Source organism: Parvularculales bacterium (assembly GCA_036881865.1).
Lineage (GTDB): Bacteria > Pseudomonadota > Alphaproteobacteria > JAPOUT01 > JBAJNM01 > JBAJNM01.
The window spans coordinates 1-41,485 of record JBAJNM010000014.1 but is presented as its reverse complement, the minus strand read 5'-3'; the positions used below and the strand labels follow the sequence as shown (position 1 = coordinate 41,485).

Sequence of the window (41,485 nt, the reverse complement as noted above, 5' to 3'; positions counted from 1 at the left end):
TCTTCCAAAGCGGCTGCAAGATCCCGCGCTACAGGCTCTTCCACAGGGCCGATATACCGCCAGGTAATGTGAAATGACGCAGACTCAATCCAGCGGGCCCCCTCAACGCCGCCTTGCAGAGCTGTCAGACAGGCGGTATGGGAAGCCGGAATCTCAAGAGCGGTAAACAGGCGGCGCATTCAGGCCCCACGAACGAACCCGACCCCTTAGGGGCAGGGATTAGGCTGACGCAGATGGATCGATTCAATCTCCTTTTCTATCTCCGGCGTCAGGTTAATCTCACGGGAGCCTATGGCCGGTTTCAATTGCTTCATGGAGATCGCACCGATAATGTTGGTTGTCACAAAAGGCCGCGTTGTCACAAACCGGCTGGCCGGCTGAACTATGTAAATAGAGAGATCTGACCTTGTGAAAAAGTTCATACCTCCGGTCATAGCAAGAATGATTAAGCGTTTCCATATTTTGATCTTCGCGAATCAGTGTATAACCCTGTGTGTAACCCGGTGCATAAAAGATGTAGATAAACTTAAGCATAAGATGGGGTTAGAAATTCGTCAGCTAAATGTTGTGTATAAGTATTTTTTGAAGAGGTCGGCTTTCCGGTTGTGGGTCTATTGATTCCAACCTTAATAAATATATGATGGAATGCATGCGGCAGTATCTTGATCTCATGGATGACATTCTAAGGAATGGTGTTGACCGGAAGGACCGCACCGGCACCGGTACGCGCAGTGTGTTTGGTCGTCAGATGCGGTTTAATTTAGCTGACGGGTTCCCGTTGCTGACGACAAAAAAACTTCATGTCAGATCCATCATCCATGAATTGTTGTGGTTCCTCAAAGGCGACACAAATGTCAGATACCTGAAAGAAAACGGGGTTACCATATGGGATGAATGGGCCGATGAGGATGGCAATCTGGGCCCTGTCTACGGGCATCAATGGCGATCCTGGGGCACGGCCAACGGCGAGAGCATTGACCAGATTGAACAGGTTGTCTCCCTGATCAGGACGGATCCGCATTCCCGGCGCCTTGTTGTAAGTGCCTGGAATGTAAGTGAAATTGAAGAGATGGAGTTGCCACCTTGTCATTGCCTTTTTCAGTTTTATGTTTCTGACGGCAAACTCTCCTGCCAGCTCTATCAGCGTTCTGCAGATTTCTTTCTGGGGGTCCCCTTTAACATCGCCTCCTATGCTCTGCTCACCTCGATGATTGCGCAGGTGTGTGATCTTGCGCCGGGCGAGTTCGTTCACACATTGGGTGATACACACATCTACAGCAATCATGTTGATGAAGCGCGTAAACAGTTAAAACGTAAAACCAAGCCCTTGCCGGTGTTGTTCATGAACCCCAGCATCAGGAACATCTTTGATTTTCGCTTTGAAGACTTCCGGATTCGTTTTCCGGGCCATAACACGAAGTCCGCTCACCGACTCCTGAATGAGTGGCGCGGCCAAAAGGAATTGCCTTTTGAGTCTCCGCCGGGTGAAGAGGAGGTACGGTACGCGGATAAGCCTGTAGGGTATGCCAATAAGATTAACCCGGCCCCTCCTATCTCGGCACCAATCGCAGTCTAGGGTCTTGATGACCGGATTATGAAGACAGGGCTTCCTTCCGCCTCTGCGCAGGATTTTGAAACCTGCACCGGTGAAAGGTCATTATAAAAAAATCTGATTTCTTTACTACTTCCTCTCCCCATTATGAGGCGCTCCGTTGTCCGGGCCTTTGCCGTTAGCGGGTTTAGAGGACATTCCACTGAGCGTTTTAATGAACTGGCCGGCTTGCCTCTGATCAAGGATGAGATCCGGATTACTCAGCGGTGCGGTTATGTCTTGTCTGAGACACACTGGTCCGGAGAAAAACACTGCCCCGCTTCGGTAACCGGAAAGGTTCCGTCAGTACCGGTAGACTGCCCGCCAATGGTTGCCGCATTGGTAATATAAAGATCGCCAGGACCCTTGAGACGGGCTTTTTCTTCCGTATGGGCGTCATAATCAGGAGGACCCGTCAGGGAAGTAATTTCGGCCTTCTCAAAGGCTACCGGCAGGGCTCTGAGGAGGTTGGACGTAGTCCGCGAATCCCCGGTAGTAGTAAAGCCCCACTCTTCGCTAATTTCTATGTGCGCCCCGTGCTCATTGGTTATGACAACCGCGGGTGTCCCATCGTCGTACCGGGAGAGATTAAACCTGATTTTCATTTTCTCTCTTAAATCCCCCGGTTTACCCGACGAACGGACTTAACCCCTTAGGGGCAGGGATTAGACTGACGCAGATGGATCGATTCAATCTCCTTTTCTATCTCCTTTGTCAGGTTAATCTCATGAGAACCTACAGCCAGTTTCAATTGCTCCATCGAGGTCGCACCGATAATGTTGCTTGTCACAAAAGGCCGTGTCGTCACAAACTGATTGGCCATCTGCGAGGCATCAAGACCGTGTGTTTTGGCCAGCGCCAGATAACTGTCTATAGCCTCGGAAGTGCCCGGAGTCTCATAGCGTTGCAGGCGGTCAAACAGTGCCTTGCGGGAGCCTTCCGGCAAGGCACCATTCTGATATTTGCCGGTCAGATAGCCCTGCGCCAGAGGTGAATAGGCCAATAGCCCCACCTGTTCGCGCATGGCGATTTCCGAACCGCCCAGCTCAAACGTCCGGTTGAGAAAATTATAGGCGTTTTGAATAGATTGCACCCGCGGGCGGCCATTCACCCCGGCATGGTGCAAAAAACTCATCGTCCCCCACGGCGTCTCGTTGGAAAGTCCGATATGACGCACTTTTCCGGTTTTCACCAGATCACCCAGAACCTCCAGAATCCCGTCAATGGGGTTGCTCTCGCCTTCTACGTGCTTGTAGCCCAGTTTGCCGCCAAATAACGCCATCGGGCGGTCGGGCCAGTGCAACTGATACAGATCAATATAGTCCGTCTGCAACCGCTCAAGAGAGGCATCAACAGCCTCATTGATCTGGGCGGCGGATTGCTCCGTAGGCGAACCATCCTTGCGCAACCAGTCAAAAGGCGCACGTCCTGCAACCTTGGTCGCCAGAATAATCTTATCGCGCAGACCGGTCTTCTTGAACCAGCTTCCGATAATCCGCTCCGTCGAGCCCTGTGTCTCACGGCGCGGCGGAACGGCATACATCTCTGACGTATCAAAAAAATTAATGCCCTGCTCGACGGCATAATCCATCTGCTCATGACCGTCGGCCTCGCTGTTCTGCTCTCCCCACGTCATCGTGCCAAGGCAGATGGCACTGACCTTCAAATCCGTTCGTCCCAGCGTCCGGTATTCCATAAAATATCTCCTCTTTCAGGTTTTAATGTCAGGAAGGCGGTATCCGTTCAAGAAGTTCCTCCACATAGGGCACAATATTCTCCACGATAATTTCAACGCCCTTAGCGTTGGGATGAATCCCGTCGGGCAGGTTCAAAGAACGCTTGGCGGCAACATCTTCCAGAAAAAACGGATAAAACACCACATCGTACTCATCGGCAAGGTCCGAATAGATACCGTTAAATTTAAACATGTAAGAAATCCCCATATTAGGGGGCGCATACATACCCGTAAGCAAAACCGGTAAATTGCGGGCGCCCAGACGCGAGAGAATATCCTTCAGATTTTCTTCCGTTATTGACGGGTCCACGCCGCGCAGGGCATCATTCGCCCCCAGTTCCAGAATAACCCCGTCAGTATCCGGCGTGAGAGTCCAGTCAAGGCGGGCGCGGCCTTCCGCTGTCGTATCCCCTGACACACCACCGTTAATGATGCGCACATTATGACCTCTGGCCCGCAAAGCCGTCTCCAGTTGCCGGGTAAATCCGGACCGGGCCGGCAATCCATAACCCGCCGTAAGGCTGTCTCCGAAAGCCAGCAGGACCTTCTCCCCTGTCGCCTTCGACGGAGAATCTGCCAGCAACAAGGCCAGCACGACGCCCCCTGCCGCAAGAACCAACGTCACAAGACCTAACGTCACCAATATGTGTCGAAGCCGGTAAAAAATACCGCTAGCCATTTTCGAACGCTCCTTTTCGTGACACACTGGACTTATGAACACGACAACTTATACAAAAAACAAAGAGGACGCCATTCTTGTCGATGGCGTCCATCTTACATTGCCCAGTGCAGGTGGCGAGGTCAATATCCTGAGGGGTGTCGATTTCAGGGTAGCCCGCGGGGAGTCGGTTAGTCTGGTGGGGCCGAGCGGTTCGGGCAAAAGCACCCTGCTGATGGTGATGGCAGGGCTGGAGCGTCCGACGACGGGGAGCATTACCGTCGTGGGACAGGATATGGGCGCGCTGGACGAAGATGGTCTTGCGCGGTTACGGCGTAAATCCATCGGCATTGTTTTTCAGTCGTTTCATCTGGCTCCTACCATGACGGCGCTGGAGAATGTCGCCATCCCTCTCGAGTTTGCCGGAGAGACGGATGCCTTTGAGCAGGCACGTGCGGAGCTGGACCGTGTCGGCCTATCGCACCGGATAGAGCATTACCCGAGCCAGCTATCCGGCGGTGAACAGCAACGGGTCGCGTTGGCCCGTGCGGTTGTGGGTGATCCCGCCATTTTGATGGCCGATGAACCGACCGGTAATCTGGATGGCACAACGGGCGCACAAATCATGTCGCTCATGTTCGAATTACAGGCGGCCCGGCAGGCGACGCTTGTTCTGATTACCCACGATATGGCGCTGGCGGCCCGCTGTCAGCGCATGATTCATCTGAAAGACGGTCTAATCGAGAAAGAAACAAGACAGGGTGACTCATAAATCATGATTAACGAATTTGGCATTGCCCTGCGTCTGGCACGGCGCGAGTTACGAAGCGGGCTTTCGGGGTTCCGGATTTTTCTGGCCTGCCTGACTCTCGGTGTTGCGGCGATAGCAGCGGTGGGGTCCGTTTCATCTTCTCTGGTGGAAGGAATGGCCTCGGAAGGACAAAGTATTCTGGGTGGTGATATAGATGTACGGCTTGTCCACCGTCCGGTAGATGAGACGGAGCGGGCGTGGATTGAACAGGCCGGTTCGGTATCCGAGGTGGTGACCCTGCGGGCCATGGCGGGAACGCAGAATGAACGCACACTGGTAGAACTCAAGGCGGTGGATGATGCCTACCCTCTTTATGGAACGCTGACCCTTGACCCGCCCCTCGCCATGGACGACGCCCTGAAGCGGAACCCTGCGACGGGTCTGTGGGGAGCGGTTGCCGTTTCAACATTAGCGGACAGGCTTGGTATCGTCCCGGGCGATGTGCTGAGACTGGGGGATGCGGATGTTGAACTGCGTGCCCTGTTGATCCACGAGCCGGACCTGCTTTCGGCAGGGTTTGGCCTTGGACCCCGTTTGCTGGTGGGACAGGACGCTCTTGACGGGACAGGGCTGGTGCGGCCGGGCAGTATCGCCAACTGGCACTACCGGGTGCGGCTGCCGGAAACGCAGCAGGAAGTCGCCGACATCGCAAACTGGACAGCAGAAACGCAGGCGGCCTTTCCCGATGCCGGCTGGCGTATTCAGGACCGCTCCGACGGTGCCCCCGGCGTGCGCCGTTTTATAGAGCGTATATCGCTGTTTCTGGGACTGGTGGGGCTGACGGCACTGGTGGTGGGTGGTGTCGGTGTCGGCAATGCCGTGCGGGGCTACGTGGATGGCCGTCAGGATGTGATTGCAACGTTCAAATGTCTGGGATCTTCCGGTTCTCTGATTTTCAAGATCTATCTTCTTCAGGTGATGGCGCTGGCGATGGTCGGTATCGTCGTGGGAATAGCGCTGGGAGCCCTCACGCCGCTATTGTTGCAAACGGCGCTGGTGGGCGATCTGCCGGTGCCTGCCCGGATTACCGTATATCCGGCCCCTTTGTTTCTGGCCGCCGTTTACGGCGTTCTGGTGGCTTTCCTGTTTGCCGTATGGCCTCTGGCCCGCGCCAGAGACATTCCTCCGGCGCGGCTATTCCGTGACATTATCGAGACGCACCGCTCCTGGCCACGCTTTCACTATGTTGCCCTTGCCGCCGGTACGCTGGCGCTTCTGGTCGCTCTGGCGATCGGTTTAACCGAAGAGCGCCGGTTTGCAATATGGTTTGTGCTGGGACTCGGCGCCAGTTTCATCCTGTTGCGCCTGACCGCATGGGCGCTTATGAAACTCGCCCGCAAAGCCCCGCGCCTAAAACGCCCCTCATGGCGCATGGCCCTTGCCAACCTGCACCGGCCCGGCGCTCCTACGCCGGGAGTGGTTTTATCATTGGGCCTCGGGCTTACATTGCTGGTCACCATCGCCATGATTGACGGCAACATCATCCGGCAGGTGGAAAATGAACTGCCGGAGCGTGCACCCTCATTTTTCTTTGTCGGCCTGCAAAACTATGAATTCGACGAGTTTGAACGCCTGCTCTCCGGGGTCTCCCGTGGCGGGCCGGTAGAGGCCAGCCGGGTACCCATGTTGCGGGGACGCATTGTTTCCCTTGGCGGCACTCCCTCCGAAAACCTGACCCCGCCGCCCGATGTTGCATGGGTGCTGCGAGGCGACAGAGGCCTGACTTACGAAAGCCATCTGCCGCAAGGCTCGACACTGGTGAGAGGGTCGTGGTGGCCGGAAGATTATGACGGCCCCCCTCTCGTGTCTCTTGATGAAGAACTGGCCCGGGGCTTTGGCCTTGATATCGGAGACACGCTAACCGTCAATGTGCTGGGGCGGCGGCTGACGGCAACCATTGCCAACACCCGCCAGATCAACTGGAATGGCCTGGGTATCAATTTTGTTCTGGTGTTTTCTCCCAATTCACTGGTCGCCGCACCCCATAGTTATATGGCAAGCGTCACCATGGACCCGCAAGATGAGGAACCCTTTCAAAAACGGGTCGCAACCGCCCTTCCTCACGTCACGATTATCCGCATCAAGGAAACTCTGGAGCAGATTAATGATCTTCTGGCCAGTCTTACCTCCGCCGTGCGGGTCATCAGCAGTATCACCCTGCTGGCCGGTACTCTGGTGCTGGCAGGGGCCATGGCAGCAGGTTATTCAAAGAGACTGTACGAATCAGTCGTGCTTAAAGTTCTGGGAGCAACACGGGGCCATATCATCTGGACTCACGTTCTGGAATACAGCCTTCTGGGACTCATAACGGCCTGTATCGCAGCGCTGATCGGAACCATAGCCGCATGGGCCGTTTTGACGGAGATTATGGAAACGACGTTTGTTTTCCTGCCGGGCGTTTTGGCGGGAACGGCCTTCACCGCTAGTGTGATCACCGTGATTCTGGGACTCGTGGGAACGTGGCGGGTTTTAGGGCAAAAATCGATGCCTATCCTGCGGGCCCGCCAAGGCTAATCCCAAGGTTAATCCCAAGGTTAATCCCAAGGTCACCCCCGCACAATGGACAAAAACACACCATCAATTCTGCGACCACGGCAAGGCTAACTCAAATTATCTGTTTTCCTGCCGGTTGTTTTGGCGGGAACAGCCTTCACTGCCGGCGTGATTACCGTGATTCCGGGACTTGTGGGAGTCTTATGGGAACGTGGCGGGTTTTAGGGCAAAAATCGATGCCTATCCTGCGGGCCCGCCAAGGCTAATCCCAAGGTTAATCCCAAGGTCACCCCCGGACAATGGACAAAAGCACGCTATCAATCCTGCGGCCACACCAAGGATAATTCAAATTATCCTTACAATACAACGCATTACAGAGAATCCCACCTACTCGGTGCGTATTTTTCTCTGGCGGGGCCGCCCCCTTGCGGCAGTGCTGACCCACTCAACGCGTATTTTTCCCGTATTTTACGCCTGCCAGAATGGCGAAACTAGAACCGGCGCCACCTCCTTATTGCGTATTTTACCCGTATTTTACGCACTGGCCGTGTTTCCCCTTGAATGTTTCTACCAAAACGCCGATATTACAGGTGTAGCCCATATCTGCACGGCAGGTGGGAGTATGCTTTTACGGCAATTCACATAGAACAAGAGGAAAAACACTATGGCTGACTATAAACCACGCACACCAACACACACGGTGGCCGGTGCCCGGGCTTCTGCAAGCCCTGCCATTGATGAAGGGCTACGGGCCTATATGCTTGGCGTCTACAATCACATGGGGCTTGGCCTACTCATAACGGCATTGACCGCATGGTTTACGTTTAGTGTGAGTTTCACCGGTGCGCCGGGCGCTCTTCAGATGACAGAGATCGGTGCCGTGCTGTTCAATAGTCCTCTGAAATGGCTCGTGATCCTGGCTCCCCTCGGCATGGTTTTCTTCCTGAGTTTCCGGGTTCATAAAATGAGCTTCCCCGCCGCCCGTGGCACGTTTTATGCATACGCTGCGCTGGTGGGCCTTTCTCTCGGCATTTTGTTTGCCGTTTATACGGCGACCAGCCTTACCCAGGTATTTCTGATAACCGCCACAACGTTCGGTGCTTTGAGCCTCTATGGATACACCACAAAACGTGACCTTACCGCATGGGGATCATTTCTCTTTATGGGACTGATCGGCATTATTCTTGCCATGGTCGTGAATATCTTCATGGCCTCTCCGGCACTTCAGTTTGCCATTAACGCCATCGGCGTTTTGATTTTCGCCGGCCTTACAGCCTACGACACCCAGAAAATCAAAGAGATTTACTATGTCGGTGACAGTGCGGCAGTAGCCGGACGCAAATCCATTATGGGAGCGTTGCGGTTATATCTGGATTTCCTGAACATGTTTTTGTTCCTGTTGCAATTTTTAGGCAACAGAGAATAGGCATACGCCGGAAGCCTTTTAAGATACCAATTTAAGACTCCTACGCTCCAGCACTCTGAGAACCTGTCTCAGTTCGTGGCCGCGCCGAAGGATATGTCCGGAGGCGGCTATTATGGCATACGCGCCCTGACGGCGGGCTAGTCCGGGCCTCTTTTCCACACGGTAAAGGGGGTTTTCGCTGGTGCGCCTAAAAATGGAAAAAACGGCTAAATCTTTTTGATGGTCAAGAGCGTAATCACGCCATTCTCCGGTTGCAACTTTACGGCCATAGAGTTGCAGAATGGTATTCAGTTCCTTCCGGTCGAACACCACAACCGGCTCAGGCCGCCGAGGCTGACGCACCGAATGGAATATAACCGGCTCTTTTCCCATTACCCATCAACAATGGCAGAAGCGTGGCATACACGCAAGATGCTTAACCGGCCTCTCCTTTAACAGCCATAAAGAGATAGCAACGGACGTTGATATTTTTTCGTGACCGTCAACTCCGTACTGACAATCTCCCTTGATAAAAAAACATCAGGACAACGTATATAGTTATATAGAACCTTTTGACATCCGGCGCTTATAGTTGGAGTATTCCTCATCGGTTAGCCTATTACAGGGAAACACATGCGGGAGCAGGACGTAAAAAAACTGGACGGTCAGAGATCATGAGCGATGCGAGCAGTGAGGGTGTGCCGGTTGATTCTCATGATACTTATCAGGGAAATTATAATGAGACGTCCGGAGAGGTTTTCGGGCAATTCCCTCTTATTGACGTTCAGGGACTGACGAAACAATTCGGCTCCCTGCGGGCTGTTTCCAACATTGGCTTTACGGTAAACCGAGGCGAGATTTTGGGGCTTGTCGGCCCCAACGGAGCCGGCAAAACCACCACCATGCGTTTAATTACAGGCTACCTTACGCCGGATGCCGGGTCCGTTCACATTGCCGGACATGATGTAGCCGCCAACTCCATAGCCGCCCGTGGTTGTATTGGCTATCTGCCGGAAGGCGCGCCTGCATGGCCGGAGATGACACCTTTTCAACTGTTACGTTTTGTCGCTGCCGTACATGGAGTAGATAAACACTCTCCCAACATACAATCAGCCATTCAACATATGGGGCTTGAGTCTGTGTTACACCGCAAACTGGATACTCTCTCCAAAGGGTTTCGCCGGCGTGTATCACTGGCCATGGCCATTGTTCACAATCCGCCGGTGCTCATCATGGACGAACCTACCGACGGACTTGACCCCAACCAAAAACAAGAGGTACGAGAGTTCATTGAGACGTTAGCCGTTCACCGCGCCATCATATTGTCAACTCACGCCCTTGAAGAAGTAACGGCCCTATGCGGACGAGTCCTGATCATCAATCAGGGAGAGATTATAGCCAACGACACCCCTACAGGCTTAATGGCGCGCTCACGCTATCATCATGCAGTGACGGTAACGGTTGAACGCACGGCAGCCTCTACTCTTCGTAATTTGCTGGATGATATTGACGGCATTTTAGAGATTGAAGAAACCACCCATAGCGATGATAGTCAATTCACCATCCTGCCAGCAGGAGAGGCCAGCACTTCCATTTATCTGATGGCGCGCATAAGCCGACTTATGGACCAGCACGGTTTGTCGGCCCGCGCTCTTTACCGGGAGCAGGGTCGTCTTGATGAAGTCTTTCAGAGTTTAACCAAACGCCCGGATGCCTCTGATACTCCTCCCGCATTGCAAGACACCGGCGTATCATGAGAGCCTTTGCAGCAATTTTCCGCCGTGAGTTCAGGGCTTATTTCACAACGCCTCTGGCTCTCGTGTTTATCGTGATTTTTCTGGTCAGCATAGGGGCTAGCACATTTTATCTGGGCGGATTTCTGGAAAGCGGCATGGTATCGCCTGCCCCATTCTTTGTTTTTCACCCCTGGCTTTATCTGTTTTTCGCACCCGCTATCGCCATGCGCCTATGGGCGGAAGAACGGCGCACGGGCGTTATCGAATTACTTTTTACGTTACCGGTTCCCTTGTGGAGTGCCGTTTTGGGTAAGTTTTTTGCCGCATGGCTGTTCCTCAGCCTGACTTTAGCCTTCACCTTTCCATTCTGGATTACCCTCAACGTTCTGGGGAACCCCGACAATGGCGTTGTGCTAGCCGGTTATCTGGGCAGCTTGTTGATGGCCGGAGGATATCTTGCCATCAGCGCGTGCATGTCGGCCTTAACCCGCAATCAACCGGTCGCTTTTATTACCGGTGTTATTGTATGTTTTGCTTTCATGGTTAGTAGCCTACCTGTCGTGCTGGATCTGTTTCAGGGCTGGGCTCCGCAAATCATTCTGACAACCATTGCTTCCTTTAGTCTGCTCACCCATTTTGACGATATTTCCAAAGGTGTGATTGACGCGCGGGACATCGTGTTTTTTGTGTCCCTGATTGTCGTATGGCTGGCAGGCTCCATGGTTGTGCTGAATATGAAACGGACGAGTGTGTAATGTCCCGTCCCGTGTTGCGCACTGCCCTTTCTATTGTAGCGCTGGTTTTTCTGGCGGTGTTGTTTTTGACAGTCAATGTTCTGGCCAATGCTACCTTGCGGGGGGTGAGACTGGACCTCACAGAAAGCCGCCTGTTTACGCTGAGCGAGGGAACTATTGAAATTCTCACCCATCTGGATGAGCCTGTCAGTTTAACGCTGTATTTTTCTGAAAAGCAGGCCACAGGGTATCCCTCCCTTCATGCGTGGGGGCTTCAGGTGCGGGATATGCTGGAGGAAATGGCATTGGTCTCCAATGGCAAATTACAGCTGGAAATTGTTGACCCCGACCCTTTTGGCCCCCGTGAGGACGAAGCAATCAGTTACGGGTTGCGGGGAACACCCACCATTGAAAACAATGTGATATGGCTTGGTCTTACCGGAACAAATCTGCTGGATAATGTCGAAATTATACCGTTTTTTTCCGAAGAGCGTGCCCGCTGGCTTGAGTATGACCTAACGCGGTTGCTGGTTAATCTTACCCGTCCGGAAAAACCGGTACTCGGCATTGTCACAAATTTACCTCTGGATACAGGTGCCGGTGGCCTGCCCGCCGCCCTGCGCGGTAATGCGCAACCCTTTCTCATTTACGAAGAACTGATTGACAGGTTTCAAATCGAGTTTCTTGAGCAAGATTTTAGCACCGTGCCCCCTTCCATTGATGTGTTGATGCTGGCTCACCCCAAACCTCTCTCCGATAAAACTCTCTATGCGATTGACCAGTTTGCGCTGGGTGGAGGCCGCATTGCCGTTTTTGTTGACCCTCACTCCGAAGTAAGCCTGACGGCCGGCCCTGACGGAAAACCCATTCAGGGCTATACGGAATCTTCTGATTTGCCCAAGCTTCTTTACCATTGGGGGGTTATCTTTGAAGGATCCGAGGTTGCTACCGACAGACAACGTGCCATGGAGGTCGCTACCGGCTCGAGTGCACGGCAACACATCAGTGATTATATTTTATGGCTCAGCCTTACCGATGGAAATATGGCGCAAAACGACCCCGTTACGGCGGATATCAACAGACTTAATCTGGGTATTGCCGGACACCTCCGGCCCCGTCCCGAAAGTTCAACCCGCTATAGCCCCCTTGTATTCACAACGAAAGACTCCATGGTTATGGATGTGAACACCGTCAAACAAGGCTTGCGCCCTGAATCCCTGTTAAGCCGATTTACGCCATCGGGAGAGGCTCTTGTTCTGGCCGCCCGCCTTGAGGGAGCTTTAACATCCGCGTTTCCAGAGGGATTGCCGGAGAGTGATATGTCCGCTCATCGTGAGTACACCCTCAGCGATGCCAATATCATTATAGTGGCCGATTCTGACCTGTTTGATGATCGATTCTGGGCAGAATCTCCGCGGTTTCCCGGTGACAGGCTGGTGGTTCCCTTTGCCGATAATGCAAGATTCGTTTTGGGTGTTCTCGAAAATCTTGCCGGTGCACAAGAACTACTCTCTTTGCGTGGACGCAATGATGCGGCCCGTCCTTTTGTCCTATTTGATCAGCTCCGCAGACAAGCCGGGCAACGCCTTATAGAGCAAGAGCAAACCCTTCAAGAAAGAGTAGATCAACTCTCACAACAATTAGCCCAGCTAGAAAGACAGATAGCGCAAGGCAGTACAACAAATAACGACGAGTGGACAAGTATAGACCACCTGCAAGAAGAACTGGCTTCCAGCCGGCGTGCTCTTCGCATGACCCGCCACAGTCTTAATCTCAACATTGAGCGATGGTCAAATATGTTGCGATTTGCCAACATTGTTCTTATTCCCCTCGGATTGCTTCTCATTACCTTGCTCGGCACTCTTGTTGGCCGTATGAGACAGTCTCCATGAAGGTCCAATTTTCATGAAGGCTATTGTGCGCCTGACTTTATTGTTGTTGGTGCTTACCGTTATCGTAACCTTGGGTGCCTGGTGGGCGCTGAATGAGCGTGGTCAATTCCTCAACACGGAACAAGGAAGTACAGATCTCTTGTTGCCGGGTTTTTCCGAAAATTTAAGTCTGGCCAGCAAAGTAACTCTTACCTTTGGACAAGGTATACGGGGAACACGGAATATAACCCTTAAAGCCGATGAGGCCGGCACATGGCGGGTTGAGGAGCGTCTTGGATATCCGGCAGATGGGGGCTTAGTGCAGCACCTCTTGCTGGGGCTGGCAAGAACCAAAATTATAGCCCCCCGCACGGCAGATCCTGAACGGCATAAGGCGTTGGGGCTGGGTGCGCCGGAAGATTTTGGCACAGGCGCCCGGGTGCGCATTGACGGTGAGGGGCAAATTGACGGGCAGACGGATACGTTAGCCTCTGTGCTTGTGGGCAATGTGCAAACCAATAGCGGTGGCGCCCGGCGTTATATGCGTCGCACAGGAGAAAACCAGAGTTATCTGGTGACCAGCACTCTGCCCGTTGTGAGTAAAGTTGTGGATTGGCTAGACCCCGCCTTCGTTGCCCTACCTCCGGAACGGGTAGAGACTATTGTGATCGCTGACTCCGAGGGTACTCAATACCGGCTTGTGCGAGAGAAAATATCCGGTGACTATAATCTTGATTATTCCGGGGAGGAACAGCCCACCACCCGACGCACTCTCCTGAATGAACCTGCGCGCATTATATCCCGTTTACGTTTTGATGATGTTTTACCAAGCGAGGCTATTAATTTTGAGACCGCATGGCAGGCGGTTTTTTACACGGATGACGGCCTGATTGTCACCCTAACCATGACGGGGGCAGGCAATGCGGTCTGGACTACCCTATCGGCACAGGCCTCCCCTGATGCACCGGACTCCGTGCGCGATGAAGCGCACACCATTAATAACAGACTTTCCAAATGGGCCTATAAACTACCGTTTGAACAGGCCGCCGTTTTAACCCAGCCTCTCAGCGCCCTGATCGTATCACCATCCCCTGCCTCGTAGGCTTAAAAATTTAGGGCTAATAAGATTTCCGGGCTTCCGAAGCACCAGCGCTCCCGCAATGGGGCCAGCGCCTTCTTGTTGAAGGATAATCGCATAACCTGCATCCTTATCAATCAGAAAAGACTTATCGCTCACAGGAATATGTACCGTTCCACCCTGCCAACTGCCAAGATGATGCATGTCTTCTACAACATGAGCATAGCGCATGATTCTACCGGCATTTTCACCCCGCCGAATGGTAACAGGGTCCGGATTATGATAACGCACCATCCATATATGACATACCGGAGTCGTCTCTGAAGCCCCCGCAGGTTTGGTATTTTCGTTTTCTTCTACAACAATAATTCTATCTCCGCCCTGATAATCTGTAATAGAAAGAGAGGCCGGTTTAGGACGTCTTTTTTCTTGCTCAATGGCTCTCAATACGCCCCTGCGGTGACTACCAACCGACTGGCTGTTGCCGTTAACAACCACCTGAGGCGTATAAACCCGATTATGACCAAAAATATTGCGATTATAATCCCGCTGACGTTTGGTATAGGCGGGTCTGGCGTGTGTATCTTTCCAACCCAGATAATCCCAGTAATCCACGTGCAGGGAGAGAACAAGAACGTCATCCCGGTTGGTTAATTCTTCGGCGATCGCATCGGCAGGCGGGCAGGAAGAACATCCCTGACTGGTAAATAATTCCACAACCACCGGTGCAGTCCCCGATGAATTCTCCGGCCCACCCCAAGCGGATAAAGAGGCCATCAGAGTGCCGGCAAACACAAAAAGCCACCATGCCCTAAGCATTCAAACCATCACTTCCCGTTTTAACGAATAGATAATTATGACGAGGACGACGCCAGAGCATAATAAGTAAAAAAACCGGCGATAGAAAGAGAGCGCTCTCTTTTAAGCGGCCAAGCGGCGCAAAACGTAAGATAAAATACCTCCGTTTTTATAATATTCCATCTCATCACCTGTATCAATACGACACAATAGGTTAAGAGTCTGTTTCTTACCGCCGGACGCAAACAGGACAGCACTCACGCTCCCGCCGGGTTTTAGCCCGCTTTCAAGTCCCTGAATGGAAATGATCTCAGATCCGTCCATCCCCAATTCCCTCCATGTCACACCCGCTTCAAATTGAAGCGGCACAACCCCCATGCCAATCAAATTGGAGCGATGGATACGTTCAAAGGAGCTGGCAATAACCGCCCTCACCCCCAGAAGGCGGGTTCCCTTAGCGGCCCAATCCCGACTTGAGCCGGTTCCATACTCTTTACCGGCAATCACTACCAACGGTACATTTTGTGCGGTGTATTTCATGGCGGCATCATAGATGGGCATCACCTTACCACCCGGCCAGTGTTTGGTAACACCACCTTCTATACCGGGGGTCATCTGGTTTTTTATACGAATGTTAGCGAAAGTACCGCGCATCATGACCTCGTGGTTGCCGCGTCTGGAACCATAAGAATTAAAATCTACGGGCTTTACACCATGAGAGGTAAGCCAATCGCCCGCCGGACTATCTTTGCGGATAGACCCTGCAGGACTAATGTGGTCTGTGGTAATACTGTCGCCAAACAAGCCTAAAATGCGAGCGTTCCGTATATCTTCCACCGGCGAAGGCTCAGGCGTTAGCCCCTCAAAGAAAGGCGGCTTATGTACATAAGTGGACGAATTGCTCCATTTATAAACTTCATCCTTAGGCGCTTTAATGCGCCGCCAGTTGGTATCTCCCTTAAAAACGTCACTATAACGAGAGCGAAACATGGCAGGCGTAATACAGCGTCGCAAGGTACCAGAAATATCCTGTCCCGTGGGCCAAATGTCGCGCAAATAAACCGGTGTGCCGTTTTTGTCATGCCCCAGAGGTTCACGGGCCAGGTCGCACCTAACAGAGCCCGCAATAGCATAGGCTACCACCAGCATGGGCGAGGCCAGATAGTTAGCGCGCACGTCCGCATTAACGCGGCCTTCAAAATTGCGATTGCCTGACAAAACGGCGGCGGCCACAAGATCGTTCTTATTGATAGTCCCGGATATATCCGGTGATAGCGGACCCGAATTTCCAATACACGTTGTGCATCCATAGCCCACCAGATTAAAGCCCAGCTTATTCAGCGCATTTTGCACACCGGCTTTTTTCAGATAGTCGGTCACAACCTGCGAACCGGGCGCAAGAGATGTCTTGACCCACGGCTTAACGGATAATCCTTTTTTGACGGCATTTTGCGCCAACAGTCCGGCCCCCAGCATAACGCTGGGGTTGGAGGTATTAGTGCACGATGTAATCGCGGCAATTACAATATCACCGTGACCGAGAGTGAAATTATGATTGGCAACCGGATGGCGCTTTGTAGCACTACCTGTGTCTGTAACGCCGAAGCCGGTTTTAAGTTCGCTCCTGAAACTGCCAGCCATCTTATTCAGGCCGATGCGGTCCTGCGGACGGCGGGGGCCTGCCAATGAAGGAATAACAGTACCAAGGTCAAGGGTTAGGGTATCCGTAAACACCGGATCCGGCGTGCGTGCCGTGCGGAACATGCCCTGAGTGCGGGCGTATTTTTCTACCATCGCAATCTGAGAGGGTTTGCGCCCTGTTGCTTTCATGTATTTCAAAGTTTCCCTATCAATAGGGAAAAATCCGCATGTAGCACCATATTCCGGAGCCATATTAGCAATGGTCGCACGGTCTTCTAATGCCAAATTATCCAGCCCTGTTCCATAAAACTCTACGAATTTGCCCACCACACCTTTTTTGCGCAACATTTCCGTGACCGTCAGCACCATATCCGTTGCCGTAACGCCCTCTTGCAGGCGACCGGTCAGGCGCAACCCAATCACCTCCGGTATCAACATAGAAATCGGTTGCCCCAACATGGCAGCCTCGGCTTCAATACCCCCCACGCCCCAGCCCAATACAGCAAGGCCGTTGACCATGGTGGTATGGCTATCGGTCCCCACCAGTGTATCGGGATAGGCCGTAGAGTTTTGGCCCGCCCATACAGATTGTGACAGATATTCCAGATTCACCTGATGACAGATGCCCGTACCGGGAGGTACCACCCGGAAATTATCAAAAGCCTCCGACCCCCACCGTAAAAACTCATAACGCTCGTTGTTGCGCTCATATTCCACAGCGACATTTTGCTTAAACGCTGACGCATTGGCGAAATGATCTACGATGACAGAATGGTCAATGACCAAATCCACCGGTGTTTGAGGGTTTATTCGGTCGGGCTCTCCACCGATATTCCGGATGGCATCCCGCATGGCGGCCAAATCCACAACGGCAGGCACACCAGTGAAATCCTGCATTAATACCCGCGCCGGACGAAAAGCAATCTCCCGTGTGCTCTTACGCCGCTTCAACCAGTTTTTGACAGCTTTTATATCAGCAGATTTAACAGTGCCTCCATCCTCATGACGCAACAGATTTTCCAGCAGAATCTTGAGAGAAAATGGCAGGCGGCTTATACCTTCCAAGCCGTTTTTTTCTGCCGCCCTGAGGCTATAGTATTTCCATTGACGCGCTCCAACCTTAAAGGCCCGCCGTGATTTGAAACTATCCGGATGAGAGGGGGTTTTCGGTTTGCTCTTCACCATCATTTTTTCCCTTTGTTTTGCACCTTATTTTTACTCTTTGTGTTTCACCCCTGTTGCAGAACACTCTACCATGTCTCACTATAGTTAGAAAGGTCACCACGACCCCCGGAGAAAATATTTTGTCTTTTTTGCGTAAGAAGAAAGAGACGGCAAAGCAATGCAACCATCACTAAAGTTGCCTTCCGTAAGCCTTGTGGCAGAAGGTCTGGCATGCGAGCGAGGTGGGCGGCGGATATTTTCTGACGTAGCATTCACCCTCTCTTCCGGCGATGCGCTGGTGATACGAGGGGGCAACGGAAGCGGCAAGACCAGCCTATTGCGAATTTTAGCGGGTTTGGCTACGGCGGCCTCTGGCCGTATAACTCTTGAGGAAGGCGGTTTCTCCCCTCTTCACCGAGGTGGATGTCTTCATTATGTGGGGCATCGGGATGGGTTGAAGGCATCTCTGAGCGCTCAGGAGAATTTGTCGTTTTGGGCGACATTTCTGGGCGGAAACAAACACACTGCCAAAACAGTCACATCAGCACTGGCGGCTTTTGGCTTGCCGTATGTGTTGCCAGTACCTGTCGCTCATTTGTCAGCCGGAGAGCGGCGGCGTATAGCCCTGGCGCGATTGTTGACGGTGCAACGGCCTGTGTGGTTGCTGGATGAGCCCACCACCGGTCTTGATAGTCCTTCCCGTACCAAACTGGCAGACATCATAAACCGCCATCGTGCAGAGGGGGGGCTTCTGGTGATGACAACTCATGATGCCTACACCCCTGACGAAGCCATCACGCTCAAGCTTGGGTGAGCCACGGGAAGCGCATCATGATAAGAGTAATGGCAGCCTTGATATGCCGTGACATAAAAATTGCCTGGCGCACGGGGGGTGGCGTCATGGCGTTAGCGTTTTTTGCTCTTGTTGCGGTGTTGTTACCTCTCGGGTTAGGGGCTGAAGGCAGATACGTAACGACACTGGTCCCGGGGCTGTTATGGATTATAATGTTGCTGGCCTGTCTATTTTCTCTGGATAATTTATTTCGGGGTGACGAAGAAGATGGTTCTCTGGATATCATCCGGATCTCTCCTCTACTTCGTGAGTGGCCACTTTCCCTTGAGGGGACCGTTCTGGCCAAATGTCTGGCCCACTGGTTGATGACCGGTGCCATCCTCACTTTTGCCGCTCCTATCGTGGGCCTGATGCTGGGCGTTGATATAGCCGTATTGCCCGCTTTATTTTTGACGATGCTTATAGGAACCCCTGCCCTTAGCTTAACGGGAGCGGTGGGGGCTTGTCTAACTCTTGAGTTGCGTCATGCAGGATTGCTTATGCCGCTTCTTTTGTTGCCCCTTCAAACGCCGGTGCTTATTTTTGGAGCAGGCGCCTTGAGCATTTTTGTGTCCGGCGACGCTATGGGACAAGAATCTGCCACACTTTTTATTCGCCCTCTTTTGTTTCTGGCTTCTTTTTCTCTGGCAGCTTTAGTGCTGGCGCCTCTTGTAGCGGCGGCGGCCTTGCGGGGACGCTCTTGAATATCATAAAAACAAAGAGGCTTCTGACTTGCATTTGTAAACTATCACCAGTAAGGGACTCTCATGCTAGCCTATGCTAATCCGGCCCGTTTTATGACCCTCGCCACAATTCTACAACCGTGGGTAGGAACCGCTACAGTCGTGCTCCTAACTACCGGGCTTTATCTGGCGTTGTTTGTTGCTCCGCCAGATTATCAACAAGGAGAAGCCGTACGCCTGATGTTTGTGCACGTGCCTTCCGCCTGGATGGCAATGGGTGTTTATCTGTTTATAGGCATGATGAGTGCCGTATCTTTCGTATTCAAGCGACCCCTTGCCGATGTAGCCGCCCGCGCTGCAGCCCCCATAGGTGCTTGTTTTACTTTTCTCGCCCTTGCAACCGGTTCTTTGTGGGGCAAGCCCATGTGGGGAGCATGGTGGGTGTGGGATGCACGGCTGACTTCCGTGTTGTTGTTATTTTTTCTTTATCTGGGCTATATAGCTTTGTGGCGTACAATAGATAACCCTCTATTGGCCTCCAGAGCGGCGGCCATTCTCGCCATGGTAGGCGTTCTTAACCTGCCTATCATTCACTATTCCGTCGAGTGGTGGAACACCCTTCATCAACCCGCCAGCGTATTGCGCGCTGAAGGGCCCGCTATTCATTCCAGCCTTTTAATTCCTCTGCTTGTTATGGCACTGGCCTTTGCCAGTTTTTTTGTTTCCGTTTTAATCATGCGCATGAGAAGCGAGATTATGCAGCGCCGACTTCATACTCTGCTAACAACCTACGCCAACCGACCAACACAGGAGTACACCCCATGATGGACTGGCTCGCCATGGGTGGTTATGGCTTTTTTGTGTGGGGAGGGTTTGTTCTCTCAGCTGTTGTGCTAGGCGGACTTACCATCGCCAGTGTTTATGATTTACGCCACCAAAAAACTCTGCTCGAGACTCTTGAGGCTGACCAACAACGCACTCCCAAAGCCTAACTTCCTATGTTATTAAACCGCACTATTTTCTGGCGTTTTGCGCCATTTGTTTTGTTTATTCTACTAGGTGGATTTTTGCTGGCAGCTTTGTTTAGTGAGGAGGATATTTTTTCACCAAGCCACGAGACAGTACGATATGCCCCATCATTTGATTTGCCACCTCTGGAAGGCCTTGACCGTGGGGGGTTTTCTGATGCAGATCTCAAAACAGGCCGGTTAAGCCTTGTTAATGTCTGGGCTTCCTGGTGCGCCCCCTGCCGGGCAGAACATCCCCTGCTTAAAGAGTTGGCCCAGCGGCAAGACATTCAACTGTTAGGCCTTAACTATAAAGATGATCCGGCCAATGCCCGCCGATTTTTGAGTCAACTGGGTAATCCTTTTGCGCACGTCGGTAGCGACATCAACGGCTATACAGCACTGGATTGGGGTATTTATGGCATTCCCGAAACATTTATTGTAGATGGTACCGGACGTATCATTGTGCGACACAAGGGTCCCCTGACCCCTAGCGTTATAACGCAGCTCATAACCCCTGCTCTTGACCGGGCCACCCGCAAAGCCGAACTAATCCCCCTGCCATAATTAAAGAGGGGCTTATATACTTAAGTAACAATCTGTTTTTATCCAATTAAATAGAGGACATCATAAGGGGTCTGCCGGGAGAGAATTGAGGCCCGTGACAAGTAGGGTTTTACGCCCTTGCATAGGGCGGCGATTGAGAGCAAGACACCAGCAGTGGTGGAACTCTTGCTAGCTCATGGGGCCGATGGAAGAGCGCAAGATAAAAAAGGAAAAATACCTTTTGACTATGCTGAGGACAACGAGGCCCTCAAGAATACAAAAGCCTACTGGCTGCTCAACGAGGCGCAATACCGTTAGAAATGGTGTTTTTTTGGCTCAGATAGATGTAAAATAGATTGTTACTTAAGTGTACAATTCCCATAAAAAAACCATAGTTCTATAACTCTTTGGCCAGCGCTACCCCAGACTACAGGCTGAAGCGTCTTTCCCACGGAACTGCGTTACTTTGCTCTTCTTCCTGCAACAAACTGTCCGGCAGGCGCTTTAAGGTTTCCAAAAGCTGGGTAAGGTTTTGAGGAGAAATATGGGCCGTAAGAGTGCGCTCTACGGCTTCGGCGGCAGGGGCCGCTCTCTCCAAAAGGCGCCGCCCAGAAGCCGATAACCGTACCGCCGTTAGCCGTCCATCGCGCTTCAAGCGGCGGCGTACTACAAGACCCCGTGTAAGCAACCGGCTTATCATGTCTCCCAGAGTGCTACTGTCAATGCCGGTCTGGGAAACAAGGTCTGACTGAGTCAACCCCTCTTCTTTCCGGATAGACAGCAATACAATGAACTGGCGAGGTGTTAACCCTGACTCACTTAAAGAATGCGCTAACTGCCCTTCAACATGTTGCCGAGCGCGATATAAAAGATGGCATAGAGATGTTTCGAGATTAAAGTCGCATGACAACACCGATTGTTCGGTATCGTTACTTCTATCACTCATATCATCCATGGGCGTAACACTTTTAGAAAAATCAACGTTCTGTTAAGACGTATTTAACAATGATTCCATCACGCTTTATATTATAATTTTATGAGTAACACAAACGCTCCAAACAAACTTGAAGATATTGCACAGTCTTTTATAGACCAAGCCGGTCATTGCGCTGCGTTGGGGTCTTCACTGATGCCGGTTCTGTTAGAAGCCGCCGCCCGTGACATTAAAGACGGAGGTATTGCAGCCTCTTTGATGGCAGAATGGGAGGGACATCCTGTCATGGGCGCATTGCCTCTTCGCTTTTCGGGAGCGTTGCATCATTTAGTTTTGACGGGTCACGGTGGAGAACTTAACCTTTTTTATCCCACGGCTCCTGATGGGAGTTATAAAGGTAACTCCGGTGACGCTGATATTCTGTGGCCTGCCGTATGTAACGTTATAAAAGAGCAGGAAGAAACCGTACGGGCATTTTTGAGCCATCCTCCACAAACCAATGAGGTGCGTCGTTCGGCAGTTTTACTGGGGGGTTTTTTAAAAATTGCAGAGGCATATTCCCTACCCTTGCAATTGTTTGAAATTGGAGCCAGTGCGGGATTAAATCTCAACTGGGATAAGTTTTTTTATTCAATAAATCACGAAGATGGCACGAAAGTTTCGTGGGGGGATGAGACAAATCCTTTAACTCTACCGATTGACTGGCACGGCCCCCTACCACCGCTGGATGCACCATTGCACATTGCCGGGAGGTACGGTTGTGATGTAAAACCCGTTGACCTGTCAGATGATGAGACCGTTCGGCATCTTGAAGCTTTTATCTGGCCGGATCAACCAGACCGTCTGGTGCGCTTAAGGAATGCTATATCCATAGCACGCACCAATGATACTCACGTTGAAGAAGCAGACGCTACGTCGTGGGTGGCCCAAATGGTATCACCTGAGAAACCAAGTAAGGTACGTGTTTTGTATCATTCTATTATGTGGTCTTACTTGCCGGAAACCTCACAAAATGCTATCCGGAATGCACTTGAGGAAGCGGGGAGCCGCGCCGACAAAAACACACCTCTTGCGTGGTTACGCATGGAGCATCCCGGTCCAGATCTTAACAAACCTCCAGAACTCACCCTTACTCTATGGCCGGAGAGACAGACTCAGCGGCTTGCCGTAGCACATCCTCATGGTGCATCCTTAAGGTGGTTTTCCTCGCCAAGAGGTGCTGTGGCATGACGCTGAATTAACCCTGCCTGAGCAATCATAAAGGCAAAGGTAAGCGGCATAATACCGAACAGTTTAAAACTGATCCAAAAATCCGTTGAGAAAGTACGCCAGACAATCTCGTTTGCACCTGCAAGAAATAGAAAAAACCACGCCCACCGCACAGTAAGAAACCGCCATCCCTCATCATCAAGAGGTATGAAACTGCCCATCAGGGTCTTGAGCAAGGGATGACCTCTTGCCAGCCCGCCAAACAAAATAACAGCAAACAAAACATTGACGATGGTAGGTTTGAGCTTAATAAACAACTCATCCTGCAAAGCAAGGGTCAAACCACCAAAAACAAGAATGAACCCTCCACTCACTATGGGCATGACGGGCATACGGCCCATCACAAGCCATGCGCCAGGTAAGGCGATAGCAGTAGCCGCCATAAAAGCACCGGTCGCATAAAAAATATTATCGTCTGTCGGCGTTCCCAGAACAGCGCTCGCCTGAGCGTTTGCGAAAAAAAACACTACGAGCGGACCAATCTCAAATACAAGGCGAAGCAGAGGTTTCATGAATTTCTCTTCTCACAATCTTACAAGCATCAAACAAGTGATGCTAACACACCTTACTATAGACCCACCAGCACCTGCGCAAACATTTCCGCATCAAATGGCTGTAAGTCATCAACTCCCTCCCCCACACCAATCATGTGGATGGGCAAAGATAATTTATCCGCAAGAGCGAGTACAATGCCGCCCCGCGCGGTGCCATCCAGTTTGGTCACAATCACCCCACTTACTCCTGCGCCAGACACAAATGCTTCTGCCTGATTAATAGCATTTTGACCTGTTATAGCATCCAAAACCAACAACGTATCATGAGGCGCGTCATCATCTAACCGTTTAATAACCCGCCTGATTTTTGTAAGTTCAGCCATCAAATCTTCGCGATGATGCAATCTGCCCGCCGTATCAATCAAAACTACGTCTATTTTTTCGATCCTCGCCCGTTCAAAAGACTCAAACGCCAAGGCAGCCGCATCTCCTCCAGGCTTTGTTGTCGCAACAGGGACATCTATCCTATGTCCCCAGATTTGCAACTGCTCACTTGCCGCCGCCCGAAACGTATCTGCCGCTACCAACAGAACCGACAAGCCCTCTTTCTTTAGCCGTGCTGACAATTTGGCGGCAGTCGTAGTCTTACCGCCGCCGTTCACCCCCACCAAAAGAATAACGTGAGGCCTGTGCTCTGACTCCACTACAACCAAAGGCTTACCTGCCAAGGCAAGGGCATGAGCAATGGTGCCTGCCAGATGAGCGCGTAACTCATCCAGTGTTATGTCTTTATCGTGGCGCTCATCAGCCAAAGTCCCTACAATACGCCCAGCAGTTCTAGCTCCCATGTCGGTGGTAATCAAAATATCTTCCAACTCTTCCAGAGTTTCAGAGTCCAAATGTTTCTTGCGCACAATATCCGGCAAGGCACGCCCCAAACCGGTAGTGGTATGCCTCAACCCCTTGCGCAATCGCGCTAATAAAGACGTCTCTTTCACCGACGACATCACGAAACGGGCACTCCCCCACATACACCTTGCTCATGGTCCTCAAGAAGCACGTTGAGAATGTCGCCCGGGGTGGCAGTACCATTTCTCAAAATTACCGGCACAAAATGGGGTGTGCGGCCTTTATGGGTGGTTTCCATGAGAACACGTCTATAGTTGCCTTTTTCTTTATCAAGAAAAGCATCACGTGAAGATTTTCCAGTATGACGCAGCCGAGCCGCCCGCTCACGTACAAGACCGGGATCAACGGGAGGCATACGGGCGGCAGGAGTTCCGGGTCGAGGCGAGAAGGGAAACACATGAAGCCAGGTAAGCCCGCACTCCTCTACGAGCGAGATGCTGTTTTCAAGCATGGCTTCGGTTTCGGTTGGAAACCCGGCAATGAGATCAGCGCCGAAAACAATATCGGGTCGGATATCTCGTAATCGGCCACACAAAGCTATAGCCTGTTCGCGGGTATGGCGGCGTTTCATACGTTTGAGAATCAAACTATCGCCAGATTGCATAGATAAATGCAGATGAGGCATAAACCGCTTTTCATCGGCGATAAGCCCTAAGAGATGATCATCCATCTCGGCAGGGTCAAGAGAGGACAAGCGTAACCGCGCTAAATCCGGCACAGAGTGCAAAACGTAATCGACCATCCAACCCAAGGTGGGCCGGTCGGGCAAATCAGCCCCATAGGCGGTGATATCTACGCCAGTTAAAACAATCTCCCGGCATCCTTCATCAACCAGACGGCGAGTCTGGGCTACGATGTGCCCGGGGGCCAAACTACGCGCATTACCCCGACCAAAGGGAATAATACAAAACGTACAGCGATGGTTACAGCCGGTTTGTATCTGCACAACACCCCGCGTCCGGTCCGGCGAGCGCGCGGGAGAGTGACCATTCATGGGCCGTGGCCGCATAATATCGCCGACTTTGACACGATTGTTTTCATCTGCCGTTGCCGTATACGAGTAGGCGGATAATTTTTCTTCATTACCGAGTACCATATCTACCTCTGACATAGCGGCAAAGTTTTGGGGTTCTATTTGGACGGCGCATCCGGTGGCTATAATTTGCGCGGTTGGATTTTCCCGGCGTGCGCGGCGCAGGGTTTGGCGTGCTTGTCTCACCGCTTCGGCAGTGACGGCACAAGTGTTGACAATGACGGCATTCTTTAGACCAGCTTCCTGAGCGCGAAGACGAACAACGTCGGAATCGCTAGTGTTCAGACGGCAACCATGGGTAATGACGGACACATCGTTGTCCTGCCCTGTCATGGTGCACTTTCCCCTGTCTGCCGTTTTGTATTGTACCAGTCAAACTGCCCTTCATAGTCATAGGCAACCGGCCCGGTCATCAAAACATGGTTATTTTCTGACCTCCACTCAATGTCCAGCGCACCGCCGAATAAAAAGACGCAAACCTTGCGCTCTGTCAAGCCAAGGCGGACGCCCGCCACCAAAGTAGCACAAGCCCCCGTGCCACAGGCCTGTGTGGCACCCGCACCCCGCTCCCACACTTTCAGGTCAACTCCACCCTCTTGTCTGGTGTGAGCGAAAGAGACGTTCACCCCTTCGGGAAACAACCGGTGATGCTCTAACAAGGGGCCGACGCGATCAAGTTCAAGCGTGGTAAAAGTCAGGTCATCCACAAAAAAAACAATATGCGGGTTACCCGCATTCACAGCACACCCTGTCGGCAGGGTAATACCCTCAATGTCATCAAATTCAATGCGGGATGTATCGCTCACCTCATGAGAAAGAGGAATCTCATGCCACTTAAAAAGTGGTATCCCCATATCCGCACGTACAGTTTCCGGCCCGACCTTCTCACAAACGCTATTGCTCCATAGAGTCTCCACAATGAGACGCTCACGATTTTTCTCCTGCATCTCAAGATGCGCAACACAGCGCATACCATTACCGCAAGCCTCCGCCGGATTCCCATCGCTATTGTAAATTTTCATAAGGACGTCTCCGCCCTTGTGAGGTTCCTCAAGGAGGATGAACTGGTCACACCCAATGCCAGCCTCTCGGTTGGCAACATCGCGCACGAACATTGGCATCATGAAAGGTGAAAACCCAGCCATACGGCGACTGTCTACAATGACAAAATCATTGCCACAGCCGTTCATTTTACGGAACGAAATTTTTGAAAAATCATCAGCCATAAAGGGGGTTATAGGCCCATTTTAGGGGATAATGCCACCCTCATGCTCTTATCGTCTGATTCTTGACAGAAAGCGGCATTCTTTTTATGATTTCTCCTTAATTTCTAGGGACAATTAAAACTCGTCCCGCTTCCCTGCCCATGAGGCAGGGCGGTCAACGCCCGTCGGCGAGGTTTCGCTCGCGGGCGCATTTGGAGTTGGAAGCTGTGTTTGACACTTTAAGTAAAAATCTCTCTGACGTTTTTAAACGTCTTGGTGGCCGCGGTGTATTAGATGAAGCCACAGTTAAGGTAGCTTTGCGGGATATACGCCATGCGTTGCTGGAAGCCGATGTAGCCTTGCCGGTGGTACGTGACTTAATGGAGAAGGTGAGCAAACAGTCGACCGGACGGGAGATCCTGAAATCAGTCACGCCTGTTCAACAGATTATCAAGGTCGTCCATGATGTAATGATTGACACTTTAAGTGCCGGAGGGGACGCCCCCTCTGAGCTTGCTCTTACCGGTACGCCTCCAGTTGTGGCGATGATGGTAGGGCTGCAAGGATCGGGGAAAACTACCACCACAGCTAAAATTGCCTGGCGTTTTGGAGTGCAAGGCAAGAGCAAAGTATTGATGGCTTCTCTGGATGTTAATCGTCCGGCTGCCATGGAACAATTACGGATTTTAGGAGAAAATATTGGCGTTGACACCTTGCCTGTTGTAGAGGGTCAAGCGCCGGTAGATATTGCCTCGCGTGCGCTAACGGCAGGCCGCCTTCAGGGGTATGACGTAATTCTTCTGGATACCGCCGGGCGACTTCATGCCGATGAAGCATTGATGTCTGAGATGGCCGCCATTCACAAGGTCGGTACCCCTCGTGAAACTCTGTTGGTAGCGGACAGCCTAACCGGTCAGGATGCGATAAACCTTGCCGAACAGTTCCATTCCAGAATACCTCTCACAGGTATTGTGTTAACACGCGCCGATGGTGATGCGCGTGGAGGTGCAGCGCTCTCTATGGGGCATGTAACCGGTGTTGCGGTGCGGTATCTCGGTGTTGGAGAAAGACCCGACGCCCTGGAGATCTTTGATGCGGAGCGAATGGCGCGGCGTATTTTGGGCATGGGCGATGTTGCAGGGTTGGTAGAGCAAGCCGAGCGCACGATAGACACCAAAAAGGCAGAACGTATCGCCGCAAAAATGAAAAAGGGCCAGTTTGACCTTGAAGATTTAGCCGAGCAGTTAGAGCAGATGGGTCGCATGGGTGGTCTTAAAAGTGTCCTAGGTATGTTGCTACCAGCCCTGGGGCGACAGGCAAACAACGTCAATGCGGCGGCGCTGGATGACGGGCTGATTAAGCGGCAAACCGCCATTATTAAATCTATGACACCGAAAGAACGCACTAGTCCCAAACTTCTAAATGCCAGTCGCAAGCGGCGCGTAGCGGCAGGTGCAGGGGTGGCGGTGCAGGAGGTTAACCGGGTTTTGAAAATGCATCGTCAGATGGCGGACATGACCAAAAAGCTGGGCCGCAAGGGCGGTAATCTAGAGGCCGTAGCGGGAGCCGGTGCGAACGCAGGAGGCATAATGCCGAGCTTACCCTCAGCAAGAGGAGACTCTCCTCTACCCTCTTCTCTATCAGGCAGATTGTCCAGCCTATCGGGCTTACCTACAGGAAAATCTACACGCAAGAAATAAACAACACACATGATAACAGCAAAGCAAGGATATAAATCATGAGTCTCAAAATTAGACTAACACGTGGCGGCACCAAAAAGCGGCCCTTCTATAAAGTAGTAGTCGCAGATGTCCGTGCTCCCCGTGACGGACGGTTTATTGAAAAACTTGGAACCTACAATCCACTCCTGCCGAAAGATCACGGGCAACGCATTCAACTTAATGAAGAGCGTGTCCGGTATTGGTTATCTCACGGGGCACAACCCACCGATAGGGTTGCCCGATTTCTGGATGCCGCTGATATTCTAACCCGCAAGCCTCGTAATAATCCCCAGAAGGGTAAACCCCACGCCCGCACGTTAGAGAGGGCCGCCACCAAGGCAGAGGCTATCGCCACCGCTAAAGAGGCACCTCCGGAAGAAGTTCCACAAGAGGAAGCGTCTCAGGAAAATGCACCCCAAGAAGACGCCTCTGCAAAAGAAGAAGCGCCTCAGGAAAATGCACCTCAAGAAGATGCCTCTGCAGAAGAGTAAAGGGGATAACCTCCCGCCTAACGAATGCAACCACAATGACTACTCCATCAGTGCCATGGACAGCACGGGTTCTAACCTTGTTTCCGGAGTGTTTTCCCGGCTCTCTGGGGGTAAGCCTTGCCGGGCAAGCCCTCAAAAAAGGTTTATGGCGATTGGAAATAACAAATATTCGCGACTTTGCCACAGACCGTCATCGCACAGTGGATGGTCCCCCCGCAGGAGGCGGTCCGGGCATGGTTATGCGGGCAGATGTTTTGGGAGCTTGCCTTGAAGCTACCCACCCAACCGATGCACCTTATGCACCCATTCACCTCAGTCCGCGTGGGCACCCTCTAACCCAAGATCGGATACAACAGATAGCCAACCAATCCGGCATCACTCTTATATGTAGCCGTTTTGAAGGGGTGGATGAGCGGTTTTTAAAATCTTACGATACCGAAGAGATAAGCCTAGGTGATTTTGTTCTAGCGGGTGGTGAGGTGGCGACACTGGCCTTGATTGAGGCCGTAACACGCTTGTTGCCAGAGGTCATCGGCAACCATACCTCTTTGGAGGAGGAAAGTTTTACGGGAGGATTGCTAGAATATCCCCACTACACACGACCCAGTTTCTGGCGGGGACAGAAAATTCCAGCCGTTCTTACCAGTGGCGACCATAGCGCTGTGCGACGCTGGCGTCGGGACTGCGCGGAGACCCTCACTCGTGAGCGGCGACCGGATTTATTGAAAAAATATCATGGAGATAACAGCAAGGCTCCTTAACATATCTTCGTAAGGTGTGGTAGAGTGCTAAAGATAGTCGAGAGTAGGTAGAAAACAATGACTGGCATAGTAGAACATGAACAAAGTCAAATGGCGGCGGTTGCCGCAAAACGGGATATACCCAATTTTGCGACAGGAGATACGTTGCGGGTCAATGTAAAAGTGGTAGAAGGAACCCGCGAGCGGGTTCAGGCTTATGAGGGCGTGTGCATTGCCCGATCCGGTGGCGGTGTGAACGAAAGTTTTACTGTGCGCAAAATTTCTTATGGAGAAGGTGTGGAGCGGGTCTTTCCCCTTTACAGTCCGCTTATTGAATCCATCCAACTGTTGCGTCGGGGTCGCGTGCGCCGTGCTAAACTTTATTATCTGCGGGGACGACGTGGCAAATCAGCACGTATTGCTGAAAAACGCGATCATACTCGCAAGAAAAAAGCACCCATTACTACGTCCGGAGACGACACCCCATAGCGGGAACAGCCATGACCACCACCCGCACCCTTTACGATAAAATCTGGGATGCCCACGTTGTTGATGCCCGCGATGATGGTACTTGCCTTATCTATGTAGACCGCCATCTCGTCCACGAGGTAACAAGTCCGCAAGCCTTTGAGGGATTGCGTCTGGGAGGCCGCTCTGTGCGCGCACCGGAGAAAACACTAGCGGTAGCCGACCACAACATACCCACTCTAAATCGGGCGGACGGTATTGATGATGATGAATCCCGCCTTCAGGTGGAAACGCTAGAGAAAAATTGCACCGAGTTCGGTGTTGAATATCTAGCAATGGATGATGTTCGTCAGGGTATTGTTCATATTGTAGGCCCAGAGCAAGGCTTTACTCTGCCCGGAACAGTGATTGTGTGTGGTGATAGCCATACTTCCACCCATGGCGCTTTTGGAGCGCTAGCCCATGGCATCGGCACATCAGAAGTAGAACATGTGCTGGCCACCCAGACTTTAATACAGAAAAAAGCCGCCAATATGCGCGTCACGGTGAACGGCACTCTGCCGTATGGTGTGACAGCCAAAGATTTAATCTTGGCCATTATTGGTGAGATTGGGGCTGCAGGTGGTACGGGTCATGTTATTGAATATGCAGGGGACACTATATCGGCCTTAAGTATGGAAGAGCGCATGACGGTGTGCAACATGTCTATTGAAGCAGGTGCACGTGCGGGGTTCATTGCACCCGATGATAAAACCTTTGCTTATATGAAAGGCCGCCCTCGCGCACCGAAGGGTGCCTTGTGGGAAGCTGCAGAGACCAGTTGGCGGCAGTTAAAAAGTGATGAGAGCGCTGTGTTTGACCGCGAAGTTCATCTTGATGCAGCCACCCTGCCGCCTTTGGTGACGTGGGGCACAAGCCCGCAGGATGTCGTTTCCATTGAGGGCCGTGTACCTGACCCCACCGCTCTTGAGGATGACGCCCGTCGCAATGCTATGAATCGCGCGCTCTCATACATGGGCCTTAAAGCCGGAACCCCCATAACTCAAATTGCTATTGACCAAGCTTTTATTGGTTCCTGCACTAACGGTCGCATTGAAGATTTACGGGCCGCCGCCGCTCAAGCGCGAGGAAAAAAAGTGGCGCCCAGCGTTAATGCTATGGTAGTTCCCGGATCGGGGTTGGTCAAAGAGCAAGCGGAGGCCGAGGGGCTGGACAAGATTTTTACGCAAGCCGGGTTTGAGTGGCGGGAACCCGGATGTTCTATGTGCCTAGCCATGAATGCCGATCGTCTAGAGCCTGAGGAGCGGTGTGCTTCAACCTCCAACCGTAATTTTGAGGGCCGTCAGGGACGCGGAGGGCGCACTCATCTTGTTTCTCCTGCGATGGCAGCTGCTGCCGCTATCGCAGGTCATTTTGTTGATATAAGAGAAACTCTCTGACCCGTCTTACGAACGTCTTAGACGTTAAGAGAAAAAACATGGCTTGAGGAAGGCAAACATAAAAAGCAAGAAAAAGGTCAGTACATATTTTCGTTGAACCCTTATGCTATGAACGTAAAAATCGTCTGACCTGACCTAAATCAACTGAGAGTGCTATTCTCTAATGCTGTGTTTTTGGCATAAAAACCGTTAGACCATCCAAGGCACTGCTAACTTCCAACTGGCAAGTCAGGCGACTGTTCTCTTCAGAGTGATCGCAAAAACTCAGCATGGTTTCTTCCATATCTTGTTTTTCCGGCAACCTATCCCACCACTCAGGTGGGACAAAAACCATACAGGTCGCACACGCACACGCACCACCGCAATCAGCGTCAATACCAGGAATGGAATTATTAACGGCACCCTCCATCACACTCATACCATCGTCTACATCAACCGTGTGTTTTGTGCCATCGTACTCAATGTACGTAATTTTTACCATGGTTACACTATCCACCTTTCTTAATTTTAGTGTTCGGTTGTTAGTTTATTTCTGCAATGCCCGTTGTGCCATCTCTTTCATGGAAATGTTTTCGTCTGCCAGTATATTAGGGTCAAAACACATTCTCTCTTTGATGAACTTTCGGGAGACCATAAACTCTGGCGCCCGATTGACAGCATCAACCGCCAAAAGACGGCCCTCCTTTAGATAAAACAGCGCAAAAGATCGTGATGCTGTCTCACCCCGCATGACAGTCTTATCATGACCCTCTGATAATCCCGCAATCTGCAATTTCAAATCATATTGGTCAGACCAAAACCACGGTGTCTCATCATAGGCGCGCATCCCACCACACATAGCCGTTGCCGCTATTCTTGCTTGCTCTATAGCATTTTGCACTGATTCCAGTCTTATGTCTCGGTTATACAAAACACTGTGATAACGCGTGCAATCTCCCGCCGCAAAAATCGCCTCATCAGACGTACGCGCCTGATGATCCACCACAACGCCATCATCAACCACAAGACCTGCCTCCGCAGCTAGTGTATCATTAGGGGATGCCCCGACACCCACCAGCACCACATCTGCCGGATATGTTCGCCCCGCCTTATCCACTACATTTGTTACACAACCATTCGTGCCTTCTATTCTGGCCAAAGCCACACCAGTCTTAATGGAAACTCCTTTTTCTTCATGAACCGCTTCATAAAAGCGCGATACTTCAGGGGCTACCACCCGCGCCATAACCCGCTCAGCTGCCTCCAGCACTGTTACATCTAACCCCATACTCACGCCGATGGCTGCAACCTCAAGACCAATATAACCACCCCCCACAATAACCAACCGTGCACCTTCAACAAAATGCGTCCTTAACCCATCAACACCCTGAATGGAACGCAAAGAATATACCCCCACAAGGTCAACCCCTACCCCTTCCAGATGCCGCGCTCGCGCACCGGTTGTCAGTAGTAGTTTTTCATATCTCAAACGCTCTCCGTCACCCATGACAACCGTGCGCGTTTGCCGGCCTATGGCATGCACCGTCTCCCCCAACCGCACCATCACACCCGATTTCCGGTAAAATTCTTCAGGACGCAGATAAAGCCGCTCTCTACTCAATGTTCCGTCAAGATATTTCTTAGAGAGCGGCGGACGCTGATAAGGCAGATAGGGCTCATCACCAATGAGAATAATAGTCCCCTCATAACCTTGACCCCGCAGGCTAGCGATGGCCTCTACCGCTGCCTGACCACCACCAACAATGACAAACCCCACAGCCCCCTCTGTTGTCTCTCCTGTTGTCATTTCTGTTTCTTTCCACTCTCTGTGATAGTCTTAGCCGCAAGGCTACCATGAAGACCTCTGACTCTGAAACTCTATCCTTGACCCATTCTGCCCGCCAGTTGAGATTGCCGAATGAAGCCGCCACACGAGCGCTCGGCGGTCGTGTGGCTGATTTCTTGCGCCCGGGCGATTTGGTAGCCCTCAATGGTGATTTGGCTATGGGCAAGACGGTTTTGGCTCGTGGCGTGATTGGCGCGTTTTTTTCGGACGTCACTGTACCTAGTCCCACATTTACCCTCGTGCAGATTTACAAGACGGATAAATTCCCCATATCTCATGTTGATCTTTACCGCTTGGACAAACTGGAGGACGTCTTTGAATTGGGCCTTGAAGAAGCCTTAGATGAGGGTGTGGTGTTGATGGAGTGGCCTGAGCGTTGGGGGGCTTATCTGCCTGTGGATAGGTTGGATATCACTTTGTCAATGCCGAATGCGCAATCGGAGATGGAACGTATGGCCTATCTTTCGGGGAGCGAGCGCTGGATGGACGTTATTGCCAATGTCTGAGGCAGATGTCTCTGCCCGTAAGGCAATTGCGGCGGATTTTCTTGAGCAAGCTGGTTGGGGAGGAGCTCACTTAGAGTCTTTGCGTGATGATGCATCTCATCGCCATTATGCGCGGCTATATCGTAAGCATGAGACAGCTATCTTAATGGATTCTCCTCCCATGGGACCAGTCTTGCGACCCTATGCCATAAAGGCACGGCTGGCATTGGATTGCGAACCTTTTATGGCTGTTGGAGATTATTTGCATAGCTTGGGATTGGGAGCACCTACTTTGCTAGCGCATGACTTGCCTCATGGGTTTTTGTTGCTGGAGGATTTGGGTAACAATACCTATCTCAATGCATCTACTTGGGGGGGTGATAACAAGGCTTTGCTTACGGCAGCGGTGGAGGTTTTAGTGCATCTCCACAGTCAACCTCTGCCGGAAGCCTTACCGGTTCCCGGTGGTGGGTTGTATAGATTGCCCTTGTTTGGGATAAATGTTTTTCTTTCAGAGGTTGCCTTATTTACACGTTGGTACAGGCATGAAGTGCTGGGTAATCCGCTTGAGATAACATTGTTTCGTGAAGAACAAAAACTGTGGCGCGCTCTTTATGAACGCTATGTAAAAGATGAACCGGATCATCTAATGTTGCGAGATTTTCATTCCCCTAATCTCATGTGGCAACATGCGAAGGTTGGCGTTGCGCGGGTTGGTATTCTGGACTATCAGGATGCGCTGTTAGGACCGGAAGCTTATGACCTTGTTTCTCTACTTCAGGATGCACGGCAAGATGTACCAGCGATACTGGAGGCACATTTACTAGATAAATATATATCCGCCATGACTCACCGACGTCCAGATTTCAATCCGCAAACCTTTCAAGCGTGTTATGCTGTTTTGGCAGCCCAGCGGAGCATTCGCATTATGGGAGTCTTCACCCGCCTATGGAAAAGAGATAACAAACATGCTTATCGTGAGCATTTGCCCCGCATGGCAGATTATCTAACACGCAATTTGGCACACCCCGCCCTTAAGACTATAGCTCGCCGATTTTCACAAACTCCGTGGTACCCAAGCAGGCAGGACGCATAACACCCGTGTCATCCTCTTCCATCACTCACGCTATAGTTTTAGCCGCTGGTTTTGGGCAACGCATGACTCCTTTAACCCAAACAACTCCCAAACCTCTTGTTCAGGTAGCAGGACGTCCCTTGATTGATTATATGCTTGACAGATTACACGCTTGTGGCATTCAAAATATTGTAGTGAACGTTCATTATCTAGCCGATAAGCTGGAGGCTTATCTAGCCGAGCTACAAATGCCAGCCATTACCATATCGGACGAGCGAGAGAAAATACTGGACACTGGCGGAGCACTTGTTAAGGCGAAACCTCTTTTGGGAGAAGGCTGCTTTTTTGCCTGTAACTCTGATTCTCTTTGGACGGGAGACGATAACGCTCTCATCCGTATGATGCGCTCCTTTGACCCTCACACCATGGATGCCTTGCTGCTTGTAGTAAGACAGGCTGATACACCTCTTATGGACGGTACGGGCGATTTTTTTATGGACAGTGAAGGCAAACTCACCCGCCCTCCAAACCATACCCCCGCCCCATTTTTTTATACAGGCGTTCAAATAATCTCTCCTACCTTGCTGGCTGGTGCTCCTGTTGGTACTTTTTCCTGCAACCTCTTGTGGGATAAGGCAATAAAGCGAGGACATCTCTACGGTACGAGCCTTGAGGGAACATGGTTCCATGTAGGGCGAGTCGAAGATATAAAACGTGCCGAACATCTTATGGAGGCGTTGTGACGGCTACAGTCTTTACCATTCCTTCCGGTGTGCCCTTTCTTGATCATCTGGCATACGGCCTGATGATAAACCCAAAGTTAGGGGGGTGCTTAAAGAGCGATACTCATTCTCTTTCTGATGCCACAATTTTATTGCCTACCCGACGTGCGGTACGCACTTTGGCAGATGCTTTTCTTAAATCCAACAAAAAGCGGGCTATGTTGTTACCCTCTATTCGGGCCCTTGGTGATTTGGGAGAGGAGGATATGGCCCTTGGTGAAGCAGATAGCGGCGTAGATGATACGGTTTGGGCGGAAATTGGCATAACGGAAATACTACCACCGGCGCTTGCACCTTTGGAACGTCAGTCTTTGCTGACAACTCTCATCCTTCAATGGAGTTACACTTCAGAAGCAGGTCCACAGGATGCAGCTCAAGCTGCCGCCCTTGCTTTTGAATTGGGGAGGTTTTTGGATTCTATCCACTTACAAGAAGCAAACTTGAAAGATCTGGAAAGATTAACTCCTTCAGATTATGCCGAAAACTGGCGACAGATGATGACGTTTCTTTCTATCATCACAGAGCAATGGCCGAAGATTCTACACACCCGCAACCGGTTAGATCCAGCCGCCCGTCGGGTTAAAACCCTCAAATTGTTAGCCACCCACTGGCAACAACACCCGCCACCCCATCCTGTTATAGCTGCAGGATCAACCGGCAGTCTCCCTGCAACGGCAGCCCTGTTAAAGATCATCGCGTTCATGCCTCAAGGCGTGGTTGTCCTGCCTGGGTTGGACACAATGATGGACGATGACAGTTGGGACAGCATCGGTCCTGACCATCCCCAATGTAGCCTAAAGCGTTTGTTGGAAGCCATGGGCGTTGCAAGAACCGATGTAGCCCCATGGCCGACCGCATCGCCGGAGAGTAGCGTCCACCGCCGTGTTGTTTTGTTAAGCGAAGCCATGAAACCAGCGCAGGCCACCGCCTCATGGCGTAATCGACTTGCAGATAACCCGCCAGAAGATACTGAACCCCCTAGTAATCCCCTTGATGGTCTTGAGGTGATAGAAACCCCCACCCCTCGCGAGGAAGCGGTGGCTATTGCCTTAATGATGCGCGAAACTCTGGAAACACCGCAACGTACTGCAACTCTTGTTACCCCTGATCGCACGCTGGCGCGCCGGGTTGGGGCCGAATTGCGCCGTTGGAACATATCAGTTGATGATTCTGCAGGATATCCGTTAGTTAACAGTCCGCCTTTTGTGTTTTTGCGTCACACTACAGCTCTGCTGGAGGAAGAGTGGGCACCGGTTGCTCTTTTGTCTTTGTTGAAACACCCCCTTGCCGGGCTTGGCATAAAGAGAGCATCCGTACGCCGCCTTACCCGACGTTTGGAGCGCCGAATTCTACGAGGTGTACGTCCGGCGACAGGTATTTATGGCTTACGGCAGGCGTTTAATAAAATCAAGAATGAACGCGAGCACACAAACCTCACCTTACTAATAAACCAGTTAGCCTCTTGTTTTGAGCCATTGAGCAATGTGCGCTACGAACCTAATCTTACTTTTTCTCAGTGGCTGCATGCGCATATTAGTACCGCTGAAGCGCTTGCCGCTACCGACACGGAAACAGGCACTACCCTACTATGGGCCGGAGATGCCGGCCAGGCAACCGCGCACTTTCTTAAAGTTGCGCTAGAACAATGCACCGATATACCACCCTTGTCCCTAAACGCTTATGGACGTTTGTTGATGGAGTTGGCACGCCCTCAAGTTGTCAGAAGTGTTTATAATCGCCACCCACGTCTTTCTATTCAAGGAGTTTTAGAATCTCGACTTCAAACACACGATTTGGTTATTTTGGGCGGATTAAATGAAGGCATTTGGCCTACCACCGTAAATGTTGACCCTTGGATTAGCCGTCCCATGGCAGAGAAACTAGGCCTTGACCCACCGGAGCACCGGATTGGACTCGCAGCACACGATTTTTTTGAAAAAGCTGCCGCCAAACAAGTGGTGATAACCCGCGCTCTTAAGCAAGGTGGAACTCCAACGGTTAAATCTCGCTGGTTGATGCGCTTGGAGATATTACTGGCAGGCATGGGCCACGAGCACGCCCTAGAAACACCGAAGCCATGGAGCCATTATGCCCATTACCTAGATCAACCGGACGAACCCATTCGCCCCATTAAGCCACCGGCGCCTACACCGCCGGTGGCAGTGCGGCCCACAAGGATTTCCGTAACGGAGGTAGAAACCCTTATTTACGATCCTTACTCTCTTTATGCACGGTATGTATTGCGTTTGCGTGCACTTAGCCCTCTGGATGAGCCTCTTAATGCCCGTCATCGGGGCAATGCCATCCATGATGTGATGGAGGAGTTTGGCCGCCTTTTTCCTGATCACCTGCCGGAAAATGCTCTAGAGGAACTCATAAGAATTGGCGAGCGGATTTTTGTCGAGACAGGGATTTCTCATTCAAGTGTTTATGCGTTTTGGTGGCCGCGCTTTGTGCAAGCGATGGAATGGTTCGCCGAGGGAGAAGCACAACGACGCCAAAACACAAAGCACCTTGCGGTAGAAGCAAAAGGTGACATGGAAATAAATGTCGCCGGACAGGTTTATCATTTACACGGTCGCGCAGACCAAATTAATATTCAGGAAAATGGTGCGTTAGTTATTTATGATTATAAAACCGGTACTATTCCAAGTGCTTCTCAGGTGATACACCGATTCAGGCCGCAACTGCCCTTAGAAGCTGCCATGGCAAGGCATGGGGCTTTTGAGCATATACCCCCCCATCCCACCGAAGAACTTGTTTATATCAAATTGTCCGGGGGGAAAACACCCGGGGAAGAACATCCTCTTCGTAATCGTACAAGACCCATAGATGCTAATCATCTAGCAGATGAGACGCTTCAAATGCTGCGCATTCTTTTGGAAAAATATACCAACCCGAACATGCCTTACGCCTCTCATATTCGCCCCTCATCATTCCTGTGGCACAGCGATTATGACCATCTGGCGCGGGTGCTGGAATGGTCTGCCGGTATGGAGCAGGACTCCCCCTCATGACCACTGTGCCCCAACCCACGCAAGAACAACGTCGTGCCTCCACACCAGAGACTTCCGTATGGGTAAGTGCCAATGCAGGCTCCGGCAAAACCCACGTGTTGATTGACCGCATTGTCCGGCTCCTGCTGAAAGACGCACTGCCCGAACGAATTTTATGCCTTACGTTTACCCGTGTTGCAGCTTCGGAGATGAAAGAACGTTTGTTTCGTCGGTTGGGAGGATGGGTTGTGATGCCGGACGATATCCTTAAAAGCACCATCGAAACTCTCACCGGTGTGCTTCCTGACGAATCAGCGTTGGCTCATGCACGGCAATTATTTGCCAGAGTGCTGGAAACACCGGGTGGGCTTAAAATCCAAACCATCCACGGCTTTTGCGAACATATATTAAAGCGGTTTCCTCTTGAGGCGGGCGTTCCGGCACATTTTCAGGTGTTAAGCGATCATGAGGTTCACGCTCTTAAGCAAGACGTGCGCAACTCCGTGTTGCTTAGTGCTACTCAAGATGCAAACACAACCTTAGGCCGTGCCATGGGTGTTCTGGGCACTTTGGTCAATGAACAAGATTTTAGCACTTTGTTTAACACCCTCATAGACCAGCGCAATATTGTGCGCACTATGGATGAAAAAGGGGCAACTATCTACGGTGCCCTTAATCTGGAATCCACCATAACGTCTCAATCCGTGCGGCAGGAAATGGCCTATCCGCAAGCAGAAAAAGAGTTACGTGCAGCGGCCTACATTAAACCCGAACTTGGCCTGTTCTTTGAATCTCCTGACCGCTCTGCAACTCTGGAGTCCTATCTGGATGTTTTTCTCACAAAAGATCGTATGCCTCGGAAGAAATTTCCAACAAAAAAGATAGGGAACGAAAATGCCACCACCTATGATGCTCTTATGGCCGAAAAAGAGAGGCTTTGTTTATTATACGAACGTTACAACAGAGCCCTCACTGCTGAACATAGCCTCGCCCTACTGACTGTTGCCCGTGCCGCTCTTAGTGCATGGGAGAGGGCCAAAACCAAGCGCGGATTTCTGGATTATGACGATCTTATTTTACGCACCGTAGATTTGTTGCGCACTTCTCGTCAGGCGGCGTGGGTTTTATACAAGCTGGATGGCGGGTTAGACCATATTCTGGTTGATGAGGCGCAAGATAATTCTACCCTACAATGGGATATTGTGCAGGCACTAACAGAAGAGTTTTTCTCTGGTGAGAGCGCACGCGAGACAAACCGCACCGTGTTTGCCGTTGGCGACAACAAGCAGTCAATTTTCAGCTTTCAGGGAGCAGATCCGGAGGCGTTTGAAAAAATGCGCTGTTTTTTTTCCAGCCATGTCCCCCATACAGGCAAAGATTTTGACTCTGTTGAGCTTGACCGTTCTTTTCGCACCACATCTCCTGTTTTGCAGGCTGTAGATGCTATTTTCAGCATCAAAGGATGCCTCGGTACAGAGATTGATATTCACCATACAACCCAACGGGCAGAAGATGCCGGATGTGTGGAACTCTGGGAGCCGGAAACCCACGATAAAACACCAGATGACGATCCCACCCTCGTACCGCACTCCACGGGTCGGGCAGACCATCCCCGTACCCGCCTAGCTCACCGCATCGTAAATATTGTCCGAGGCTGGCTTGACGACAAAACCCCACTGCCCTCGCAGGGGCGACCCATTACGCCGGGTGACATTTTAATTTTGGTGCGCAAACGATCAGGAAACTTGCTGGTAGATGAAATGCTACGTCTGTTCAAAACCCAGAATATTCCTGTAGCGGGCGCTGATCGCATGGTAATGACAGACCAAATAGCGGTTATGGATTTGATGACACTGGGGGCTTTTGTCTTATTACCCGAAGATGACTTAACTTTGGCGTGTGTTTTGAAAAGTCCTTTGTTTGAGCTTGATGAGGATGATCTCTACACGATCGCTCATAATCGCCCCGGCTCTTTGTGGAATAATCTTGGGACTATGGCATCAAGCAATGATAAGTTTTCTAAAGTGAGAACAGAACTTGAGCATCTTTTGGCCCGCACGGATATGGTATCGCCCTTTGACTTTTATAATGATGTGTTGTCAGTGCAAGGAGGACGGCGCAAGATTCTCGCCCGTTTGGGTCCGGATGCAGAAGACCCGATTGATGAGTTTTTATCGCTGGCTCTTGATTATGAGAGCCGCAACGGCTCATCATTGCAAGGCTTTTTGCATTGGATGTCTAACGCACCTACAGAAATAAAACGAGATATGGACCATGGTCGTGGTGAGGTTAGAATTATGACCGTTCATGCCGCTAAGGGTCTTGAGGCTAACATTGTTATGCTACCGGATTGCTGTGATACTCCGCACGGCACACAGGAATCACCGATTCTTGAGGCCCATAGTGGATGGCACTCTGTCTTGCTGTGGGGAGGGCACAACTGCGAACCTATCCAACAGTTAAAAAACGAGAGACAAAAAAAACGCAATGATGAATACCGGCGGTTATTTTATGTAGCTCTCACCCGCGCCAGAGATCAACTTTATATCGGCGGCTTCACTAACAAGAGATCCAACAGCCCTCCTAAAGACAGCTGGTACGCTATGGCACAACAGGCTCTTGAAAAACCAGAGTGGCAAACTACAGATAATAATGGCGCAACAATTTGGCGTCTTGAGAGCAAACAAAGCACTACACCTTCTGATTTTCAACCGACTCGTGATGCGACAACCTCTCTTCCCCGCGTACCATGGATGGACACCCCCGCCCCCCGTGAAACCATAGCTCAACCTATAGCCCCCTCCGTTCTTGGGAGCCTGTTAAAACATAAAAACCC

At 51.4% G+C, this 41,485-nt stretch carries 37 protein-coding genes and 2 pseudogenes; 25 read left to right on the top strand and 14 right to left on the bottom strand.

What is annotated here, in order from left to right:
• Positions 1-206: 206 nt before the first annotated feature.
• On the bottom strand, positions 207-422 hold the full coding sequence (locus V6Z81_04985) for a hypothetical protein (GenBank protein MEG9861842.1): 216 nt from the start codon (positions 420-422) through the stop codon (positions 207-209).
• A 227-nt stretch (positions 423-649) separates the two neighbouring features.
• On the opposite strand from V6Z81_04985, the pseudogene V6Z81_04980 reads away from it, so the two are divergent.
• Positions 650-1,396, top strand: a pseudogene (locus V6Z81_04980) (thymidylate synthase).
• Between the two features lie 428 nt (positions 1,397-1,824).
• Here the strand turns inward: V6Z81_04980 and V6Z81_04975 are convergent.
• The 3 genes from V6Z81_04975 to V6Z81_04965 are packed head-to-tail and all read right to left on the bottom strand — an operon-like array spanning position 1,825 to position 4,005.
• Positions 1,825-2,196 carry a hypothetical protein gene (locus V6Z81_04975; protein MEG9861841.1) on the bottom strand — a complete coding sequence of 124 codons (372 nt, stop codon included), beginning with the start codon at positions 2,194-2,196 and terminating at the stop codon, positions 1,825-1,827.
• Between the two features lie 47 nt (positions 2,197-2,243).
• Positions 2,244-3,287 (bottom strand): aldo/keto reductase, encoded by a 1,044-nt coding sequence (locus tag V6Z81_04970; GenBank protein MEG9861840.1) that lies wholly within the window; start codon positions 3,285-3,287, stop codon positions 2,244-2,246.
• Between the two features lie 28 nt (positions 3,288-3,315).
• Entirely contained in the window at positions 3,316-4,005 is a 690-nt protein-coding gene (locus V6Z81_04965; protein ID MEG9861839.1) for an arylesterase, read from the bottom strand.
• Between the two features lie 34 nt (positions 4,006-4,039).
• On the opposite strand from V6Z81_04965, the gene V6Z81_04960 reads away from it, so the two are divergent.
• The 3 genes from V6Z81_04960 (at position 4,040) to V6Z81_04950 (ending at position 8,714) form a co-directional block, all read left to right on the top strand.
• Positions 4,040-4,756, top strand: a complete 717-nt coding sequence (locus tag V6Z81_04960) for an ABC transporter ATP-binding protein (protein MEG9861838.1) — start codon at positions 4,040-4,042, stop codon at positions 4,754-4,756.
• Between the two features lie 3 nt (positions 4,757-4,759).
• Positions 4,760-7,309 (top strand): FtsX-like permease family protein, encoded by a 2,550-nt coding sequence (locus tag V6Z81_04955; protein ID MEG9861837.1) that lies wholly within the window; start codon positions 4,760-4,762, stop codon positions 7,307-7,309.
• Between the two features lie 643 nt (positions 7,310-7,952).
• Entirely contained in the window at positions 7,953-8,714 is a 762-nt protein-coding gene (locus tag V6Z81_04950; GenBank protein ID MEG9861836.1) for a Bax inhibitor-1/YccA family protein, read from the top strand.
• 18 nt (positions 8,715-8,732) lie between these two features.
• Here V6Z81_04950 and V6Z81_04945 read toward each other — a convergent pair whose 3' ends face one another.
• Positions 8,733-9,086 carry a DUF2794 domain-containing protein gene (locus V6Z81_04945; protein ID MEG9861835.1) on the bottom strand — a complete coding sequence of 118 codons (354 nt, stop codon included), beginning with the start codon at positions 9,084-9,086 and terminating at the stop codon, positions 8,733-8,735.
• Positions 9,087-9,367: 281 nt separating this feature from the next.
• Between V6Z81_04945 and V6Z81_04940 the strand changes: the two genes are divergently transcribed.
• Genes V6Z81_04940 through V6Z81_04925 form a run of 4 tightly spaced genes read left to right on the top strand, consistent with a single transcriptional unit; the run spans position 9,368 to position 14,136 of the window.
• Positions 9,368-10,450: an ABC transporter ATP-binding protein gene (locus tag V6Z81_04940; protein ID MEG9861834.1), complete on the top strand. Its 1,083-nt coding sequence runs from the start codon at positions 9,368-9,370 to the stop codon at positions 10,448-10,450.
• A complete protein-coding gene (locus V6Z81_04935) occupies positions 10,447-11,184 on the top strand; it encodes an ABC transporter permease (protein ID MEG9861833.1) in 738 nt (245 codons plus the stop codon). The genes V6Z81_04940 and V6Z81_04935 overlap by 4 nt, the downstream gene beginning before the upstream one ends.
• The gene (locus tag V6Z81_04930) at positions 11,133-13,055 is read left to right on the top strand and encodes a Gldg family protein (GenBank protein ID MEG9861832.1); all 1,923 of its coding nucleotides are present in this window, start codon (positions 11,133-11,135) and stop codon (positions 13,053-13,055) included. Before V6Z81_04935 ends, V6Z81_04930 begins: the two co-directional genes overlap by 52 nt.
• Before the next feature lie 13 nt (positions 13,056-13,068).
• Positions 13,069-14,136, top strand: coding sequence for a DUF4340 domain-containing protein (locus V6Z81_04925; protein ID MEG9861831.1), 1,068 nt, complete (start codon positions 13,069-13,071; stop codon positions 14,134-14,136).
• Here the strand turns inward: V6Z81_04925 and V6Z81_04920 are convergent.
• Complete coding sequence (locus V6Z81_04920; protein MEG9861830.1) at positions 14,116-14,931, bottom strand: DUF1223 domain-containing protein; 816 nt, start codon at positions 14,929-14,931, stop codon at positions 14,116-14,118. The genes V6Z81_04925 and V6Z81_04920 overlap by 21 nt on opposite strands.
• 102 nt (positions 14,932-15,033) lie before the next feature.
• Entirely contained in the window at positions 15,034-17,739 is a 2,706-nt protein-coding gene (gene acnA, locus V6Z81_04915; protein MEG9861829.1) for an aconitate hydratase AcnA, read from the bottom strand.
• Between the two features lie 154 nt (positions 17,740-17,893).
• On the opposite strand from acnA, the gene ccmA reads away from it, so the two are divergent.
• The 6 genes from ccmA (at position 17,894) to V6Z81_04885 (ending at position 21,101) form a co-directional block, all read left to right on the top strand.
• The gene (ccmA, locus tag V6Z81_04910; protein ID MEG9861828.1) at positions 17,894-18,529 is read left to right on the top strand and encodes a heme ABC exporter ATP-binding protein CcmA; all 636 of its coding nucleotides are present in this window, start codon (positions 17,894-17,896) and stop codon (positions 18,527-18,529) included.
• Between the two features lie 29 nt (positions 18,530-18,558).
• Positions 18,559-19,251, top strand: a complete 693-nt coding sequence (gene ccmB, locus V6Z81_04905; GenBank protein MEG9861827.1) for a heme exporter protein CcmB — start codon at positions 18,559-18,561, stop codon at positions 19,249-19,251.
• Between the two features lie 63 nt (positions 19,252-19,314).
• Positions 19,315-20,055: a heme ABC transporter permease gene (locus V6Z81_04900; GenBank protein ID MEG9861826.1), complete on the top strand. Its 741-nt coding sequence runs from the start codon at positions 19,315-19,317 to the stop codon at positions 20,053-20,055.
• Positions 20,052-20,222: a heme exporter protein CcmD gene (ccmD, locus tag V6Z81_04895; GenBank protein MEG9861825.1), complete on the top strand. Its 171-nt coding sequence runs from the start codon at positions 20,052-20,054 to the stop codon at positions 20,220-20,222. The genes V6Z81_04900 and ccmD overlap by 4 nt, the downstream gene beginning before the upstream one ends.
• Positions 20,223-20,228: 6 nt before the next feature.
• Positions 20,229-20,804 (top strand): DsbE family thiol:disulfide interchange protein, encoded by a 576-nt coding sequence (locus tag V6Z81_04890; GenBank protein ID MEG9861824.1) that lies wholly within the window; start codon positions 20,229-20,231, stop codon positions 20,802-20,804.
• A gap of 117 nt (positions 20,805-20,921) precedes the next feature.
• Positions 20,922-21,101: a hypothetical protein gene (locus V6Z81_04885; protein MEG9861823.1), complete on the top strand. Its 180-nt coding sequence runs from the start codon at positions 20,922-20,924 to the stop codon at positions 21,099-21,101.
• Positions 21,102-21,210: 109 nt separating this feature from the next.
• Here V6Z81_04885 and V6Z81_04880 read toward each other — a convergent pair whose 3' ends face one another.
• Positions 21,211-21,738 carry a MarR family transcriptional regulator gene (locus V6Z81_04880; GenBank protein ID MEG9861822.1) on the bottom strand — a complete coding sequence of 176 codons (528 nt, stop codon included), beginning with the start codon at positions 21,736-21,738 and terminating at the stop codon, positions 21,211-21,213.
• A gap of 81 nt (positions 21,739-21,819) precedes the next feature.
• On the opposite strand from V6Z81_04880, the gene V6Z81_04875 reads away from it, so the two are divergent.
• Positions 21,820-22,947 (top strand): DUF2332 domain-containing protein, encoded by a 1,128-nt coding sequence (locus V6Z81_04875; protein ID MEG9861821.1) that lies wholly within the window; start codon positions 21,820-21,822, stop codon positions 22,945-22,947.
• On the opposite strand, the gene V6Z81_04870 is transcribed toward V6Z81_04875, so the two are convergent.
• Genes V6Z81_04870 through dapF form a run of 4 tightly spaced genes read right to left on the bottom strand, consistent with a single transcriptional unit; the run spans position 22,896 to position 26,648 of the window.
• Positions 22,896-23,498 (bottom strand): septation protein A, encoded by a 603-nt coding sequence (locus V6Z81_04870; protein ID MEG9861820.1) that lies wholly within the window; start codon positions 23,496-23,498, stop codon positions 22,896-22,898. The genes V6Z81_04875 and V6Z81_04870 overlap by 52 nt on opposite strands.
• A gap of 56 nt (positions 23,499-23,554) precedes the next feature.
• Positions 23,555-24,487, bottom strand: coding sequence for a signal recognition particle-docking protein FtsY (gene ftsY, locus V6Z81_04865; protein MEG9861819.1), 933 nt, complete (start codon positions 24,485-24,487; stop codon positions 23,555-23,557).
• The gene (gene mtaB / locus V6Z81_04860; protein MEG9861818.1) at positions 24,487-25,755 is read right to left on the bottom strand and encodes a tRNA (N(6)-L-threonylcarbamoyladenosine(37)-C(2))-methylthiotransferase MtaB; all 1,269 of its coding nucleotides are present in this window, start codon (positions 25,753-25,755) and stop codon (positions 24,487-24,489) included. The genes ftsY and mtaB overlap by 1 nt, the downstream gene beginning before the upstream one ends.
• A complete protein-coding gene (gene dapF / locus V6Z81_04855) occupies positions 25,752-26,648 on the bottom strand; it encodes a diaminopimelate epimerase (protein ID MEG9861817.1) in 897 nt (298 codons plus the stop codon). The genes mtaB and dapF overlap by 4 nt, the downstream gene beginning before the upstream one ends.
• 206 nt (positions 26,649-26,854) lie before the next feature.
• On the opposite strand from dapF, the gene ffh reads away from it, so the two are divergent.
• The 5 genes and pseudogenes from ffh (at position 26,855) to leuC (ending at position 31,486) form a co-directional block, all read left to right on the top strand.
• Complete coding sequence (ffh, locus tag V6Z81_04850; protein ID MEG9861816.1) at positions 26,855-28,327, top strand: signal recognition particle protein; 1,473 nt, start codon at positions 26,855-26,857, stop codon at positions 28,325-28,327.
• Between the two features lie 38 nt (positions 28,328-28,365).
• Positions 28,366-28,605: pseudogene (gene rpsP, locus V6Z81_04845) on the top strand (30S ribosomal protein S16).
• A gap of 269 nt (positions 28,606-28,874) precedes the next feature.
• The gene (gene trmD, locus V6Z81_04840; protein MEG9861815.1) at positions 28,875-29,600 is read left to right on the top strand and encodes a tRNA (guanosine(37)-N1)-methyltransferase TrmD; all 726 of its coding nucleotides are present in this window, start codon (positions 28,875-28,877) and stop codon (positions 29,598-29,600) included.
• Between the two features lie 90 nt (positions 29,601-29,690).
• A complete protein-coding gene (rplS, locus tag V6Z81_04835) occupies positions 29,691-30,068 on the top strand; it encodes a 50S ribosomal protein L19 (protein MEG9861814.1) in 378 nt (125 codons plus the stop codon).
• Positions 30,069-30,079: 11 nt separating this feature from the next.
• Complete coding sequence (leuC, locus tag V6Z81_04830) at positions 30,080-31,486, top strand: 3-isopropylmalate dehydratase large subunit (GenBank protein MEG9861813.1); 1,407 nt, start codon at positions 30,080-30,082, stop codon at positions 31,484-31,486.
• Positions 31,487-31,646: 160 nt separating this feature from the next.
• Here leuC and V6Z81_04825 read toward each other — a convergent pair whose 3' ends face one another.
• Together V6Z81_04825 and V6Z81_04820 are read right to left on the bottom strand one after the other, a co-directional pair.
• Positions 31,647-31,967, bottom strand: coding sequence for a 2Fe-2S iron-sulfur cluster-binding protein (locus V6Z81_04825; protein MEG9861812.1), 321 nt, complete (start codon positions 31,965-31,967; stop codon positions 31,647-31,649).
• Positions 31,968-32,012: 45 nt separating this feature from the next.
• On the bottom strand, positions 32,013-33,272 hold the full coding sequence (locus tag V6Z81_04820; GenBank protein ID MEG9861811.1) for an FAD-dependent oxidoreductase: 1,260 nt from the start codon (positions 33,270-33,272) through the stop codon (positions 32,013-32,015).
• A 47-nt stretch (positions 33,273-33,319) separates the two neighbouring features.
• Here V6Z81_04820 and tsaE point away from each other — a divergent pair, with 47 nt between their 5' ends.
• From tsaE to addA, 5 genes are all read left to right on the top strand, one after another.
• Positions 33,320-33,817, top strand: a complete 498-nt coding sequence (gene tsaE, locus V6Z81_04815; GenBank protein MEG9861810.1) for a tRNA (adenosine(37)-N6)-threonylcarbamoyltransferase complex ATPase subunit type 1 TsaE — start codon at positions 33,320-33,322, stop codon at positions 33,815-33,817.
• The gene (locus tag V6Z81_04810; GenBank protein MEG9861809.1) at positions 33,810-34,892 is read left to right on the top strand and encodes a phosphotransferase; all 1,083 of its coding nucleotides are present in this window, start codon (positions 33,810-33,812) and stop codon (positions 34,890-34,892) included. Before tsaE ends, V6Z81_04810 begins: the two co-directional genes overlap by 8 nt.
• 5 nt (positions 34,893-34,897) lie before the next feature.
• Positions 34,898-35,614 carry a nucleotidyltransferase family protein gene (locus tag V6Z81_04805; GenBank protein ID MEG9861808.1) on the top strand — a complete coding sequence of 239 codons (717 nt, stop codon included), beginning with the start codon at positions 34,898-34,900 and terminating at the stop codon, positions 35,612-35,614.
• Positions 35,611-38,670, top strand: coding sequence for a double-strand break repair protein AddB (addB, locus tag V6Z81_04800; protein ID MEG9861807.1), 3,060 nt, complete (start codon positions 35,611-35,613; stop codon positions 38,668-38,670). The genes V6Z81_04805 and addB overlap by 4 nt, the downstream gene beginning before the upstream one ends.
• On the top strand, positions 38,667-41,485 hold a 2,819-nt coding region (gene addA, locus V6Z81_04795), incomplete at its 3' end, for a double-strand break repair helicase AddA (protein MEG9861806.1). The genes addB and addA, both read left to right, overlap by 4 nt.

Coding starts and splice junctions, on each gene's coding strand:
- V6Z81_04985 (MEG9861842.1), bottom strand. CDS start 422: ATGAACTTTTTCACAAGGTCAGATCTCTCTATTTACATAGTTCAGCCG.
- V6Z81_04975 (MEG9861841.1), bottom strand. CDS start 2,196: ATGAAAATCAGGTTTAATCTCTCCCGGTACGACGATGGGACACCCGCG.
- V6Z81_04970 (MEG9861840.1), bottom strand. CDS start 3,287: ATGGAATACCGGACGCTGGGACGAACGGATTTGAAGGTCAGTGCCATC.
- V6Z81_04965 (MEG9861839.1), bottom strand. CDS start 4,005: ATGGCTAGCGGTATTTTTTACCGGCTTCGACACATATTGGTGACGTTA.
- V6Z81_04960 (MEG9861838.1), top strand. CDS start 4,040: ATGAACACGACAACTTATACAAAAAACAAAGAGGACGCCATTCTTGTC.
- V6Z81_04955 (MEG9861837.1), top strand. CDS start 4,760: ATGATTAACGAATTTGGCATTGCCCTGCGTCTGGCACGGCGCGAGTTA.
- V6Z81_04950 (MEG9861836.1), top strand. CDS start 7,953: ATGGCTGACTATAAACCACGCACACCAACACACACGGTGGCCGGTGCC.
- V6Z81_04945 (MEG9861835.1), bottom strand. CDS start 9,086: ATGGGAAAAGAGCCGGTTATATTCCATTCGGTGCGTCAGCCTCGGCGG.
- V6Z81_04940 (MEG9861834.1), top strand. CDS start 9,368: ATGAGCGATGCGAGCAGTGAGGGTGTGCCGGTTGATTCTCATGATACT.
- V6Z81_04935 (MEG9861833.1), top strand. CDS start 10,447: ATGAGAGCCTTTGCAGCAATTTTCCGCCGTGAGTTCAGGGCTTATTTC.
- V6Z81_04930 (MEG9861832.1), top strand. CDS start 11,133: ATGGCTGGCAGGCTCCATGGTTGTGCTGAATATGAAACGGACGAGTGT.
- V6Z81_04925 (MEG9861831.1), top strand. CDS start 13,069: ATGAAGGCTATTGTGCGCCTGACTTTATTGTTGTTGGTGCTTACCGTT.
- V6Z81_04920 (MEG9861830.1), bottom strand. CDS start 14,931: ATGCTTAGGGCATGGTGGCTTTTTGTGTTTGCCGGCACTCTGATGGCC.
- acnA (MEG9861829.1), bottom strand. CDS start 17,739: ATGATGGTGAAGAGCAAACCGAAAACCCCCTCTCATCCGGATAGTTTC.
- ccmA (MEG9861828.1), top strand. CDS start 17,894: ATGCAACCATCACTAAAGTTGCCTTCCGTAAGCCTTGTGGCAGAAGGT.
- ccmB (MEG9861827.1), top strand. CDS start 18,559: ATGGCAGCCTTGATATGCCGTGACATAAAAATTGCCTGGCGCACGGGG.
- V6Z81_04900 (MEG9861826.1), top strand. CDS start 19,315: ATGCTAGCCTATGCTAATCCGGCCCGTTTTATGACCCTCGCCACAATT.
- ccmD (MEG9861825.1), top strand. CDS start 20,052: ATGATGGACTGGCTCGCCATGGGTGGTTATGGCTTTTTTGTGTGGGGA.
- V6Z81_04890 (MEG9861824.1), top strand. CDS start 20,229: ATGTTATTAAACCGCACTATTTTCTGGCGTTTTGCGCCATTTGTTTTG.
- V6Z81_04880 (MEG9861822.1), bottom strand. CDS start 21,738: ATGGATGATATGAGTGATAGAAGTAACGATACCGAACAATCGGTGTTG.
- V6Z81_04875 (MEG9861821.1), top strand. CDS start 21,820: ATGAGTAACACAAACGCTCCAAACAAACTTGAAGATATTGCACAGTCT.
- V6Z81_04870 (MEG9861820.1), bottom strand. CDS start 23,498: ATGAAACCTCTGCTTCGCCTTGTATTTGAGATTGGTCCGCTCGTAGTG.
- ftsY (MEG9861819.1), bottom strand. CDS start 24,487: ATGTCGTCGGTGAAAGAGACGTCTTTATTAGCGCGATTGCGCAAGGGG.
- mtaB (MEG9861818.1), bottom strand. CDS start 25,755: ATGACAGGGCAGGACAACGATGTGTCCGTCATTACCCATGGTTGCCGT.
- dapF (MEG9861817.1), bottom strand. CDS start 26,648: ATGGCTGATGATTTTTCAAAAATTTCGTTCCGTAAAATGAACGGCTGT.
- trmD (MEG9861815.1), top strand. CDS start 28,875: ATGACTACTCCATCAGTGCCATGGACAGCACGGGTTCTAACCTTGTTT.
- rplS (MEG9861814.1), top strand. CDS start 29,691: ATGGCGGCGGTTGCCGCAAAACGGGATATACCCAATTTTGCGACAGGA.
- leuC (MEG9861813.1), top strand. CDS start 30,080: ATGACCACCACCCGCACCCTTTACGATAAAATCTGGGATGCCCACGTT.
- V6Z81_04825 (MEG9861812.1), bottom strand. CDS start 31,967: ATGGTAAAAATTACGTACATTGAGTACGATGGCACAAAACACACGGTT.
- V6Z81_04820 (MEG9861811.1), bottom strand. CDS start 33,272: ATGACAACAGGAGAGACAACAGAGGGGGCTGTGGGGTTTGTCATTGTT.
- tsaE (MEG9861810.1), top strand. CDS start 33,320: ATGAAGACCTCTGACTCTGAAACTCTATCCTTGACCCATTCTGCCCGC.
- V6Z81_04810 (MEG9861809.1), top strand. CDS start 33,810: ATGTCTGAGGCAGATGTCTCTGCCCGTAAGGCAATTGCGGCGGATTTT.